This is a genomic window from Clostridium sp. YIM B02569 (assembly GCF_022320765.1).
Lineage (GTDB): Bacteria > Bacillota > Clostridia > Clostridiales > Clostridiaceae > Clostridium > Clostridium beijerinckii.
The window spans coordinates 1-57,671 of sequence record NZ_JAKJJX010000024.1 but is presented as its reverse complement, the minus strand read 5'-3'; the positions used below and the strand labels follow the sequence as shown (position 1 = coordinate 57,671).

Sequence of the window (57,671 nt, the reverse complement as noted above, 5' to 3'; positions counted from 1 at the left end):
TTTTATTAAATTTGGAATGCTCTTGCCCTCAAAGTTCCCATCAGAAGTTATATCAAAATAATCATTAAAATACGTACCATCTTCTTCTCCTAAAACACTTAAAATTTCTAAAGGTTCAAAAACATAATATTTTCCCTCTTCACCTTCGCTATCTGCATCTTCAGCACAGTAAAATCCACCATCTTTACTAGTAAGCTCTCTAAATACATATTCTAGCACTTTTGTTGCAACCTCTTTGTAAATCTCATTTTTTGTGACCTCATATCCCTCTAAATATGCAATGACAAGCAAAGCATTATCATAAAGCATCTTTTCAAAATGTGGTACCAGCCACTTACTATCCGTAGAATATCTTGAAAAACCAAAACCTATATGATCAAATATTCCACCTCTATACATAGAAATCAAGGTTTTTTCAGCCATTTCTAAAGCCTTAATTTCTTTATGAGATTTATAATATCTAAGCAAAAACATTGTTATATGAGGCGTCGGAAATTTAGGTGCATCACCAAAGCCTCCATATTTTTCCTCAAAAGCGTGTAAAATTTGATTATACCCATTTTTTAATGTCTTAGATGTCAACTTCAATTTGCTTGTTTCACCATCAAAATAGCCACCAAGTTCTGATAAAATACTATTACCAGATGATATAAGCCTATCCTTATTATCCTTCCATTGCTTATTTATTGAATTTAAAATATCCATAAGTCCTGGCATATTATATTTAGCCTTTTTAGGGAAATAAGTACCTGCAAAAAATGGTTTTTGATCTGGAGTCATTATCACTGTAAGCGGCCAGCCTCCATGGCCGGTTAAGGCTTGGCAAACTGTCATATATACACTATCAATATCTGGTCTTTCCTCTCTGTCCACTTTAATCGCAATAAAACTATCATTCATAATTTCTGCAATTTCCTCATCTTCAAATGATTCATGGGCCATTACATGACACCAGTGACAAGTTGAATACCCAATCGATAAAAAAATAGGCTTATCTTCCTCTTTAGCTTTTGCAAATGCTTCATCACTCCACGAATACCAATTTATTGGATTATTAGCATGTTGCAATAAATAAGGAGATTTTTCATTTATTAAATTGTTGGCCTTTATTGTAGATAACATATAAACAACACTCCTTTTATACTTTATTAAAATTATCTTTGCCACGCTGAAAAAATATATACACTTATATAATACATGCAATAAAAAGCTTATTACTTTATTATTTTCAGATTAAAATCTTTCTACCTATCCATACTATACTTATGAAAGGAGTGATAGCATGAGTAATGATAGCAGTAAATTTGATAATGAATTCAGTGATTTATCTACAGAAGATATATATTTCATAAGACAAATGGAAAACAGAATAAATGAACACCACAATCCTCCAATATGCCTTATAGCATATGATAAGCAAACCGAAGATAAATAAAATTTATAAAGCAGATAATTTAATATTTTTTATAAATTATTACTTAGCATAAAAATCATTTTAAGTGGAAAGTTACTAATGTAAATAATAAATCTTAGATAAAAAAATATTATTATTAAACTCTATTAGTTTAAAGGAGGAATAAATATGAGAATTCGAGAAGGAGCAATACCAACTGCATTAGGTACAGTTGTAACAGGTGTAGGTGCAGCTATGGTAGCAGTAGAAGTAGCACCAGTTATCGCTGCTGGAGTTGTTGGGTTCGGTGCAGCTCACATGGTCCTTGGCGCTATCGACCTAGTTGAACATAAGAAACATCATAGAAGAAGATAAATAAAATAGACTAATATAATTATCTGGCCTGGTAGATTATAAATTTAATTCACCAGGTTTTTTTATTTATTTGTACAATTTGATTTCAATTATATTGATTATTTGGTATTTGTAGATTATACTAAAATTAATTTGTCGACAGTATACATTGTATAAATATTGAAATTAATTAATCGTTTTAACACAATCTATAGGAGGATAAAGTAATGGAAAAATATAAAATTGAAAAAGCGCCTTCTTACTATGATCAAGCTTACAATTCTATAAAAGCTATGATATTTAACGGTATTTTAAAACCCGGAGATAGGATTTATGAATCCAAGCTTGCCAGCGAATTTCAAATAAGCAGAAGTCCAGTAAGAGAAGCCATACGTTCTTTAGAAAAAGATGGACTACTTGTTATTGGAGATAAATCAAAAATTACAATTTATAAACCAACCAAAGAAGACATCGAAAATATTTATGAATGTCGCCAAGCTTTAGAATCTCAAGCTGCAAAGTTAACTACTCTTAAAGCATCTAACAAAGAATTAGATAAAATTGAAAAAATATTATTAGAAATCAAAAAAAATATAGATAACTTTGACGATACACTTACTAAAAATATTATTGAACTCAATACTAAATTTCATGATTTAATTTTAGATTTCAGCCAAAATAATCATCTTAAAAAATTGAGTAAAGATTTGAGTTCGCTTACTTATTTTTATAGATCTATCGATGTTTATGAACCTGAGCGTAATATTGATATTTTCAATCATCATCTTGAAATATTTAATTATATTAAACAGAGAGATGAAGAAAAAGCGTATAAAGCTATGTACAACCATATAGACAATGATTTAAAACATTTGAAAAACATTTTGTCAAAGGATTTCATTATATAAGTCAAAGTGTAATCCTTTATTCTTTAATTCAATTAATTAAAAAATATATTAAAGGAGAGTTTATAATGGTTATTTTTAATGCATTAGGAAGTGTATTCAGTATCGTTCTCATGATTTCTACTGGATTCCTTTTATCTCATAAAGGCTGGTTTGATGAAAAAACTTCAAAGCTTTTTTCAAGATTAGTGTGCAATCTTGCTATCCCCTGCCTCATGATTTCACAATTTACAGAAAGCTTTGATAAAGAGAAACTATTGAGTCTTGGTGGTGGATTATTCGCCCCATTTACCTCCATGGCTATTGGTTATATAATTGCCGTAATTATTTCTAAAGCTATTAAAGTGGAAAAGAAACGAATTGGTACCTTTAGATCAATGTTTTTTGTATCTAATTCTATATTTATCGGTCTTCCAGTGAATATGGCTTTATTTGGTGAAAAAAGCATCCCAAATGTGTTATTATACTACATAGCAAATACTACATTTTTTTGGACCCTCGGTGTATATGAAATTAGTAGAGATGGAGATTCTAACAATGCCAATATCCTTTCTTTTGATACAATAAAACGTATCATGTCCCCCCCACTTCTAAGCTTTACGTTTGCCGTTTTGCTTATATTACTTGATATCCATCTTCCAAAGTTTGTCCTAGACACTTGCAAATATTTCGGTAATTTAACAACACCATTAGCTATGTTGTTTATAGGGATAACAATTCACTCTGTTAATTTCAAAGAATTTAGATTTAGCTGGGACATGCTAGCAATACTTTTAGGAAGGTTTGTCATTTCTCCTATATTAATTTTGTTATTGTGTAATTTTGCAAATACCCCTTTACTTATGAAAGAAGTATTTGTTATTCAAGCAGCAATGCCAGTCATGACTAATACAGCAATAGTATCTAAACGTTATAATGCAGATTACGAATATGCTACGATAAATACAATCATAACAACTATTTTTAGCTTAATTGTCATTCCAATTTATATGTTATTACTAGCTTGAACTCATAAGCATCTGTTAAGCCATTATATGAGTTTAATATATAACTTCTGCATTTCAAAAATTGCTAATGCTAAACTTTATTCCTTAACACTAAAAAAAGAGCAGCGTTTAAGCTACTCTTTCTAATATAAATTATATATTTATTTTTTATTAAACTTTACAATTTTGATTGTATAAAAATCTATTTCTCTTTATTGGATGCGGTACTTGGTTTACGCACCATCGAATAAATTACAAATACTGTTATTATTACAAATGTCATTTGTACCCCCCCTAATCTATTTGTTAATTATATATTACTATAATCATGTAATCGTATCAATGAACAATTAGTGGCACGAAAAGATAAAAAATACATTTTTAAAGTAATAAACAAAATATCTTTAGTCATTTTTTGAAAAATATAACTTACATTTTTTCGTATAAAAAAGTTCCATTAACTAATAATATTATTGTTAATTAAAATAATATTATTAGGAGGTAACAACTATGAAACCAGAAAAAATGAGTTCACCAAACCAAGGAATCAAATGCGTTGTTAATACATGTCAATATTATATGTCAGGTGATCACTGTTGTGCACAACAAATAGAAGTACAACCTAAAAATGCTAGCGATACTCAAGAAACAGACTGTGCTACATTTATCCCTGAAAACCAAATCTAATTTTATATATGTGCTCGTTGGATTCACTCCAACGAGCTTTATTTTGTATTTATAGGAATCTTTAATCATAAGACATCAGACATCACTATTGAAAGCTAGACTCTTTTATTATATTATATAAACATAACCTAAAAGGAGGTTTGTTTATGCCACGAAAAGGAAAAAGCTTATCGGAAAGTGTTGCTGATGATATACTAGCGATGATTACTATAGATAAAAAATTTAATATTGGTGATAAACTACCAAATGAAAATGAGCTTTCTACTGAATTAAAAGTAAGCAGAACTACTCTAAGAGAAGCCATTCGTATTTTAGTTGCTCACAATATTTTAGAAATTAGGCGAGGCAAAGGCACATTTGTATCAGAACTAAAAAACATTAATGAAAGCATGGGGTTAGAGAATCTTTCTACTCAAAAATTAGATGTTAAAGATTTATATGAAATGAGATTAATTTTCGAACCTGAAACGGCTTACTATGCTGCTAAACGCGCCACTGATAAGGAATTAGAAAGAATATTGTACTACGGAAGACTTGAAGAAGAAATGATCCTAAATAATGAAGATCGAACCGAGGTAGAGAGATCCTTCCATAAATCTATCGCAAAAGCTACTCATAATGAATTTATGAACAAGCTGATGCCTATATTATACAAAGCAATTGATAATGGTGTTATTTTATCCGATGAAAATAAATCAATTCTTCAAAATACTTTAAATGATCATCGCATGATAATGGAGTTTCTGGAAGCTAGAGATGCTGAAGGTGCAAAAACTGCCATGAAAATTCATATTATTAGAGCAATGAAAGATTTAGGTATACCAAATGAATAAGATAAAGTGCTAATTCTTTATATTTATAGAAATAGCACTTTTTTATTTTAATCTTATGTTACAATTGACACCAGACATCATACAACTTATAATTAAAACATACAACGCGATAATTATAAATATATGTAAGGAGAATATACTATGAGAAGTGATGTAATAACAAAAGGATCTAAAAGTGCACCTCAACGTTCATTGCTTAGTGCCTTAGGTTTAACAAAAGAAGAAATGGAAAGGCCTCTTGTAGGTATCGTGAGCTCACAAAATGATATCGTTCCTGGTCATATGAATTTAGACAAAATAGTTGAAGCTGTAAAAATGGGAGTTTCAATGGCTGGAGGTACTCCAATTGTCTTTCCTGCAATTGCTGTTTGTGACGGTATTGCTATGGGACATGAAGGAATGAAATATTCATTAGTTACAAGAGATTTAATTGCAGATTCTACTGAAGCTATGGCAATGGCTCATGCCTTTGATGCATTAGTAATGGTTCCTAATTGTGATAAAAATGTTCCTGGCCTTCTAATGGCTGCAGCAAGAGTTAATATTCCTACAATTTTTGTAAGTGGCGGACCAATGCTTGCTGGAAAAGTTGACGGATGTAAGACAAGCTTATCAAGTATGTTTGAAGCTGTTGGCGCTTACAATGCTGGAAAAATTACAGCTGAAAAATTAGATGAATATGAAAACAACGTATGCCCTACTTGTGGTTCTTGTTCAGGAATGTATACTGCAAATAGTATGAACTGTTTAACTGAAGTACTTGGTATGGGCCTTCAAGGGAATGGCACAATCCCTGCAGTTTATTCGGAAAGAATAAAACTTGCAAAGCATGCTGGCATGAAAATCATGGAATTACTTGAAAAGAACATAAGACCACGAGATATTATGACAGAAGATGCATTTATGAATGCTATGACTATGGACATGGCTCTTGGCTGTAGTACCAATAGTATGTTGCATTTACCTGCAATTGCACACGAAGTTGGCTTTGATTTAAATGTTGATATAGCTAATGAAATTAGTTCAAAAACACCTAATCTTTGTCATCTTGCTCCTGCAGGACACACTTATATTGAAGATCTAAATGATGCTGGTGGAATTTACGCTGTTATGAATGAAATAAGTAAGCTTGGTTTATTAAAAACTAACCTTATAACATGTACAGGAAAAACTGTTGGTGAAAACATTGAAGGATGTGCAAATAAAAATCCTGAAGTTATTAGACCAGTCGAAAATCCATATAGTCAAACTGGTGGGATTGCAGTTCTTAAAGGAAATCTAGCACCTGATTCATGTGTCGTTAAGCGTTCAGCCGTTGTACCAGAAATGTTAAAGCATGAAGGTCCAGCTAAAGTGTTTGATTGCGAAGAAGATGCCCTTGAAGCCATAAATACAGGAAAAATTGTTGCTGGAGATGTTGTTGTTATCAGATATGAAGGACCTAAAGGGGGTCCTGGCATGAGAGAAATGCTTAATCCAACTTCTGCAATTGCAGGAAGAGGTCTTGGAAGTTCCGTTGCTCTTATAACAGATGGACGTTTTAGTGGCGCTAGCAGAGGTGCTTCAATCGGGCACGTTTCTCCAGAGGCAGCAGTAGGTGGTAACATAGCATTAGTTGAGGATGGAGATATCATCCAAATTGATATTAACGCTAACACTATCAACTTCTTAGTTAGCGATGAAGAATTAGCAAGAAGAAAAGCAAATTGGAAACCAAGAAAGCCAAAAATAACTACAGGTTATCTAGCAAGATACGCTGCTCTTGTTACGTCAGGAAATAGAGGTGCTATCTTAGACATTCCTAAATTTTAATTAAACTAATTGTTAATTATATACTTATAGATATCCAAATCTAAAACTAAATTTATGTGGTAATTTACCGAAATCATAAATATTTTCTTCCGAAAATCTATGAAAATATAGCTACAGATTTCTGATCTAGGAGTGATTCCTATCAACAAAATTTCTGTAGCTATATTTTTTATTCTCAATGAATTTATTTTATTCCTATCACATAAATACAATGTTACATTGTTATAATTTCCTGCCTTTACCTAATATAATAATTCCTATAATTTTTTAATTGCTTCTCTACTATACTCTCCATAAAAGTAATTATTTCATTATATCGCATATAATTTATTTGTATTATTTTTACATAAGTATGTTATAATTCAAGGTATATTTATGGAGATATTAATAATTATATAGATATAGATGCTACTTTAGGAGGTATATTTATATGACACAAATAGTTAAAAGAGGCTTTGTTCCATCTGACGAAATTGAATTTAATGAAGAAAACCTAACATTATTAAAAAAAGCTCAAAAGGATATCTATTACTTAATAAATCAAGGGTATAGTATAGATAAAAGTGTTGAATTTGTAGGAAATCATTTTTTATTTTCTGCTAGGCAAAGATTAGCATTAAAAAGAAGCATATCTTCTTATAAAGATATTATTAGCAGGCAGAAACGTAAAATATTAGATACATACGAAAATAGCACACTACATATTGATGGTCTTAATATAATTATTACTCTTGAAGTAGCTTTGTCTAATTCAACACTAATTAAATGTATGGACGGAACTCTCCGAGATTTGGCTGGACTTCGAGGAACATATAAGTTAATTGATAAAACAGATACAGCAATAGACTTGATTGGTAAAAGATTAGATAGAATGAAGATACAAAAGGCTATCTTTTATCTTGACTCTCCAGTTTCTAACACAGGAAGATTAAAATCAAGACTATTAGAACTTCTATATAAATACAACTTCGATATAGAAGTTATTCTTATTCCAAATGTAGATGTTATTCTAAATAAATTGGATCATGTTGTAACTAGCGATGGGATAATTCTTAACACATGTGAAAGTTGGATAAACTTAGCATATGAAATTGTTGAAGAAGAATTACCTAATACGTCCTATATTGATTTTGAAATTAGATTTTAGTATATTTAAGAATACAACCAATTTATGTAAGAATATAAAAGTTCAAGAATTATATTAACGTAAATTATAACAATCTGAAACTCTGATGAATATATTATTTATAACTAATTTCTGAGGAGTAAAATATAAATGTTAATTGATAATGAGTTCATTAGTGACGATACTATGAACTTCGAAGACTTTAATAGCTTTGAATTTTCACCAATTTTAGATGAATCTGCTGATAAAAAACGTGCACCTTTTACACCAAATAGTGGAGGTTTTCCGCCTCCAGGAAACTATCCTCCTAACTTTAATTTTAATCCTCCTAATTTTGATTATGATAATTCTCCGAATTTTAATTACCCTGGCGGTGGTGTATTCAATCCTCCTGGAGCACCTAAATCTCCACCACCTAATTATGTGCCAAGAAAAAATGATTCTGGAGTTCAAAAAGTCGGAGCTAGCGGTGGTGTAAATGCTAAAGCTGTTAGTTCTAACTCTATAAGATTTTGTCTTTATAAATACACATATATCTGGGAAGAGAATGGAAATAACTATTGGACTTTCTTATTAAGCGTTAACAGACGTACAGTATCTGGTTTTAGATGGTTCCGTAGAAATTGGGTCTATTTCGGATTAGATTTAAGAAGAATAGATTCTTTCATATGCTATAGATCTGATTCTGAATCAGAAGAAAAATGCAATGATTGCATAGATTTAAACAGAAGTGATAAATCATTATTACTAAATAATCAAAAGGAATATTCATTAAACGGAAGTAAGGATATCTATACTAAAACTCTGGCTTCAATAGATATACCTGATATCAAAGAAGATGTTATGACTAAGACAGTAGGTTATTTGGATGATAACGAAATTACTAGCGAAATGCCTTGCGTAAAAGCCAGAAATATTTGTTATAGAATTAACTTAGAAGTAACTTATCCAAGTAATTATGATATAAACTTAAAAAGAAATATAAACGAGTTAGTGGAAGAAGCAAGTAATGATGCTTATGAAATTATATCTTTAAACAGAAACGGTGAAATCAGTTTTGAACCGCTTGAAACTTTCAATTTATCTGCCAAGTCGATTCCTGATGCTTTTAAAGCTTTCTCTGATTCCTTTAGCAGTAAGCTTAACCTTTTAAACTCCACTATAAACCTTGAAGACATTACTTATTGTATAAGGCATGAAAAGATTTATAACAACTGGAAACCTTATTTTTATAATGATTCATTGTATTAGGTAACAAATAAATTTTATCCACTTCTTACAAATATAACAAGGCTAGAGAAACACATCAACTCTCTAGTCTTACTTTTTATCATTAAAAGTATTTAAATTGTATAATTTAAATATAATCCTTCAACTTTTTCCCAATCTATTAAATTCCATATGTTTTTTACATAATCTGCCCTTAAATTCTTATACTTTAGATAATAAGCATGTTCCCATACGTCTATAGTCAGAATTGGAACTAATCCATTCATAGCAGGTGAATTTTGATTTAGTGTATTTCTTACCGATAACTTTCCACCTTTATCTTTAACTAAGAAACCATACCCAGATCCAAATTGACCTATAGCAGCATTACTTACTTCAGTTTTTAGAGTATCTAAATCTCCAAATGTATTATATATTTCTTCTAATAACTTTCCCTCTGGAGCTTTCTTTGGAGTTGGTGAAAGAAGTGCAAAATATAAATTATGATTTGATACTCCTCCACCTTGATCTATTACTCCTTGCCTAATTTCTTCTGGCAACTCATTCACATTTGCTAACAATTGATCTAAAGATTTACCTTCTGTATACTGCTCATATCCTTTTATAAGCGAATTTAAGTTATCTACGTATTTTTGAAGATGCTTACTATAATGTGTTTCAACAGTCTCTGCATCTATATATGGTTCTAATGCATCAAATGCATATGGTAATTGGATTTTATCAAACATATTTCATCTCTCCTTAGTATTTTATTAATTTGAAATATTAATAGTTTTAGCAAGAAAGAGTGATTTATGTATTGTAACTTATATTTATAATATTATATATCTATCTCCCATGGGTTTTCTTTATTTTCTGAAAATAATATGCAGCTTTTTATTGAATTTTCAATCATATCACTTACCGCTTGATCTGTATAAAAAGCTGCATGAGGTGTTATTATTACATTAGGAAAAGACTTTAGAATCGCTAAATTTCTATTTTTTAAAGTCTCTCCCTTTAGATCACTATAATAAATATTAGATTCCTGTTCAATAACATCTAAAGCAGCTCCGCCTATCTTTTTACTTTCAATTCCATGTATTAAATCATTTGTATTAATTAATGATCCACGGGCAGTATTAATAATAAAGACTCCATCTTTCATTAATTTAATGGCTTTCTTATTAATTATATGATAATTATCATCTGTAGCCGGCATATGCAATGTTATAATATCACTATATTTAAATAGATTGTCCAACTCTACATATTTAGCATTTGATTTTACTTCATCATTTTCATATATATCATGTGCTAATATTTTGCAACCAAAACCACTTAAATGTCTGATAACAGTCCTCCCTATTTTCCCTGTACCTATAACCCCTATTGTCAAGTTAGGTAATTCCTTACCTTGAATACCCCTTAAAGAAAAGTCTTGCACATTGCTTCTTTCCATTATAAGTTTGACTTTTCTAACTGCCATTAATATTAACATTATAGTATAATCTGCTACGCTATTTGGTGAATACGTCACATTCCCTACACGAACTCCAAGTTCCTTAGCCTTTTTCAAATCTATATGATCATATCCAATAGTCCTTGTTGATATAAATTTGACACCTAACTCATGAAATTTTCCAACTAATTCTGAGTTTATATTTGTTGTAATTATACTGATACAATCAAAACCTTTTGCAAGAGGTGCTGTTTCTAAACTTGGTTCCTCATTACATAAAACAACTTCAACATTATACTTTTTACTAAATTCTTCGAAATACTGTGTTTCATCACGCCTATGACTATATGCTAAAATTCTCATTTAATATCAGTTCCTTTCAGAAATTATTATTTCTACAATATTTATTTAATTCTAATTTTACCATACTTTTTAACTTATTTTCCAAATTATTCATTAATCAATCATTTCTCTAATAAAGCAAGTTAAATATAAACTTCCTAATAAAAGCAGATTCCCGATTCTGCTTCATAGTAACATTTTCATATTTCTTGTAAACCCCTAATATAAATTACAGGCGATTGTGGTTGTGCTTAGCACTCTTTTCATATATGTAGACTTTTTACGCATCTACCTTTTGAACTCATGTAAGAAAAATATAGCACGCCAAAAAAGGAGCTCAACTGCTCCTCTTACAATTATGAATTACTATATTATTTTAAAACGAACTTATCAATAGCATAATATTTAAAATAGTAACTATTCCTGCAATACTCCATAAAACAATCTTTTCTAATGTAGTGTTTTTATATTTTCCCATCACTTTCTTTGATGATGTTAAATATATTTGCGTAAAAATTGTTATTGGTAATTGTATACTTAATAGCATTTGGGAATAAAGTAATCCCTCAAATGGATTGCTAACAAAAAATATTATAACTAAGGCAACCAATATAGTTATTAATACTCCTATTTTACTGCTTTTACTGTTTATATCATATTCTTCTCCAAATAAACCAGCGAATATTGATCCCCCAGCCATACCAGCTGTAACTGATGATGCTAATCCAGCAAAAAGCAATGCTATAGCAAATATTATCGAAGCTGAATTTCCAAGCAATGGTTTTAACATTGTTTGAGCTTGTTCAAGTTCAGTAACCTGAACATTATTATTATAAAATGTTATTGCTACTAAAATCATAGCACTATTTATTATAAATCCAATTATCATTGATAACATTGTATCCATAAATTCATACTTTAACTGTCTCTCTAATATGGACTTATCTTTTAAATTCCACTTTCTACTCTGGATTACCTCAGAATGTAAGAATAAATTGTGTGGCATAACTACAGCCCCCAATACACTCATTATTATTGGTAGGGAATTTACTGGAATGCTAGGTACAACTGCACTACGTATTGCTTCTCCCCAATTTATATTCACTAAGAAAGTTTCAAATATAAATGATATTCCTATAATTGATACAAATCCAATTATTACTTTTTCTATTTTCTTATATGAATTGGAAAATAGCATAAATATAATTACTAACGCAGAAATTAATGCACCTAATTTTAATGGAATATTAAATAGCATCTCCAAAGCTATCGCTGCTCCTAATACTTCTGCCATAGCAGTACTCACTGCTGCTAACATTGCTGTTATTGTAATTACTCGTCCTAAAAATTTATTTATATGTTTATTAATTGCTTCCGAAATACATAATCCTGTTACTATTCCAAGATGCGCAGCATTATGTTGTAATATTATAAGCATTATTGTTGATAGAGTAACAATCCAAAGTAGTTTATAACCATAATTAGATCCAGCTGCAATGTTTGATACCCAATTTCCTGGATCTATAAAACCTACTGTAACTAAAATTCCTGGTCCAATATATTTTAATAGATCTTTTCCGATTAATTTATTTTTAGTTAAATCTTTATTTTTCTCATTCATATATAGATCCACTCCTTCCTTCTACTTATTATATGATAATGATTATCAACTGTAAACACCTTTTATTTTCTTTAATATATAACTTATTATTGCTTACCCAATTTATCCCTTCTTAATTATAATATATAAAGATATAGTTTTTAACCCTAATCGGTGACAAACTTCTAATTCTTTTAATAAAAAAATAACATAAGTTATAAAATCATAAATAACCTATGTTACTCCCACCATATATAAATCAGTTTAAATTCATATTTCTTTTAATTATCACCATCTAAAATATTTCCAAGCATTCCAAGTACGCTACCTTCTTCTCTATTTTTTCCGCCAGAAGTTGGAGCTGCTGCAAATACACGTTCCGCAAGTCTGCTAAATGGTAAGCTTTGAACCCATATCTTTCCTGGCCCTGTTACAGTTGCAAAGAATACTCCTTCACCGCCAAAAAGTGTATTCTTAATTCCACCTATAAATTGTATATCATAATGTACCTCTTTAGTCATAGCAACTAAACATCCCGTATCTATTTTTAATGTTTCTCCAGGTAATAAGTTTCTTTCAACTATCGCACCACACGCATGTATAAAAGCTAAGCCATCCCCTTCTAATTTTTCGAGTATAAATCCTTCACCTCCAAAAAAACCTACACTTAACTTTTTTCTAAAATCTATTCCTACAGATACACCTTTAGCTGCACAGAGAAAAGCATCTTTTTGACATATTAATTTTCCTCCTAATAAACTTAAGTCCATAGGAATTATCTTTCCTGGATAAGGTGCCGCAAAATAAACTTTTTCTTTTAATGTTCCCGAATTTGTAAATGCGGTCATAAACAAACTTTCTCCAGTTAGCACTCTTTTTCCCGCCGAAAAAATTTTATTCATAAAACTGCTGCCGCTTTGTTTTGATCCATCTCCAAATATGGTTTCCATTTGTATGTTTGGATCCATCATCATCATTGCTCCAGCCTCTGCTATTACAGTTTCTGTGGGATCAAGTTCAATTTCTACATATTGTATATCGTCACCTTTTATCTTATAATCAATCTCATGCGAATACATCAGTTGTACTCCCCCTTATTGCTAAAATTTTAATTTTTTAATCAACTTTTTATTGATTATTTATAATAAATTTATCATTCTGTAACATTTCTGTAACATAAATCTATTATAATAATATTTGTAAAGTAGTTAAAGCATTATTATTAACCCTAATTTAAAAATACTTATAAATAGTATTTTAGAATGGCTTATTCCCCTAAATAAGTCATTCTTTTTTTCTATCATATTTTATTATATTTTATTATATTGAGTCACATATTTTCTCTGAATCACTTTAAATTCTTTGTAAGGCCCAAAGTTGTATCTGTTGTTTCCATATCTACCTTATACTGCTCGCCTAAATCATAAGCATTGTAATAACCTTTCTCCATCATGTAATTTGATATTTTTTCATGAGTTTGAATTGCATCTTGTAATTGCTTTTTTAATATAGCTCTAACTTCTAATGAAGTTGATTCTGTTATCGCTACAGCATAATTCTGTACTCCGCTCTTGGCCGAAATTAAAAAGTCAGTAGCTATAACTTGATCAGTCATTTTACTCATTCCTGTAAGACTTTCTATTAATCCGTTCATAATTCCCTCTCCTTTCTGAAATTAAGTATTTATTCTTCTGAAGATGCAATATTAGATTTCTCCATAAGACTTCTCAACTCTTCAATATGTTTTTCTGATACAGATACCTCTTGTTTCAATATTGATTTCAATTCTTCATCAGAAACTAATGGTGACATAGTAAGAGCTTTAGTTAAACATGTATTTTTGAATGTTAATATTTCATGCAACTGCATAGTTTCATTTGGTGCAATACTTTGATCATTCATTTTTTACCCTCCTTAATAAATAAACTTTTCCTATGGTTTTAAAACAACTTTAATACATCCGTCAGTCTTTGTATCAAATACTTCATATCCATATGGCGCTTGATCAAGTGGCAATCTGTGAGTAATAATATCACTTGGGTCTACTTTTCCTTCAGCAAGTAGCTTATAAAGTGTTGGCATATATGGAATAACTGGAGCTTGACCTGTTCTTATATTAATATTACGATTCATTATATCTCCAAAAGGAAATGCGTTATATCTTCCTCCATAAACTCCAGTAACTTGAATCATTCCACCTTTTCTCACTGCCTGAGTAGCTATAACAAATCCACCTAATGATCCACTTTGAAGTTTTAAACCCGATCCTAAAAACTCCATTGGGGTCATTTTTCCATCCATTCCAACACAGTCTATTACTACATCTGCTCCGCCATGAGTGATTTCTCTTAGATATTCCCCTGTATTCTCATGTTGTTCAAGATTAACAGTTTCAACTTTATTATGTCTCCTTGCATGTTCTAACCTATAATCGATATAGTCAACTGCTATTACCCTCTCTGCACCGTGCATCCAGCAGAACTTTTGTGTTAATAGTCCTACTGGCCCACAACCTAGCACAATAACAGTATTACCTTTCTTAACCCCAGCATTTTCTACACTCCAATAAGCAGTTCCCATTGCATCTGACATCAATAATAATTTTTCATCCTCTACTTCACAATCTTCTGGAATTTTGAAAGGAGTAAAATTAGCATAAGGCACTCTCATATACTCTGCCTGGCCTCCTGGATATCCTCCAAATGTATCTGAATATCCAAAAAATCCCCCATTTTCTCCATTAGGATTTGAATTATCACACATACATGTTAAATCATGTTTACAATAAAAACACTCTCCACAACTTACGTTAAAAGGCACTATTACTCTATCACCTTTTTTCAATTTGGTAACCTCCGGTCCTACCTCTTCAACAATACCCATGGGTTCATGTCCTATGATATAATCTTGTGGTAAGTTTGGAACCATATCATGAATTAAGTGCAAATCAGAACCGCATATCGCTGTACTTGTAAGCTTAACAATAATATCATCGGCTTTTTGAATTTTAGGATCTTTAACTTCTTTAACTTTTACATTCTTTATTCCTTGAAATGTTACTGCCTTCATTAAACAATTACCTCCTTTGTTATTTTTCTAGTGTTGCAAACATACCACTTCTACTTGTATCTCCAGGAAATAAATCTAAACTAGCAATTTGAGATATTGTCGTAGATGATTCAATATCCATTTGAAATTGCTTTTCTAGGTTTGTTGGATGGAACCAGCCTTTTTCTACCATAAGATTTGATATTTGTTCATGCATAAGAATTGCATCATTTAACTGATTCTTTAGAACAGTTCTAACTTCTGGAGTTGTCGCTTCAGTCAATGCAATCGCACAATTTCTCACACCACTTTTTGCATTTAATAAAAAGCCTAGAGACATATTTGCATCCACAAGTTTAGGCATACCCTCTGCATTTCTTATTTCTAAATAATCATTAATCATAATTTTCCCTCCTTTGTTTTCTAGCATTTTTACAAACAATTTATATATAAAATTCTCATCTTATTTTAGGAGCTTTTTTCAATAAGTTTTGTAAGTTACTTATTGCTGTTATAGATTGTTGTACATCCTTTTCTAATAATGCTTTTAGATCTTGATCAAAGACTACACCTTCCATCATCTTTGATGTAGTCATGCAGATAGTTTTGAAGTTTAGCATTTCATGAACTTGCATTGTCTCATTTGCTGCTAGATGTTGGTTTTCCATAAATTCACCTCCTTGACTTCCTTCTAATAAATGTATTCTTCCACACGCAACTTTTAGTTATGCAATTAACTAAACAAAATAGATACAATCAATAAGAAAACTGATAAAGCTACTAACGCTAAATACCCCTATAGGATAAAATTCAATTTTCTATCCTATAGGGGTAAAATCATTCTCTTATATTATTTAAGTCCCTTTATTATATAAGTATAATTCTTTATATGAAATTAATTAAAATACTTAACTCTATATTTTTTTACAACGAGCAATCAATTTTTATATATGTATTATCCACAATTTGATAATTTAATTTTGATTTTAAATTTTTAACTGCAGATAACTTCTCAATATAATCAATATCAGATAAAGTTATATCTTTCAATCCTGCAATAAATTCAACCTCAGAATTTCTCTTCAATTTATCATTTATAACTTTCTTAAGTTCATTGTTTATATTCATAAAATACCCACACTCCTCATCTACATAGTAATTATTCTCTATACATATCATAGATATATGATAGCATATTTTGTTGAATTATGCAATTTATTCACTATTTTCATTTTATTTGAATATAGTACGCTGACACGTAATCTTCTAATAATTTTAATAAAAATCTTTTTTTAATTGACATAATATTGCCACAATTATCCTTTACTATAATATTATAAACAATTTATATTAATTGTTCTCCTATTAAATAAATATACAACAAATCAGTATTCAGGATAACTTGATTCCCTTAAACAAGTTATCCTTTTTATTATTTATTAATATATTTAATTCATATAAAACTAATAGCCATAATTAAATTGTTTAACACTTTAAGCCCATAGCAAATTTTGTAACTTTTCATATCAAAGTCACTCTATATTCATATAGTAAGTTAAATATTTAATAATCATATAATTCAATATCAAAAAAAGGCTTAAGTATTAACTACTCAGCCTTTTTTGGTGATTACCATCTCTCACAAACTATATTTTTATACCCTATTTTTATACCCACTTATATTCTACCATATTCCAACATAATTTCACGTATTTTCGTACTACATTTTCATCTATATATTGATGTTTTATAACAAAATGCATCAATATATCTGTAATTTTATGTCGTTTAAAATCATTATTAATCTAAATTTACATAAAATATTCGTTAAAAAATTATCTATTTGTCTGTAATATTTTATAAATATTATTATTTTAATATAATATTATTTTATTTCATAAAAATAATACTTAAAACTAGAATAAATTCTCCCTATTTATTCACCATCATACGCATTAATTGCTATTGGTAATGATTGAATTACTATATTACCTACAGCTGGCAATCCTATTAGAACAGCACTTATTATTTCTTCCCTTGTTGCTCCAAGAGATTTTGCATGTTTAACATGAAAAGGCAGACCACCTTCAAGTCTTGAAGAAGCTAAAACTGCAATATATGCAAGTTCCTCTGTTTTCGAATCAAGTTTACTTACTGAATCTAATTTTTGAACTGTCTCCATCCATATCTCCTGATACTCTGGTGCCTCTTTCATAAAAGTATTAAACGCATTACTAACTGATGACATATCACTCATTCTCTTATCCTCCAATCATTTTTGTTAATTTAACTCATTAATTATATAATCCCATATAGCAAGTGCTGAATTTTTCTTACCATCTGAGGATTCCAACAATTTTTTTAATGTATTTATATTTTCTTTATAGGAAGTGTCTTTAATTATATTTCTTATAGCCAATTGTATGTTTTGTGCATTCCATCTGCTAATTGGTATTCGTATTCCGGCACCTTTCATTACTACATTATCAAGATTTATCTGCTGTTCTGGCTGCATTGCAAATCCAACAATAGGAGTACCACTTGCAATAGCAGTTTGTACTGTTCCTTGCCCACCATGAGATACTACCACATCTGCAAGTCCATTTACTAAAGTTGCTGGCACAAATTCATCTGTAATATAAACATTATGGCTATTTCCCGACCATTCGATTGCTTCCTTAATTGGGCATACAGCTTTAGGCGCCAAAATCACAGCACTCCATTCCTTTCCTATGCCTTGAGTGAGAGCTTTTATTGCTTCAAATAAATATTCCTTTTTTCCAGAACTTCCAAGCGTACAAAAAACTTTAAGTCTTTTACCTTCTGAATTAAAAATTCTTAAAATATTTTCATCTATTTTTGAATTACTTGGTGCTGATGCATATAATGGTCCTACAACCTTAAAGTTATCAGGGAGTTTATGTTCCTTATTAAATTCTTCAAGATCATTTATTATTGTCAAATCTGCTTCAAGCATATCGAACACGGTTTTAACTTGAGTTCCATTCCATTGAAATTCCTTAAGTGCTTCAATAATATTAGTTTGAACAAAAGCTGGTACTTTCAACTTTATTACTGTAGGGATTAATTTCATAATGTTTTTCCGTAAACTTAAAGGAAGGTATGTCAGAGGTTTAATATTATCTGGAGAATCTTTCATTAACGTAGTAAGATATACGTCTTTTTGCATAGGTATCGGCATATAACAAATTCCTGGTATTGGCTTTTCAGTCATTCTTCTAGCAAGGCCTGCTATAGGATTGAATCCATATATAACTACATCTGGTTTTAAATCATTAAAAGCATCTATCTCCCCTTTTAACAATTCACCTGCAAGCTTTACTTCTCCTATTATATTACTACCTTTAGTTTTAAAGTCTTCACGAAATCCCATTCCCGGAAGCGATGGTGAACATTTGTAAATCTTAAATCCATTTGAAATTACTTTATCCTCAAAAACGCTTCCTGTTGATAAAAAAGTTATATCTACTTCATAATCTTCTGGACAGAAACGTCTAATTCCATCTGCTATTTCTATTGCACGTGTTACTTCCCCAGCATCTGAAATTACGCTTGAAAAAACAATTTGTAAAACTTTTTTATTTTCCACATAAACCACCCCCACTATAATCAGCTTTACCTAAAAATTTTCATCAATAAAGTTTTCAATCCAAGAAATCTCAGTATCTATAAATGCTATTGGTCTTTCAAACAATGCTTTTATATGTGGCCTCTCCTTTGCCGTAGGATGCTGATCATATCTTTTATTTAAGAATTCTTTTCTATCTTTCAAATTTTCTTTATGGTTAATTAAAGCTTTTTTAAATTCTTCCTTGGTCACTAAATAAGAAAATAATAAACCTATATCAAATTCACTAGGGTCATTCTTATATTCGCTTATCATTTTTATAATCTGATTCCTAATAATTACTTTGGTTTCTTCTTTTATGAAATATACTTTTCTCTTAGGCGAACCATATTCTTTTTCATATCTGGAACCAATATAGCCTTTCTTTTCAAGTTTATTCAAAGAATTATAGATTGATGAAAATCCAATATCCGTCCACCCTCTCATATTTCTTTGTTCTATTACAGTTTCAAATTCGTATCCATAATAATCTTTATCATATAAAAGTGATAAAAGTATCACCTCAATTTGTGTCATATTCATTCCACCCACCTATTCTATAGTTAGAATAGCATTTTAGGAAGAATGTGTCAACAACTTATAAAAAATAATTTAAATAATTCTAGTAATTAATCTTTATTTAAATTAATATATTCATTTATCTACTCTATAGTTGCATACAACTCTATTTTTAAGCTGCCCTTCAGAACTTTTAATAGCTTCTCCTTATATGTAACTTATCAATATAAACTATAATTTAATTACTATAAGGATAATAATGTGGAATTTTAGATTGGAATTCTTTTAAGCTTACGATATAATTATCACCGTTGAATTCAATAAGCGATACTCCATCATATCTACATTTAAAATACCACTCAACTACTGTTATATTTCCCTGATGAATAAACTGCTTTATATCCCAAACCAATACTTTTCCACGTTTATTCCATTCTTTAAACCATGTTGTAACTGTATCTATTCCATGATATTCAGGACCATAACATTCGCTATAAGTTACATTTAAATCAAAAATATCTTTTAATACTGAACAATTATTCTCTAACCACGATTTAAAATATTTCTTAATTATTTGTTCTCTAATATTCATTACTCACCCAGCTTCTTTCTTAAATCTGAAATATAAGTATTTTGTATTTTCCTTAAGTTCATAAAAAAATATGAAAGAATCCTAATAAAAGGATTTTTAATAAAGACACTTTCTTTAAATACTATTTTAGTTCCACCATTTTCTGTTTCTGAAAAACTACCTTTCCAAAACCCAGTAAACATTTTATTTTCCATATTAAAAGCATACTCACTATATTCATCCTTCTTAGATATAATAAACTTTGTAGCACTCCCGTTATGAGTGTATTCAATAAATTCTTTACCATTATTATAAATTTCAATTTTTTTAATATCACTACGCCAACTATAATCATTATTATTTGTTACTATATCCCAAACAGATTTTATATTAGAATTAAATTCTGCTGTTATTTCTGCTACTCTCGCCTTTTTCAAACTCCTCACCCCTATTATTTTTTCCCTTTTATTTTCTTTTTAACTTTTTGCATTGGCAATTCTTCATAGGTTGCTGATACAACTTCAGTTAAATAGTCTCTATCATCTAAATATTCAATTAAAAAAGAAGGTTTTGCTCCCTCATAAGCAGGGGCCTCTGTAACTTCACGTAATAAATCTCTGCCTCCTTTTGTTATCTTTAAAAAGAATTGATTGTCACATATTAGTCCTATTATTTTTTGATTACAGTAAATTCCGTAATCCCCAAACATTTTTCTATACGTTATTCTTCCTGCACCACTTATCTGTTCGCATACATATTCTACAAATTCTATATTCGAAGCCATTTTCTTTCCTCCCGCTAAGCTCACTTTATAACATCTCTATTGCTTATATCTAAGCCATTTATAAATATACCTTTTATGTATAACTTTAGCATAAATAGTAATTCAAAAGATAGTTATTATTTAAAAATCTTTTTGAGATTTCACCTCTAACCCGCATGTTTCCTATAAATATTTATATATGTATATATTTTTCTTTGTATCTATGTTTCTAGATAAATATATTTATATGAATAAATTTACCTAGGAACATATAAACATATTTGTATTATTAGACAAAAAAATAAGGCCAGAAAATTAATCCTAACCTATAGAATATTATTTAGCTTTCATAAATGCATCCTCATATTTTTTAGCATCATCTGGATTTAACTTTTTATCAAGTCTTAATAATGCTGCACCATTTACGTAATTATATTCAGCCACTAAAGGCATTTTCTTGCCTATATTATCAATGTATTCTTTTCTATTAGTAGCGTCTTCTTTATTAGCAAATACCTCTATACTGCCATTTGTAAAAGTTACTTTGGATGTATATTGATTTGGTCTACCTAACAACTGATTTTTATCATTATCATTAGTTGTAACTTCCATATTCTCAATTGCAACTCCAGCATCTTTTAACTTATTTCCGTATTCTTCGGCTGTATATTTCTTTGCTGAGCTTCCACATCCTACTATAGTAAATATTAATAAGCTACATAATAAAATACTAAATATTTTTTTCATTACTATTCCCCCTAAATTTTCTTTCAAATACAATTGTATATCATATGGAAAATTTGTCAAATAAGTTCCTCTCATTCAAATAAATCCAAATTAGATAATAATTAGATTGGTCCTTGCTACCATTATATAAAATTTTATTAAATTAAAGGAACCCTATTTCTAGAGCCCTTAAATTTATTTTCACATTGTTCTATTTGATATTCAATTGTTCTTAAATCTTTTTTATCTATATTTTTTAGTCCAATATAACATTAATGTTTTTATTAATTTTGTCTATAACTTTATTCTAATTATATTTTGAGTTTTCCTGTATAGATTCTACTTTACCCCTCATCTATTCTTTAACTTTTTCCTCGTGTATCAGTAAAAAAAAGTCGTGTCACGGATTTTCACCTAAATCATATAAAAAAAGAATGAAAACGGAATAAAAAAATAAATAACTCCCCCCGATCAGCAAAATAAAGTTGTGTCACAAAGAGCCTAAATTAACTCCATTTTTCTACTCATGGCTGCTGCCGATGTGAATGCTGCTTAAAATTCAGGCTCTCTTTCACCTTGCTCAATCCCTCATTATTTCTGGCTTTTCTTCTATTTTATTTTCCAAAACACGCAAAAAAGACTATGCATGTCCAACAGGATCGCTCCTATTTTCTTTGCATAGTCTTTCTACATACTTAACACAACTTTATTTTTCGTGACACGACTTTTTTTGCTGTGACATAGTATAATTTATTACCTAAACCAGCTAAAATTTAACAATAATATGAATTAAACTTTTAAGTTACTTATCCCAATTATGTATTTTCCATACTCTATTTTTATGCTCAATTGTTCCTTTAATATCTGCTCTATTCTTGTTTCGTTCAAGATTGTTATACATTTCGTCCATATCTTCATAATGACCAATAGTATAATAATTTAAACTAATACATTTATTCTCCCTGTATATATTAGAAAAGTCTATTAAAAGTCCTTTTTTAGTTAATTCAAGTATCTCTTTTTTTATATCTTCAGGCATAGGATATATTTTCCTTCTTTTATTTGTGGAAAAACTCTCTATAATTTTATTTGTAATGATATCTTTAAATACCCACATATCTTTGCAATACAATTTACAAAACCACCCATCATCATGAGCAAGATAAACAAAAGTATTATTTATTCCACTAAAAAATGGTGAATTCAAAGGTTTACCAAAATGCGATAAATATAATACTTCTGCCTTTTCTTCTGGAGTGCAGTTATTTAAATCAACTTCATTATTATAGTCTATCCAATGGAAGTTACCTAAACCATAAATATCTTCCTTTGATAACTCTAAAATATCATTTTTTCCATTGGCAGTCTCCAAGAACCAACTTCTATTAAAATTATTAGCAATATAATTTCCTTCAGTCACCAAAATATTTTCTATAATCATTGGATTATGTTTGATAAATTCTTTAAATTCCATTCCGTAATATATAAAATAATTTTCATTAAAATTTGCATTTATATAAAATACATCTCTTATTCTTCTCATTAAATTTAAATCTCCTATCACTCCACCACTTCTTACTTCAATAATGGTAATAATTTATTATTAAAAATTACGATAAATACAAAGGCCTCCTTCAATTTTAGATGTACAATAATTCGAGGGTAAATCACTATATCTATTTACATATTTATCAGGTATTACTGCAAAATCAAACATTAAAATTTCACTCCAATCATCAAATACAAATCCATTAAGTGGCTTCATATCGCTTGCTTCATCAGTCAAGTAAATTCCAAATTTAAAAAAGTACTTTTTTAATATGATTATAATATTGTTTGCAACTGATAAGAACCATTCTTTATATCTCTTTTTACAAAAATCATATATTTCCTCAGTATAAAATAAAATCTCAATGATTAATATATCATCCTTAATGTCATCAAATATCTCTTTAGACATTCCACTTATAATAGGTCTAATATGTATTTCTGGTGAATTTTCAAAATTTATATTACTTTCTATATTTTTATCTCTGTATAATTCTTATAAACTTAATTAAAACTTCTATTCTACTGGATAATTTATTTTTATAAGTTCTTCCATTACCTTTTTTATATTTCTATCTGTATTTATTTTTTTTACCATTTCTTCGGTAATTGGTTGATGGTTAAATACCTTTCTAACATCTTCAAAAGTTAATCTCTCTCCTAATTCCCAATAATCTTTTGCCCAATCTATATAACCTTCCGCTGAAAATATTCTACTAAGCATATAATTAGAACCATCATTACAACCTTCCGGAATTTCTACTTTTCCTTTTTGCCACTCCTTATGATTCTTATCCTGCCAAATGCAGAATGTCACATCATCTTTTTCAATTGCTTCATCATCAAGTAAGTCTAATAACGCCTCTGGAACATCATCATAAATTCCTTTCCAGACTTCAAATTCTTCCTGAGCATGAGGTGATAACTCAGATTCATGATCAAACCCTTTAATAATACATCCATTATTTGAAAATACTATATGCATTGTATCTCCACTGCCATTATCAATTCCTGCTAAAGAACTTCTTTCATCCCAATTTGGATACCATGTATATACTCTTAACCATTCCTCTTCACTAAAAATAATATCAAGAGCAGCCATGGAAATAAGGCTTTTTTTAATTATATCTATAGTTGGCAAATTCTTTAGTGTACAGTATGTTTCATTGAATGCATAATTCCAATTCAGTTCTTTATAATATGAAATTTCTTTCCATCCGTTTTCATTTTCAAAGGAACCAACATAAAGTATTTTTCCATCACAGATTGTCCACTCTAATCCATGCTCCACTTCCCAGTCACAATCTAATTCTAAATGATAGGCTACTTTATTCTTATCTTTTGGATTACTGATTATTAAGCATGTTGGCTTTATATAATTTAATACATCCCTTAATACATTAAACTCATAAGTTTCTTCCCCGACCTCATTACAAAAATCATTACAATAGTTTATAGAATATTGACATAATTTATTTACAACTGCTTCATCCAATTTTTCTAAGTTTTCAACGCAGAAATTTGCATATTCTAAATCTATATCTTCTGACATTAATACATTAATAGTCTTATTAAATAGTGTAAATTCCATTTTCCCTTCTAACCCATAATCTGTTTTAATTATATTTGTAATCATTATATTTAGTCCTCTCTTATTAATTTAAATATTCCTTCTCATAAATCTATAATTTATAATTACTTTCAGCAACTGAAATCATCTCTATCTTGTTACAATAAAACTTTATATCACCATCTTGTTCCAAATCATGTACTAAATAATTTAATGAACTCCATCCATCATCTTTAATATCAACTATGTCAAAACACACTATTTGAATAAATTTACTTCCAATGTATAAATTCATATTCTCAACTTCATAAAATCTAATTTTAACTGAATATTGCTTGTTATCTATTGTAAGAATAATAAAGACAATATCTAATAGAAAAACTTCTTCATAATATTCATTAAAATCTTGATAATAATGTATTTCACATATGTATTTAATATCTTGCCAAGAAAAGGCCTTAACTTTTTCTTGAATATAATTGTAATTCAATATTCTTTCCATTTCCACTTATCTCCTTTATTTACAGTCAATTTTCAAATATCATCCCATTATATAAACGTTTAAAGAATTCTTTTAATGTAGTAGATTGAATTATAATATCATCATAATCAAGCATAGACGGGATTATGATGTATTTAATTTCGCTCCCACGATAATCAAAAGCAAAATACTCTCCACCACCATTACCTCCAAAAAGTATAATTCCTGGTACATATTCTGATACTTCACAATCATCATTAACTTCAATGATTTCATTTATTTTATACATAATTAAATACTCTTTTCCTACAAAACCTTCTCCACCATAAACTCTTGTATAAACTCCACATAATCAGTCGGAAACTTAATCTTTAGTTCTTTTTCAACTTCTATAATTCTGGTTATATCAATTTTTTCATTTCTATCAAAATTATCTAAATAAATTTTGTATCCCTCATTCATCGGCGTTTACCTCTCATACAAATGTTCTTATTCTCTAAATACAATAGCAACTCATTTTTCCCATTATATATATATTTTAACAGTTTAGTCTACAACATCCTACTATTACTTTACTTATTCTTTATCTATCACAAAAATAGACGGTTATGCAAAAATAAGAATTACTCTTGTCTTAATGCATAACCTTTTTAATGATTTTCTTTATAAAATATTTAAATATACGAATGGAAAATAAAAAAGTTGTGAAATAACAAAGGGTTGTCCTTTATTATTTTCACAACTTTTAACACAACTTTATTTTTCGTGACACGACTTTAGAAGTTTTGACACGACTTTTTTTGCTGTGACAGTAAAATCAATTATTTAGCTAAAGCTTCTTGAACAGCAACAGCTACAGTCATACCAACCATTGGGTTGTTACCTGCTCTGATTAATCCCATCATTTCAACGAAGCCCCAGCTAAACACCTTACAAAGGCTATATTACAGCGATTAAACTTTTTAGGTGCCTATTCACAACACTCATCATATTGAATACAATATTATACTTTTGTGATATTAATGTCAACATTTTGAAGTAAATAAGATAATTTTATTGCTAATCAAAATTTCTATTATTATAAATAAAAAAAATAAAGGCAGATTAATGTTTTCTCATAATCTACCTTATATGGTTTCTAATACTACATATCGTAAAATTTCCATTCTTTAAGTGTATAAATATAAATAGCTTTTTGAATATTTACATGTAGTGCTACCAGTTTATAATCTTTATCAATAAAAGGTGCTAGACTTGTTAATCCTTCATCACTTATCTTTTCAATAAAGTAATTTATATTTTTATTCTTTGATGCTTCTGGGCTCATTTTAATTTTCCAAATATTATTGCAAGGTTCATTTATAATTTCCTTTGACAAATGTGTAAATTCTCTTGTGGTCCTAGGCATTTCTGTTCCTCCCTTCTATAAATATTTAATAAGTATCTTATGTTTCTTATTTTATTATAAATCTCTATATTATATATTTCTTCTATTATTTTTATAATTTTATAAAATATTATTATATTCTAAAATCACCTTCCGATAATTAAATATAATCGTTCATTGTATTAAAATGAACATAGCGGAGGGAATATTATGGTATGTGATAATTGTATTAAAAACAAAAGTATTGATGTTTGTGGTGGATGCCATTAGATCACGAAATATGACCTTGTAGAAATGGTTCTTGGGTTATATGAAACACCTGAATCTATATTATTAAAACATCAAAGAAATAAGACTGGATCCCGTAGCTGCAAAAAGCCAAGTATTGATGCTCTTGAAAATTCCATTAAGTTTTACTATAACCGTGGCGATAGTTATAGAAAAATTGCTGATTACCTATGAGTATCTATTGGTACTGCTTATAATGTTGTGCATGGGGAAGAAAAAACAAATAAGTTTCTGTAATAATACATATTTAACTCTAATTAAATCAATTTGGGACTGAGATGTGAATATTTTTCATAGCTGATTTTTCAGCCAGTTAACGGACTCATTTTTTAGCTGGTTAATTTACTCACCACAATTTTTTGGTCTGCCCAATTTTGAGCCAAGAACAATTTTGCTTTGAGTAATTTGTGCTGACGAAATTCATCGTTTGTTTGCTTCGTATGATATTCGTACGAACCTTGGATATTTACTGAATCCAATTTTGGCTTGGTTAAAGTCTTGATTTATTAAATGAAAAAAGATTCACCTTGTGCACGAATACCTTTACTTATATATTTTTATCTTAATTTCTACCTATAGCTTACCTTACTTAAACTTTCCTTTTTAAATTCAGCTTCTATGTATGGTATTGTTTCATTTCCTTTTCGTCTATGTTTAATAATTTGATTTGAACAATTATCTTCCACAATAAATGCGATTCTACACTCTTCTTCTTTTGCGAATTTCTGATGTTTAAAGAAAAGAGCATAGTGTATTATTTTGCAATATATTACTGTCTTTATTGTTTCCACTATTTCTTCATTTAAATTAATACGTTCATCAATAGCTATACAATTGGTAATTATTTCGGTATAGAATTCATTAATTTCTTCTATTAATATAGTCAATTGTTCATTAGCATCATATATTACTTTTCCACAAAATAGTGGAATTTTATATTTATCCAATATATCATTTTTAAATATAGTTTTATTATCGCCTATATGCTTTGTTCTAGTTTCATTAAAAAACTCAAGAACAACTCCATGATCTCCTGCATAATTTTCAAGTAAGTATCTGTTATACTTATTTTCCGTTAATGATAATAAGTATATATGCGAATCCATTATAGGGGTACTAACCTTATATATTTCTTTTAAAGCCTCTAAAGTTTTTATTATAGCCTCAAATATATCATATTGCCCTTCTATATCATTATTATATAAATCTCTATTTCCTTTTAGATACTCTATAACGCCAGCTAATACTTCATATATATATTTTATTTCTTTCTTATCATCTAAATAATCACTTCTAGTAACCCAAAAACAATTATTGCTCAATATGCTTTTAGCACTTTTCTTAGGTGTATAATGATAAGAACCCTATTTCTAGAGTTCTTCTACTATTATAATATTCATATTATAAGTTGCGATTAGTAGTACGTAATTCTAGCAATTTTCTAGAAGTAGTTATTTCAGAGCTTGCGGCTAATACCTCTCTTCTTATATCTTCTACTTTACTTTTTATACTACTCTTTAATTCTTTCTCCTTAATTTTGTCTTTTTCGCCTTCTAACAGTTCTATAATCAAGCTGTAGAAAGCTTTCTCATATTCAATTCTTTCTTTAACTATATTACTAAAAAAGAAGAATATTAATAATAATAATAACATCAGTAATAATATATACGGAGTACTAAGGAAATCCGTTGTACTTTTAATAGCATTCTTGATATTATCATAGCTAGTACTTATATTCTTTGATATTTCGCTTTTTTTATCTTCTGACAAATCTTTTGAATCCAATTGCTTATTAAGAGTATCTATATTTTTATATTCTAAATTTATAACATTCCATGTCACTGTGTTAACATTAGTTAATACCGTGGTATATAACGTCATTATAACTGATATGCATATGCTTAAAATAGTAATGCCGTCAACTAGAATTACACTATTTAACTTACGCTTTAGCTTTGCCTTCTTTAAATTAATTTCTTTTACACTCTTATATTCACTATCTATGTACTCGGATACTTTATCTTCAATTTGATAAATATCTGAAACATTAATCAATGTTTCATTACCTTTTTTATCTATTTCTCGAATGTATATTTTTTTGTAAAGATTAAAAATGCTCTTCTTTTTTAAATATTTTTCATATAAAACTTCTAATATTGCTAGTATTAATATTGTCACTAGTATTATCCACGCTATATTTTCCGAAATAAATTGCATATTAATTCCCCTTTCATATAATATAATTATACAAAAGTCGATATATTCCTCTTATAAATTACAAAACATCTAATTAGAATATTTTTAATTATAGTATAAAATTGTAAGTAATATTATAGATAAAAAAAGCAGTGGTCGAATTAACTAATCCTTTTAATCTTTAATTATTTACTTTTCAAATTATTCATATATCCAACAATTTCATAAAATTTCATTCCATTTAATGTGAAACCTTGATATCTATCAAGAATTATATTTATACCCGATTTAACGTATTTTACTCTGCCTATACAGCAACAAATTATTTGTTTACTATTTAATTTCATATGTTTAATGTACGATTCAATAATTTGCATATTATTAAATTCAGTCTCATTATTAACCGCAAAATATTCAGCAAAATGAACTTTAACACTATCTACTTTTCTAGGAGTTAAATTAATATATCCATGCCTGTCCATTAATTGTATATTATGCACATATCCAATAATACATCTAACTTTTGTATCATCTTCTTTTCCTATCTCATTATAAATCCTTGTTATAATATATAGCTCCTTACCATCTTTACTTTCCATTCCTTCGTCAAACAATTCTGCTTCATTTCCCTTAATTCTAGAACCATTGCCTTTAGTATGTGTTTTACCACTTTCTTCAGAGTTTAATCCTCCGACTTCAACATCATTATTCCTAAATTTATCAAATGCGCTTTCTAATTTATTTATTATATGTTTATTAGATAAATTTATTTTATTTACCAAACGCCTTAATTGAACTTCTTCTATCCCATCTTCATAGATAACCTCATTCAAACAGCCATTTTTATGTGGGGTGCTAGGAAATGTTCTAAAGAACTTGATATTGCCCTTTCTTTCTACAAAACTCAATTTCGCTTTACATTCATTTTCCGTACAAAATAAATAACCTCTATAATCTTCATAATATTTATCTCTATTAAGATTCACTGCTTGTATCTCTTTAAATATATTACCTTTTTTAAATATTGCTTTACCAATTTTCATATCCATAACACCTTTTATTGAAATACTATTTACATTATTGTTTATTTCTACAAAAAGTATTTAATTCCTCTTTATTACATGGAAATATTCAAATAATTTTATGAAGGTACAATTTTGTACCTTTGTTAAAGACAGTGAAAATTTTCGTTCTTGTAACGTTGGAAACAAAAAGACTACCATTTAGGCAGTCTTTGATATCTTTACTTATTAATTTTTAATTTTATAGTTGCTATAGAATCTTTTCGCTTATCATCTCTTCTTACTCTTAGTGCTTTTGTATATACTATAATAGCATGAATCAATTCTAAACTCATTTCTACATCACCGAACTTAAGATTATCTTGATACTTTAATCTTCTTAGTGTTAATTCTATCTTTTCTTCTGCACTTAATAAATAAGCTAAATCTTCTTCAAGTCTATTTTTATCCATTAAAACCACATTTGAATTACTTGATATCATTGCTATCCTCTTTTGATTATAACAATATATCTATATAGCTAGTATCTTCTTTATAAGTAACCACTGCTTTTGATTTTAAATCCTCTATTTTAGCATTAAGTTCACTCACTAGTTTTCTTAAATCTGCAATAGGAATATGTAAATATGGTATAGGCTCCCTATTATATCTGCTTTCATTTATACCTTTTGCCGCTTCAATAACTTTTTCATATGCATATGCAACCTTATACACTTCTTCTAACTTCTTTTGTGTTTCATCATAACTCATTTCCATCTTATGTATCGCTCCTCGCATTTATATTACAAAGATATAATAGCACATAAAATTTTTTACACCAAACAAACATAAAAGTCAACTACTTATTTATAATTTGTTTGCATTAATTATTAATTTTCATGTACACCAAAGTCGCATTCCTTTGTTTTGCTAGCTTTTGATATTGATAAATATATAAACAAAATATAACTAAGTATAAAATTCAACATAAAAAAGGCCAAATAATTTTATTATTCTTCAGCAAAATCTTAATTTTCCTTTATAAAATATTTATATTAAGTTTATTAACTTGACATAATACTGTCACAAATACCACTTATAATAAAAACATAAGGTTGATAAAACTTTTTTTCATATATATTTACCCCTATTAAATATATATAACACAGTATTCAGGATAATTTGTTGCACTCTAGCAGATTATCCTTTTTATTTTTCATTATATAATTTATATATTGACATATTTTACAATTTTATCCTATAATATTATTGTAAAGTGACTAGAACATATTATAAGACTCCTATAAAAGATGACTTATCCCCCTAAAGTAAGTCATCTTTTTTTGTGATGTATTATTAATTTATTCACATTAATTTAATAAGTAGTGAAGAATTATTTAATATTTATATTTTATAATAGTAATTGTAAAATAGTTAAAGCATTATTATTTTGCCCCCGTATCGGTAAATGTATTTTAGCTTTATAAGTTCAACCTGCTCCCCTAAGCAGGTTGTTTTTTTCTTCAATTGTTTACCAAACCTTAAATTTATTTAAGAAATTATTTATATTTAATTAACATATTTAACATAATTTTGTAATGACTATTTGCTATAATAATAATGTAAGATAATTTCTTATTAAATATTTGTCCTTCTACTTATTAAAAAAATATAATAATCGTTTAAAGGATAACTTGGCTAGTAAAACAAGTTATCCTTTTCCCTTTAAATAAATTATATAAATCTATTTAATTTATATTTTTATCTTGTAATGTTATCGTAAAAAATTATCATTATTTGTAATACGATTTTCTTTGATTAGTTTCCTCTTATGTTATAAAATATAAAAGTCGGGTTAAATCAAATTAAATAAAAAGAGGTATTATTGTGAACAATTTTAAATTATTTCAATTAAAATATAGAATATTCCTAAGAAAATCCATTTTAAATAAGTTGTTAAGTTTTTTCTCCCCAAGTAATAAATTCATGATTATACTATCACAAAACTTAGACAAACATATTGTTGCATATTATAAAAATAAGGAAATTCATGAAGTACATAATTCAAAACAACTTTATTCAGTTTCGAAGTCTTTCTAAAGGACTTGTAATTTACTGAATACTTTTAAAGTTAAGCTTGACTTCATACCTAAGTAACTATACGCTTTTTATCTGAGTTAGACGCAATTCTCCAGCAACTCAAAAAAATACTGAAGAAATTACAATATCGCTCTTTAGAGCCTCGACGTGTATATGAATCAAGTACCGTTGCAAACATAATTTACATAGAAAACTCTATGTATAGTCTTTTTATATGCGTCAACTCCCTACTACATATCATATCTTTCAATATTTTGACTACCTCCGAATTTAGTTACCCTAAACCGCTCTAATGCCATATCCTCATGAAGGACTTAGGCTATAACATGGTAATAGAATGCTTTTACACCACTTATGTCAAGCTAGATAAGATGTTATTATCTAACTCCCCATGAACTTTCTGCATCGCCTTCATGTCAGCTACTAATATTATTTATACTTGTAATAGTGCTTGTACAAGTTACATGTTGTATTTTAGACAATATGATACCAAGCCTATTGATACTTCAAAACTTTTGAAATAAGATAGACTTAACGCATGGTCTATTAGTGCTTTTGAAGTGCTAATAAGATTAATAAAACATATTAAGTTTTAGGTAGATAGATTACTCGCCAAAGTAATCTATCTATTTTTTGTTTAATTTTTTAAAGTTTCAATAATCTTTTTTAATCTTTCAATTCATGTATGTCTAATGTAATTATTCTTTCATCAAATCCATTAGTTGTTTTATCATGATTGATGTTTACTTGCATATTGACACCTACTTTCTTAATTTAATATTTTTCCCTTTGGAATTTTCCAACTTAATAGATCAAAGGATTTTGTACAACATTTTCGTAATTTAAATCTTCTGTTAACATTTCAACGTAATGTTTCAAAATTTCTAAATTACTATGCCCTAATAAATGTTGTAGTTGAACTATGTTAATTCCGTTCATAACTGCCTTTTTCGCATACCAATGCCTAAACGCATGAATTGATGTACGTTCTATTCCTCTTGATTTGTTATAATCTTCTATCTCTCTTGTAAGTCCTCTTTCTTTCATTTTTTCGCCTTGAACTATTGGAAATAAATAAGGACAATCTACTGGCAAATATTCAATATATTCTTTTATATAATATTTCTTAGTATCTTCACGCATATTTTTCAACGTACAATGCTCTAATAGAAATTGTTGAAAGCATTCATCAAAAGTTTTATCAATATGTTTTCTATTCATTTTTATCATAAAAAAATAGTACCCCTTCCTAAAGCCGTGGGTACTAAAATCATGTATAAAAAAATACCCACACCCATTAATAATTAAATTAATATAGTGTGAGTATTTATATTAGCTAATTAATTCACTCTTAAACCAGTAAAACCTTGATTTTCAGACTATTTAGCTAATGCTTCTTGAACAGCAACAGCTACAGCAACAGTCATACCAACCATTGGGTTGTTTCCTGCTCCGATTAATCCCATCATTTCAACGTGAGCTGGAACTGATGAAGATCCTGCGAATTGTGCATCTGAGTGCATTCTTCCCATAGTATCAGTCATACCATAAGAAGCTGGACCTGCAGCCATGTTATCTGGGTGAAGAGTTCTTCCTGTACCACCACCTGATGCTACTGAGAAGTATTTCTTACCTTGTTCGATACATTCTTTCTTGTATGTTCCTGCAACTGGATGTTGGAATCTTGTTGGGTTAGTTGAGTTACCAGTGATTGATACGTCAACTCCTTCTTTATGCATGATTGCAACACCTTCTCTAACGTCGTCAGCACCGTAACATCTTACTTTTGCTCTTTCTCCGTTTGAGTATGCTTTTTCTTTAACTACTTTAACTTCTCCAGTGTAGTAGTCAAATTGAGTTTGAACATATGTGAAACCATTGATTCTTGAAATGATGAATGCAGCATCTTTTCCAAGACCGTTTAAGATAACTCTTAATGGTTCTTTTCTTACTCTGTTAGCTTTTTCAGCTATTTTAATAGCACCTTCAGCAGCAGCAAAGCTTTCGTGTCCTGCTAAGAATGCGAAACATTTAGTTTCTTCTCTTAAAAGCATAGCTCCTAAGTTTCCGTGTCCTAAACCAACTTTTCTGTCATCTGCAACAGAACCTGGGATACAGAATGCTTGTAATCCTTCTCCGATTGCTTCAGCAGCATCAGCAGCCTTAGTGCAACCCTTCTTTATTGCTATAGCAGCACCTAAAACGTATGCCCATCCAGCGTTTTCGAATGCGATTGGTTGAGTTTCCTTAACGATTGTATATGGATCTACTCCAACTTCAGCACAAACTGCTTTAGCATCTTCCATAGTTTTCATTCCGTATTTTTCTAATACTGGAGTGATTTGGTTAATTCTTCTTTCATAACTTTCAAATAATGCCATTTTAAAAATCCTCCTTTACAAATAATTATTTATGTCTTGGGTCTAATAATTCAGCAGCGTCAGCAACTCTTCCGTATTGACCTTTAGCTTTTTCTAATGCTTCGTTAGCATCCATACCTTTAGCAATGCTTTCCATCATTTTTCCTAAGTTAACAAACTTATATCCGATGATTTCTTTATCTTCGTCTACAGCAACTTCAGTAACATAACCTTCAGCCATTTCTAAGTATCTTGGTCCTTTAGCTAAAGTTCCGTACATAGTACCAACTTGAGATCTCAAACCTTTTCCTAAATCTTCAAGTCCTGCTCCGATAGGTAGTCCACCTTCTGAGAATGCAGTTTGAGTTCTTCCATAAACGATTTGTAAGAATAATTCTCTCATAGCTGTGTTTATAGCGTCACAAACTAAGTCTGTGTTTAATGCTTCTAATATAGTCTTTCCTGGTAATATTTCTGAAGCCATAGCAGCTGAATGAGTCATTCCTGAACATCCAATTGTTTCAACTAACGCTTCTTGGATTATACCATCCTTAACGTTTAATGTTAATTTACAAGCTCCTTGTTGTGGTGCACACCAACCTATTCCGTGAGTTAATCCTGATATATCAGTTACTTCTTTAGATTGAACCCATCTTCCTTCTACAGGAATTGGCGCTGATCCGTGATTAGGACCTTTAGCAAGTACACACATTTCTTCAACTTCTTTTGAATACATCATATATTTTTGCTCCTCCCTAATTAATAGATAATTACAAATTATTAAATCTTATTTCTAAGCTTAAAATTGTAGTTGGGCATAAAATAACCCAGTGGGGCACTTTTCCCTATTCCTATTCTAGCAAATGATTTGATTCCCCACAACCTTTATTTAAAAATTTATGCACATTTATCTACTTTTATTTGAAAATCCGAACTACAAATGAATAAAAATCTTATATTAACTTTAATTAGATAAAATTTTGTCTAATACTTTCATTATGTATTTTTATATGGATATTATAAATTAATTTTCCAAAAATAAAAATAAATTAAAAATACCTATTGAAATATTCTTTAAGACATGGTAGAATATTTTTTGTCAGTTTACATGCCGCTGTGATGGAATTGGCAGACGTGGTGGACTCAAAATCCTCTGGTAGTGATATCGTGCCGGTTCGAATCCGGCCAGCGGCACCATTTGTTTTGGTGGATTGCTGTATTACTTGGCTTAGATGCCTTGTAGTACAGCTTTTTTTATGCAATTCCCGCTTCTGTACCAAATTCTATTTTCCCATAAATTAATCTTCTAATCCCACTGATAATATTATTTATAGCTATTTCTAACATTTTGATTGTAAATCCATGTTATTTTAAAATCTTCCTTTTTGACTAAGAATATTATAAGCTGAATTGCATTTAAACCATAAGAACTACAGAATTATTCTCTTGTCTTGTCATTTATAAAGCAAACTATGCTTTTAAATTAATTATATTTGATAATATGCTATTTACATGTATCTCCATAGTATCATAAACATTTAGCGACAATTCTACGTCTTTAAGCAGTAAAGGTAATTCTGTGCACCCTAATATTATACCTTCTACTTTTTCTCTTTCCTTTAACTCTTCAATTATTTTAATAAATTTTTGCTTTGTGCTATCTTTAATAATTCCATATTCTAACTCATTAGCTATTTTATCATTTATAAAATTGCGAATTATTTCTTCTGGAACCACTATTTTGATTCCATTATCTCTAAAAGGTTTTTTAAAGAAATCAGCGTCCATAGTAAAAGAAGTCCCTATTAATCCAACAACCTTTAACTTATCTTTCTCTACTTTTTTATAAGTTTCTTCTACAATACTAATAAGTGGAATAGGTGATTTTTCCTTTAATTCTTCAAAAACTATATGTGGTGTATTTGCCGCAAAGGCTGCAAAATCTGCACCACTAGCAGCAACATTTTTAATCGCCTTTAATAAAAGTTCAGTTAAAGCATCAAAATCTTTTGTTTTACATAATTCTAGCATCTCAAATATATTAATGCTTTCAATTACCATATTAGGAAAATAGTCTTTAAAATGCCTTTTTTGATAGCCATAAACTATTTTATTATAATATTCTATTGTAGATTCAGGACCCATACCTCCTACAATTCCAACTTTTTTCATTACCTCACCTCATTATTTATATTCTTTATATGTTTATATATCATAAATGCCAAAATTGGGAACAGAATGACTAAACAAGAACCACTTGTTGTTTAAATTTTTGTTCTAATAAAATAATCTAATAAATCAAATTCATATCCTAACTATATAATAACACTTAATGTAGTAATAGCTTTAGTATAGCGTAAAAAATTATCAATATAAACAATTTTATGTATTTGTATTCTTAAAATAAAAGCAAGTAAATTATAAATTAAAATCAATTCCATTTTTCATACTAAAATCCTTTCAACCCGTATTTTATAAGCATATTCTGAAGAATATATATTCTAATATGGTAATATTCTAAAGAATAAATATTGCGAAGAATATTTATTCTTTAGAATTTAAAACAATCAGAAACGTAATCATTAATTATAAATTATCTATATCTACAAATACTTTTAGACTATAAATAATGAACATAATAATAGTTGAACTTTCAACAAACATATTATATAATAGTTGAACTTTCAACAAACATATTATATGATAGTTGCAAGTTCAACTATTTCATCGATAGGACTTCTACTACAAAAGCGATTCAAAAGTTTGAAACAGAAGAATGCATCAGGTAAAAGAGGGATATGCATCATAAACGAGTTACTGACTTTATACATCTGAAAAAAGTTTTAAATCATATGATTATATTTATAAAGAAATATTATGAAATTATTTTTATTTAGAAGGGACGTAATCTTTTTGAAGAATTCACATAAAATTATACATTACCTTTTTTTATTTTTTGGAGTTTTAGCTATTTCTACATCCGCTATATTTGTAAAACTATCGGCAGCTCCAGCTCCAATAATAGCTACATATAGATTAGTTTTTTCAACATTGATGATATTACCTGTAATATTATTTAACAAAAAATACATACTAGAAATAAAAAAATTGAAACTCAAACAATTAGCGGCAGTGTTTTCATCAGGAATTTTTCTAGCAATACATTATATACTTTGGTTTGAATCCTTGCGTTTTACTTCAGTTGCAAGTTCAACTGTTCTTGTAACTATGCAGCCACTATTTGCTTTTATAGGAAGCTATTTTTTCTTTGGTGAGAGATTAAAGAAACTATCACTATTTGGTGGTTTTTTATCTATATTCGGAAGCTGTATAATCGGATTTGGAGATTTTAAAATTGGTGGGATAGCCTTGATAGGAGATATACTTGCTTTACTAGCAGCTGGAGTTATTACAGCATATTTCCTCATTGGACAAAGTGTAAGAAAAAATTTATCTCTAGTTGCTTATGTTTTCATTTGTTATTTAAGCAGTAGTATATTTTTATTAGCATATTCTGTCATATTAAAATATCCCCTAATAGGCTATGCAAACTCTGATTGGTTATGGTTCTTCTGCTTAGCATTAATTTCAACAATACTTGGCCAAACAGTTTTAAATTGGCTAATTAAGTGGTTAAGTGCTTCAACTATTTCCATGAGTATATTAGGTGAGCCTGTTGGAACGTGTACATTAGCATTCTTAATACTCGGAGAATCCATATCTTATAATCAAATTATCGGATCACTAATTATCTTAATAGGGATATGTATATTTTTAATTGGCCAAACGGTAAAAGTAAAAGATGATAGTTCAAGTAATTCAAAAGCTATATAAGTATTTAACAAAAAAATTCTTATCCTACTTATGCTCTGTCATTTCATTATTTAAATACATTTAATCTTTTTAGAATTTCAATATACTTTAATGCAACATGAATCATAGTAATCTTTTTATTAATTTTATATTATTTATTAATACAATTATGTAGTTAAATTATTTTCTCAATTATAATCATTTAAAATTGATGCAGAAATAGTCTTGAAACAAATCATATTTCAAGACTATTATTTATTCTTATAAGTTATACTTCCTTAATCAATTAGAACAAAATCGCAAACGACTTTGAAGTTTGGGATTTTTTTATGCAGTTTAGAATTCCACTGTAAGGAAATTATATATAAACATCTATATATTTATATTCTTTAAATTTAGAAATAATCCGAAAAATAAGGCTTCTCTACTGGTATTAACTGTTCTAAAATTTTAAGCATATAATATTCTGTTTTTATCCTTCCACACTCATATAAGAATGTAGGACGCTTATATCCCATAAGCATAGTTGTTAATGTCTGAATATCCATTTCCACTAAATTAGCAGCATACATATCATCACTCTTCTCACAGACTGTTTCTTCATCATCCCAATAGATATTAAAAATGCTATTATTCCATTGAGCAATAGGATCATTTATTTTGAAACTTATCTTAAGTTTCTGTGCTTTTACTAGGAATGGGTATTTTATTATAAATTCTTTTACATTTATAATCCTTGCCATAAAGTATGGTTTAATAGTTTCAACTATCTCGCTATCTTCAAATAAAAAAGCCATTGGTTCTCCCGAAAAATTATTTCCCTTTACTTCATTAACCATAGAATAATGGGCACTTATATAATTCCAAATTCCGTGGTGTGCTTCAGTATTTAAATAAACCATTTCTTTAATATAAAATATATCATTTCTAATATAATAGATTAAATAACCAAGGGGCTTATGATTCTTACTGTAGTAAATAGCCGCAATAATATCATCACTATCCCAACGCCAATATTCATCCCACGCAAGCTCATCTCTAATCATTGCACCATGTCTCTGCATTGAAAAATAATCATGTACATTTAAAAGATCCTCACATTCTAAATCTACACGTTCCATCATTCCTTCTACTACTCTTTTTTTAGGAAGCTGCGAATCTTTGATTGTAAAAGTTATTTTATCAGAAATTATTTCCCAACCATGCTTTCTATAAAGAGGGATCGAATATGGATATAAACAAGAAATAACTTGACCTTCTTCATTCATATGAATAATAGCTCGCTTAATCAAAGAATGAATTAACCCTTTTCCAGTGTATTCAGGATAGGTAGCAACTCCAGTAACCCCACCCATTTTGCAAATACTATCATGGATATTTACTTTCATGGAATATACTACAATCATTGAAGCTAACTTACCGTGATAAAACCAACCAAGAACATAGGCATTTTTAAGAATCGGCATTTTAGCATGCATAATTTGCTCTTCTGTCCAACCAGTATGCAAAAGATCTTCCATCGTTATTTGAAATGCATAACGTAAAAGCCCATTAAACTGTTCTAAATCATCTTCAGTTAATTTTCGCATTTTAAAATCGCCGTATTCCTCAATAAACATTTCTTTATCTTTCATAAATCCTCCCCATATTCATCAAAAACGTATTAAATATAATTCATTTTATATTGTTAATAACCTAAATATTTATCAGTATAATTTTACAAGACCATATAATTAATTATCCTTTATTATTATCTTATATTATACTATAAATCTTTGTGCTATACATGCTAAACTTTACAATTTATTCCTCTTTAATTTTAAGTATACAAACTCCTTTTTTCACTATTTGCATAAAAAACTAACCCACTCTTTCCTTGTACATTCAATAAAATCAGACATATTTATTTATTATATTTGGTAATTAAAATTAATATATTTCACATATATGCTGCAACAATAAATTCACATTTAAAATTTAAGTTATGTGAGCTAAGTTAAGACTCAAATTTAAAAATTCAATTGTATCATATATAATATCCCAAAATTTTTCACAAACTTTTATAACACTATATAAACAGCTTTTATTTTCCCTATCACTGATTAAGAATAAATTAAGGTGATTCAAGGTTAATATTAAGAGAAACATGGTAAAATATACTTGTCATTTATTTGCAAGGAGGTAAAGTATGATAATAAAAAAGCAAGCCTACAACATCTCTAAGACTGTGCTAGTATCTATATTTTTAAACTTAATACAAATAATCTTTATAACTCTATTTATTTACTACAAAAGTCAAAATCCACATATGATTGAAGGAAATTTTATCATTTATGTCGTAGCTATAAGCATAGGTATTAATAGTGTCATTACAGGAATAATATTTTATAATTTTTTATTTAAGAAAGGCAGTAATAATTTAATAGATACAATAAGGTATCTTGAGGACTTCAATAAAACATTAAGATCTCAACGTCACGACTACTTGAATCACATTCAGGTGATTTACTCATTAATGGAACTTGAAGAATTTCAGGAAGCAAGAAACTATATAGAACCTGTCTATAAAGATATAGTAAGAATCAGCAAAGCTCTAAAGACTTCAAAGCCAGCAGTTAACGCATTGTTTCAGGCGAAATTGCAAGTGGCTGAAAAGAATAATATAGATATGGAGCTTGAAATAAAAAGCAACTTAAATAATCTTAATATGGAACCATGGGATTTTTGCAGAATTATTGGCAATATTATAGATAATGCTATATTTGCTTTAAAACAAAAGCCAAGCAATAGATATATGCTTGTTGAATTATCAGAAGATCTAAGAAATATACGACTCAATATATCCAATAATGGAGATTGCATACCTCATGAAATTATAGTCAACATATTTAAAGAAGGATTCTCAACAAAAAATGAGAAAGGTGATGGCATGGGCCTCGCTATAGTTAAAGAAATTGTTGAATGTTTTTCTGGTACGATTGAAGTTACATCAAATGATAAACGAACATCTTTCGAAGTTATTCTACCAAAAAAAGAATAATAAAATCTTATAAATTGATATTCAAAGATGCCAACACTCTTATAAATGACATTTGAACCTAAAAACTGTATAACTTAGAAGCTTTATGTTACCAAACTTCAACATGTGGCTTATTATATTTATATACCAAGGAGGGAGGTACAAAAATATGATCGCATTTTTACCTGATGTAACAGTTCTTACAGTTTTGCTTTTAATAGTAGGGTTCGGATTAGTGCTTTTAGAAATGCATATTCCAGGTTTTGGGTTGCCAGGAATCGCCGGAGCTATATGTTTAATACTTGCAGTGGCATTGACTGCTGAGAATTTTGCACAAGCTTTAGTTATGATATTAGGAATTTTAGCAATCCTCGGAATCATGTTAGGTGTTGTTCTAACTTTTTTCACGAAAGGAAAGTTCTTTAAACCATTAATTCTTCCTGATGAGCAAAAGAAAGAACATGGGTATATTAGTTCTTCAGATTTAGATTATTTGTTAGGAAAATCTGGAGTAGCTGTTACTGATCTAAGGCCAACTGGTTCTGTAGATATAGACGGAGTTAAATTTGATGTAATTTCTGAAGGAGAATACATTAATAAAGGGACTAATGTAGAAATATTTAAAGTTAGCGGAGTTAAATTGCTAGTAAAAAAAGTTAAAATATAAATTTATATTTAAAGGAGAGATTATTAATGATTACCAATTTAATTATAGTAGTAATAGCAGTTGTATTTTTAATTACTGTGTTTGTTAGATTTATACCAATAGGATTATGGATATCATCTTTAGCAGCAAATGTTCAAGTAAGCATATTCAACTTGATTGGTATGAGACTTAGAAGAGTTGTACCTTCTAAAATTGTAATTCCACTTATTAAATCAACAAAAGCTGGTATGGGACTTAATGTCAATCAATTAGAAGCCCATTATTTAGCTGGTGGTAATGTAGATAATGTAGTTAATGCATTAATTGCAGCTCATAGAGCTGACATAGACTTACAATTTGAAAAAGCTGCTGCTATTGACTTAGCTGGTAGAGACGTCTTAGAAGCGGTTAAGATGAGTGTTAACCCTAGAGTTATTGAAACTCCAAATGTTTCAGCAGTTGCAAAAGATGGTATAGAACTTTTAGTTAAGGCTAGAGTTACAGTTAGAGCTAATCTCGAAAGGTTGGTCGGAGGGGCTGGAGAAGCAACTATACTAGCCAGAGTTGGTGAAGGTATAGTTACTACAGTTGGTTCTTCTACTAGTCATAAGATAGTATTAGAAAATCCTGATGCTATTTCAAAAACAGTATTAAATAAAGGCTTAGATGCAGGTACTGCCTTTGAGATTCTATCCATTGATATAGCTGACGTAGATGTAGGAAGAAATATAGGAGCTCAACTTCAAACTTTACAAGCTGAAGCCGACAAAAATATAGCTCAAGCTAAAGCTGAAGAAAGAAGAGCAATGGCTGTAGCCAAAGAGCAAGAAATGAGAGCCGCTGTTGTAGAATCAGAAGCCGAAGTACCAAGAGCTATGGCTTATGCACTTAGAGAAGGAAAACTTGGAATAATGGATTATTATGATATGCAAAATGTTATTGCAGATACAAGTATGAGAAGTTCGATTTCTAGCGCAGGAAATAAAAGCCAATCTCTTTCTAGTGATAACAAAGAGCAGAGAGACAAAAAATAGACTCCTGGGAGAGTGAAAACTATGAAATATGATGATACCATTAATGTATTAAAAATTCTTGCAAATGCTATATTCAATCCTACGTCCATATCAAACAATAATTCAAGAAATTTTGTTTTCAAATATCCAAATGCAGCCGAATTGAATGATAGTATAAACGACACTCCCGATACGGAGTTAGAGAATGATGATGAAGAATATGACGAAGGTGATTCCATTGACGATATAGCTAGTGAAAACACGGATTCTTATAATAATACAAAAAATAGCTACTATGATAAAAAAGAAGCAACTTCTTTAAATCCACATGGAATTATAGATTCTATTACCCAGGAAATAACACCAGTTAGACTTCAACAAGCTATTATACTTTCAGAGATAGTTGGAAAGCCAAAAAGTAAAACTAGAAAAAGAAGATTTTAAATTAGGAGAATTATTCTATGAATATAAAAGTGCTTATAGTTGACGATGAAATAGGAATAAGGACCATAATAAAAAAAATACTAGATAAATCTGGTGGATTTGAAGTTGTCGGAGAAACAGATAATGGTGAAGAAGCTATAGACATATTTAAAGAGCACCGCCCTAATGTGGTGTTCTTTGATATTGAAATGCCTAAGTGCAACGGTATAGATTGTGCTAGAATATTAACAGATATAGACCCTAAAACTATAATTATCTTTGCAACAGCCCATGCAGAGTATATGTCCGAAGCCTTCCAGTTGTACGCTTTTGATTATTTAATAAAACCATTCAAAATAGAAAGAGTAATGCAGACCTTAGACAGAATTAAAAATTTAAACAAACCCAGCTATGGAGATGGTATAGACAAGATAATAAAGCACGAAAAGGGATTGGATAAGCTTATGATAAAAAATAAGGAAGGTATAAGCTTTGTAGATACGAAGGAAATTGTTTTAGTTCAAAGAGAAGAAAGTTCCACTGTTATATATACAAAAACAGATAGCTTCACAACTTCCATTTCTTTATCCGATATAGAAGAAAAACTAGACCATACTCAATTCTTTAGAAGTCACAAATCCTATATTATCAATTTATCATTGATTACAAAAATCTATCCATACGGAAGATGGACGTATATTGTCAAACTTAAAAATACAGAAAAAGATGCTCTACTTACTCACGAAAAATATGAGGAAATAAAAAAGCTTTTTAGTTTGTAATAAATTAAACCTTCTAGAAATAGCAAAATAACATTACTTCTAGGAGGTTTTTATTATAAAAAAAATTAATTCTATATATTTTTATAAATGAAATATACGGTAAGTTCTATAATTGAATTTGGATCTTTCTTATTTTTTTACTACTCTTCGTTAAAAAACGCAAATAAGTTAACTATCATCTCTAAAAAAATTATAATAATTGGCTGATTGTCATATGCACCTGGTTTATAAAATTGTCCAGCCGAAGGCATCTGGAAGTAAAAATGGGACTTGCTTCTTAGAACCGCAATATCATTAGTTGTTATCACTACAGTCGTTATACCATTATTATATGCTTCTACTATCTGTCTATTAATTTCCTTACTTTTTCCACTATTGGTAATAGCAATTAGCATATCTCCTTCTTCTGCTAAACTACAACTTTCATCTATTTCGAACTTATTATCCAATGCCTCAATATTTCTTTTATATTTGAATATACGATATCTTAAATACTTAGCAATTAATCCTGACTCTCCTATACCTATTACTCGAATATTATTACTTTTTTTCATCTTTGATACTAATTTTCTAATCTCATCTTCGCTTATCATTTTTTCTAATATATTCAAGACAGATAAATATGTAGTTACTGTTCTATTAATAATATGGTCTTCGTTTTCCTTCTCTTCCTTATTAAAATAGCAGGAAAAATCATATCTGAATTCTACATACCCTTTATAGCCTAACTTTTTGCAAAATCTTGTTATAGCAGAATTAGATACATTAAGATCTTCTGCAAGTACTACTATCGTGCTATTCATAATCAATGTCGGATCAGACATCAATCTATTATAAATTTCAAGTTCAACTTTCGTAAATGTTGAAGCCATAGATTTCATCAAACTAATTGGATCCAAATTCCCCACCTCATATTCCTTATTTATTGCATTATACCAATATTATATCAAAAAAACTATATGATATCTTACATGTTTCACTTAGAAATCGGGTTTATTAGTTAAAATAAAAATGTTACACAACTTAAAATCAGTTGTGCAACATTTTGCTTAAATATTTTACTTATGCTGACACACCATTTCCTCTTTGTGCAGCTTGCTCATTCTTATAGTTTATATTATCTAACTTCTTAAAGAATGGAAGATATATAAAGAATGACATTACTAATACTAAGAATTGCAATATTGCTGTTCTAACACCACCAACTAAAAGACCTGAAATTACTGGAGGAGTTGTCCATGGAACCATTACCCCACCAAATGGTGGAACTATTCCTGTTGCTATTGCAAAATAAAGTATTATTCCTGATAACATAGGAGTAATTATAAACGGAAGAGCCATAAAAGGATTCATTACTATTGGTGTTCCGAATGTGACTGGTTCATTTATGTTAAATATCGCAGGTACTATTGCGAGTTTTCCTAATTGTTTGCATTGAGCTGACTTTGAAAATGCCAACATTGCCGCAACTAAACCTATTGTCATACCAGCCCCTGTTACTGTCATAAATTGATCCAAAAATTGTTGTGTTACTATATGAGCTCCATTTGCTATTGTTAATTCCTTTCCACTTGTAACTATAGCTGCGTTATCTAATGTATTCGATGTCAATACACTTGACATTACACCACTTACTATTGTTGAACCATGAACCCCAAACCACCATAAGAAAGGAATTGCAAATCCCATAAATAATACTCCACCTATTGAATCTGTCATACCTTGTAAAGGTGTTTGAATTACTTTATATATCCATTCGATAAGAGTTGTGTGTAATCCCCAGTTAAATACTGAATAAAGTACTGTTGCACCAACTATTATTACTGCTCCTGGTATTAATGCTGCAAAAGAGTTTGCAACACCTTGTGGTACACCTGCTGGCATTTTTATTGTAATATTTCTCTTCATAAACCATGAGTAAACTGCCCCAACTATTAATCCTATAATAATTGCAGTGACCATACCTTTCCCCCCACACCATGCTGTTGGGATGACATCGCCTACTGTTTCTCCACTTTTAGTTATTACAGAAGAACTAGTTGTTAATACAAATACTACAAATGATATTACTCCTGCAGATAAAGGCTCATAGCCTTCATTTTTAGCATAAGTATATGCTATTCCTATTGTCCCCATAAGCGCTATTATATTAAATGTAGCTCCATATGCTTTCCATAAAGGATCTGTCCACCCTGCACCTAATGTAACAGCTAACCAGTCATTTAATGGTTGATACGGCAATTGCGCTAATAACAGAAATATTGAACCCACTAACGTTAGAGGTAATGTATATAAGATACCATCTTTTAAGGCAAGAACACCTTTTAAGTTGACAAATTTCATAACTATCGGTATTACTTTCTCATTTAAATTATTTTGAAACGATGACATAATAATTCCTCCTTAAATACTCAACTAAATAACAAATTTTATATTACCTAAAGTTTCAAATCTTAATATAAGTAAACATTGCGCGCTTAATGAATACATATTAGGATCTTTTAACTACTAAGTCTTTACTAAAGTTTTTCTCCTCTTTCTTCTATTATCTTCTTGTACCAATATCCTGATAATTTTATTTTTCTATCTAAATTATTCTTATGATCAACATATATAAAGCCATATTGCTTTTTATATCCATTTAACCAGCTCAATAAATCAATTGCAGACCAAGCGTAATATCCTTTTAAATTTATATTTTCTTCAATGGCTCTTTTTACTGCTTTTAAATGTGCTTCTATATATTTTATCCTTGGAACGTCTACTATTTCATTCTCAATTATCGGATCTTCATCTCCCAAACCATTTTCAGTAATATACATCTTTATATCGCCATAGCTATCTTTTAACATCCTTAATCCATCTAAGAATGCATCTGGAGCAATCTCCCATCCCCATTTTGTATAAACTTTATCTTTTAACATAACGGTTCTAAAAACTCCATCAAATGATGCATTGCCTGGTGCTCCTGTAGAATTCTCTCTAGTTCTTTCTTGATTTTCATTTTGAATATCGTTCTTTGCAACCCTTTTCGGTTGATAATAATTAAGACCTATGAAATCATTCTTTGGCGCCATTTCTTTTATTACATCTAATTCATCTTGAGTCCATTCTGGAAGCCATCCTTTCTGTTCTAACTGTTTAACTACATATTCTGGATAACTTCCTTTTAATATCGGATCATAATACCAATTAATTTCATACTGATTTGCATGGTATGCTGCTTTAATATTTTCCTCATTGCTATCTATACTAAATGCTGGAGAAAAAACGTGAGTTATTCCTATTTCACCAAACTGCTTCATTTCCTTATAGGACTTTACCGCTTTGGCATGTGCTGTAAAAACATTATGTGTTACTTGAAAATACTTTTTAGGATTGTTCCTAATACCTGGTGGATGTGCTCCTGCTAGATACCCTAGCGATGCAAATACAACAGTTTCATTAAAAGTAATCCAATGCTTCACCCTGTCACCAAATGCTTTAAAACATACCTCCGCATATTTTACAAAGGCATTAACAGTTCTTTTATTTGTCCATCCCCCATCTTCCTCTAAATTTTGAGGCATGTCCCAATGATATAATGTTATAAATGGAACTATTCCATATTCTAAGCATTCATCTATTAAATTATTATAAAAATCTATCCCTTTTTGATTAACTTCTCCGTCACCATCTGGAATTATTCTTGGCCAAGAAACAGAAAATCTATACGATTCTATTCCAATTTCAGCCATTAACTTTACATCCTCTTTATACCTATGGTAATGATCTACCGCTATATCTCCATTAGTTCCCTCAAAAGTTTTTCCTGGAATCTTGGAAAATACATCCCAATTTGATATTCCCTTGCCATCTTCGTTATACGCTCCTTCTACTTGATATGCAGCAGAAGCTGCTCCAAATAGAAAATCCTTAGAAAATTTCATAATTTAATTACTCCTTCTATTTCTACATATTTATTCATTCACTAGTTAGCTAATCTTAGTGCAAAATCTAATACTTTCTCCCCATTCATCATTCCGTAATCAACCATCGGTATTACATCTACGGGAATTCCCAATGGTTCGCATATCTTTTTTGCTTTTCCTAATGTGTATCCAACTTGTGGTCCTAATAACGCAACATTTACACCATCTAGATGTTTATCCATTTGACCTTCTGGAAAAGCTTCAATATCTACCTCTATTCCCCAGATTTTAGCTGCATCCTTCATTTTATTTACCAAAAGACTTGTTGACATTCCTGCTGCACAAAACAATCTAATTTTTATCATTTACTATCCTCTCCTTTAAAAAAGTATATCTTTGTATAGAATTTATTTTAAATTTAATCTGTTTTTTAATTACACTTTCACTAATCCATTTATAACTTTTCTCAGTTCAATTATTTGCTCAATTAAATTTTTCTCTGTTATTGCAGTCATCAAATGATCTTGTGCATGTACAAACAATACTGACATATTTATTCTTTCGCCATTAGCCTCTTTTTGTAGAAACACTGTTTGTCCATCATGTGCCTTTGCAATAGCATCATTTGCTAATTCCATTTCTTTTTCAGCTTCTTCATAATTTTCTTCTTTCACATTGTTAAGAGCCATATAAGCGTGATTTTTACAATCTCCAGCATTGATTATAATATTCATAATTGCTATTTCTAATTCTTCCATAACTAATCTCCTCCGCTCTATATAATTTAAATCATCTTCATTCCATGCCATTACACAAAAGCAATACAGATGCCAAACTCTATAAAAACTTTTTCAAAAGTTAGTATTTAAAATCTCTTTTTATTTCATTTAAACAGTGTAAAGCCTTACTATATAAAGCTTTTACCATTTTTTATTTTTCTGAAAATATTTTTATTTTATAATTACATTTTTAAAAATATTTTCAGTAAAGATCTAATATTGTTTGATCGCTTTTTTAACTGTTTATTTTTTTACTCGTAGTGTTTGAGAAAAATATATATCCTTTACACAGTGTTTGAATAAAATAGCACAGCGTTTGGTTTTTTTATTAATTAAGTGTTATACACTATCTTTTTTTAAACACAACAATTAAATTTATAATATTTTATTAAAAATCATCTTATAAAAAAATTATGTTTACATATATATTTATTCGACAAAGTGATTTCACTTCAATATATGTAAATATCCCTTTCATTTTAATTTTTAAGTAGAATAATTTAACTAATATATTAAAAATGAGTTTTACTAATATAAATAAATATATTATAATTAAAAATTGACAATGTATTATCAAAATGCAAAAAAATAAACACTTTAATAAAAGAAGTATAATTATTTTGATAATACGAAAATATTTAAGGAGGATTATTTATGAAACAAAAGCTAAGCTTTCAGCAAAACTTATTAATAGGTTCATTATTATTTGGACTATTTTTTGGTGCTGGTAATCTAATTTTCCCAGTTCAAATGGGACAACAGGCTGGAGATCACGCTTTTACAGCTACTATTGGATTTTTAATTACTGGAGTAGGATTACCTATATTAGGGATTATCGCATCTGCTCTTTCAAGAAGTGAAAGTTTATTTGATATGGCGAGGCCTATTAGCTCTCGTTATGCAAGTATATTCACATGCTTATTGTATTTAACAATTGGCCCTTTATTTGCAATTCCACGTACTGCTACAGTTGCATTTGAAGTTGGAATTCATCCTTTTATTTCTGATGGATATTTGAAATTAGGACTAATTATTTTTTCATTAATATTTTTTGCTTTTACTATTTATTTTTCATTAAAACCAGGACAAATTTTAGATTGGGTTGGTAAGTATCTTACCCCTATTTTCTTGGTATTATTATCAATTTTATTAATCGCTACATTTGTACATCCAATGGGACAAGCAAATCAATTTCCTGCGCAAGGAAATTATGCAACTCAACCATTATTCACTGGTTTATTAGATGGATATAATACCATGGATGCACTTGCTTCTGTAGCCTTTGCTATTATTATTATTTCTAACATACAGAAACTAGGAGTTAAAAACCCTCAATCAATTGCTATAGAGACATGTAAATCAGGCCTTGTTAGCGTTATAGGAATGACTATTATCTATGGATCTCTAGCTTATATGGGTGCTACAAGCTTAGGCAGCGTTAATCGTGCTGATAACGGTGGAAGTATATTATCTATGGTAAGCAATCATTACTTTGGTTTTACCGGACAAATATTATTAGCTTTTATTGTTGGAATCGCATGTATAAAAACAGCTATTGGTTTAATAACCTCTTGTTCTGAAATGTTCAGCGAAATGTTTCCAAACTCTATTTCTTACAAAAAATATGCTGTTTTATTTACAGTTTTCTCTTTCATAATCGCTAACTTTGGATTGAGTAATATCATTCAACTATCTATACCAGTACTTATGTTTTTATATCCTTTAGTAATTACTTTAATCCTACTATCTCTATTAGCACCTTTTATTAATAAACAAAGCGATGTTTATAGATGGACAACAGGATTCACAGTTATTGCGGCATTTTTTGATTTATGTAAATCATTGCCTCAACCTCTACAAGAAAATTTAATCGTTAAGCAACTTGTGAATTTTGCTCACTCATATTTACCTGGCTTTGATTATGGATTTGGATGGATAATACCAGCACTTTACGGGTTCTTCATAGGACTAATCATCTGGACTATTCGTTCAAAGAAACGCAAAAGTGCTTAAACATAATATTTCAAAGATAGCTTAGACTTATGCAATAAGCATTCGAAAGGAGAAACATTGTTATTTCACAGGACTATGAAAATTTCGCTGAAAGTGCTAAATTGCAGGTTGCACCATTAATGCTTGCTCCCAATTTCATTGTGACAAGCATTAATGAAACAACCTACAATTAAGAGCTTTTAACAGCTTATTTTCAATGCCTGCTGCATAAAAATGTTTCTCCTTTCTAGTATGGTATTTATAATATGTAGTTTATTGTTTATATCACTTATCTATTTTCACTTTCCACAAGTCTCCGGTTGATTTATAAATTATGAATCAACCGGAGACTTTTACGCATCTGTCTTTTCAAATGCATGTGATCGAAATCTGGTAGGTGAATATATTATCTTTTAAAAGGCAATCTTCAAAACCAGTCTTTTTCATAATTTATACTACAAGGAACACAGTATTTGCAGATTTGAATCAAGTATGAATTTTTAGAGAATAAAAAAATAACCTAGCATACTAATGCTAAGTTCAATTCAAAATATTCAATTTGTATTATATAATTGGTGGCTCACCCGGGAATCGAACCCGGGACACCATGATTAAAAGTCATGTGCTCTACCAACTGAGCTAGTGAACCAAAAATTGGCTAGGATGACAGGATTCGAACCTGCGAATAATGGAGTCAGAATCCATTGCCTTACCACTTGGCGACATCCCAGTATGGGGTGAACGATGGGACTCGAACCCACGACAACCAGTGCCACAAACTGGCGCTCTACCAACTGAACTACGTTCACCATATTTGACTACAAAAATTAAAATTCAACTTTTAATTTTTAAAGATTAAAGTATTACCAATATAGGTAAAAAATTTTTATTTGCTTGTTTATTATAAGTTACATATTGTTAATTGTCAACTATATAAATATAATTAATGTTAAGTACAGTACCAATCATATGTTAAAAACCATTATATTCAAAGCCTAAAGCCTCTTTATTCCACTGACATCTCAACATTTCTAGCTAAAAATACTCTTATCTAAAATAAATAGAATTATTCATTTAAATCATAATCTCATTATTTTCTGATTTTAAATAAGTTTAGAATCAGTTAAATAATTTTTAGGGGTGATAAAATCACCCCTATTATATGAAAATAATCATTGAAATATTTCTTTATTTAAATATCTTTACACGTTCTTCTAATGGTTTAAATTCTTTTGGGCCTGGATCCGCTGTTGGCTTTCCAAAAGGCATTTGCCCAATGAGTTTCCAATCATCAGATATTCCCCATTCTTTCTTTATGTCATTTTCAATAAGCTCATTATAATGTTGAAGCGATGCTCCAAATCCTTCAATTTCTAATGCAGTCCAAATAACAAACTGGTGCATTCCACTTGCTTGTTGAGACCAAATTGGGAAATTGTCTTTATAAAGTGAAAATTGTTGTTGAAGAGATTCTATCACGCTATTATCTTCAAAAAATAAAACTGTACCATAACCGCTTCTAAACGAATTTATTTTTTCTTGAGTTGGCTCAAATTTATCTTCAGGAACAATCTTTCTTAAAGCATTCTCTGTGATATCCCATAATCTATCATGATGATCTCCTAACAATAGTACTACTCTTGCACTTTGTGAATTGAATGATGATGGTGTATGCTTTACAGCATGTTCTATAATTTCCTTGATTCTATCATCAGAAACCACCTTTTCTTTACTAATTCCATAAAATGAACGTCTATCTGCTACAGCAGTAAAAAAATCTTTTGACATATAATCATTCCTCCTATCATATCTAAATTTATTTAAGTATTTATATTCTTTTCTTTTTAAATAATTACTTACAGTAATTTAAAATTATATCTAACTATAACTAGTACATCTTTTATATAAAAACAGTGAAGCCTAATAAATTCACTTCAATATTTTTAATTAGTTACTTACATTTAGTAAGTAACTTTAGATTAATTATTACACACTTATAACACTTAGTCAATAGTATTTTAAATATAAATTCATAATTTTTTTAATTTTCAAACAATAAAAAAATATAAAGAATCTCCATTGTAATTAAGAAAATTCTCTATATTTTTTGAATTGTCTTAGTTAATTCCATTTTTCTGCCCATTTTTGGATCTCATCCATGGCACTTTGAAGATCATGGCCTTTTTCTGTCAATTCATATTCTATGCGCACTGGAGTTTCCGGATAAACTTTTCTAATAATTATTCCTTCCTTTTCCAGCTCCTTAAATCGTTCTGTAAGCATACGAGCACTCATATTAGGAATAGCTTCTTCTATATCTGAAAATCGATTTTGTCCATTCAATAATGTTCTTATAATCAATCCGGTCCATCTTTTTCCTAGTAATTCAAAAGCATTTTCAAACCTTGGGCACATATGAAATTTTTCCATATTTAATCACCACCTGTTACTATTCTATCATAATCACTTAATTAAGATAAGCAACTTATGATATTATACTAAATATAATAATATTCATTGAATAAGTCAATATTCCGTAAAACTTATGTATTAACTTTGATCTTTATGGTAATATCTAATATTAATTAATTATTGAATCTAAAGGAGGATTTTATTATATGGTTAAACCTTTATTTTTAGCACACGGCTCTCCAATGATGGCCATTGAAGAAGATAATTATACTGAATTTCTAAATAATCTTGGAAAGAAATTAAACCCTAAAGCTATTGTTATCTTTACAGCACACTGGGATAGTGAAACACTAACTATATCATCTTCTGATTCCACATACGAAACAGTATATGATTTTTATGGATTTCCAGAAGAACTTTACAATGTAAAATATGAGGCGCAAGGTTCTAGTACAGTTGCAGCAAAAGTCGAAGAAAAACTTTCACACGAAGGCATAAAAGTTAAAAAAGACTTAAATAGGGGTCTAGATCACGGAGCTTGGACTCTTTTAAAACACCTTTATCCAGAAGTCAACATCCCCGTTGTTCAAGTTTCAATAGACCCCAAATTATCCATTGAAGAACAAATAAAAATAGGTAGCGCTCTAAAAACTTTAGGTGATGAAGATATCTTAGTTATCGGAAGCGGAAATACAGTTCATAATCTAAATTTAGTTGATTTTGAAGCTGTAAGCAATGATTCTTGGGCTGAAGAGTTTGATGACTGGTTAATTAACAGGTTAAAAGAAAATGATTTTAATTCACTTTACAATTATAGAGATCAAGCTCCAAATGCCGATTTGGCTGTTCCAATCCCTGAGCATTTTGTTCCGCTATTTATAGCATTAGGCAGCAGTTCGCTACTAATTCCTAGAGTTATTTTTCGAGAGTATGAATTAGGAAATTCAAGCCGTCTTTGCCTTGAATTTTAGTAATCTAATATTTTAGCAGGATATGATATACTCAATCCTGCTTTAGTAAAAAATTTAATAGTATTTTTCCTTTACTTCTCTTGTGAATCCATAATCAATAATTACTGGCCTGCCATTAATTACTCCCCAACTACTTTGTCTATTCAAATCACTTAATAGTAAATTATAATTTTGAGAAATACTTTTTATCTGTTTTAAATCAAACATTTCTTTTTTACTTTTAACATCAAAATATCTCCATATTTCCGTAATATTATATACCTTATCCGCTCTCTCCATAATTAAGAACTCAAAGTTTTTTGAAACGTCTATAACCTTCGCAAACATGTTAGAATTGTCATAACGAGAAATATAATACTCTGTTTTATTTTGTGCAATTCCAGCTGCATTCTTTGCTATTTTTACTACATATCCATTCCCAAGATCAAATACTTCTCTACAAGAACCGGAACCAATATATCTGCAATATCCTCGTGTTATACTAAATATAATTCGATTAATATCCATTTAAACACCTGCTTTATGCTCATCTCTTTATATTCATTGGTAAAATTCTACATATTATATTATTCGCTCGATATGAAATTGGTTCGCTATGCTTTTACAACTTAATTAATTCCAAATAAAAAATGTAGCTGAGGAATTTTATTTTTTCCTCAGCTACATTTATACTTTCTACTTATCCGGCTCAACATGAACCATTACCTGCGTTATATCTAGATCTTCTTTCAATTTATCTTCTATTTTTTCGGTAATGGAATGCCCTTCAACTAAAGACAATTCAGAACTAACACTAACTACCAAATCAAGTAAAATATTATTTCCATGAACGCGCGCTCTTATATTCTTAATTTGTTTAACACCAGGAACTTGGTTAATAGATTTAGTTATACCATCAAGCTTCTCTCTGCTAAAACCATCTGATAGATTATGAGTTGCCTCCCTAAATATATCCCATCCTGTCTTTAATATTAAAGCACTTACAACTACAGCTGCAAGAGGATCTATCCAAGGAAAACCAAACTGAGAAGCAACAATACCTATGGTCGTACCAATACTTACCCATGCATCAGAAAGATTATCTTTTGCAGCAGCCATTAGCCCAGAGCTTTTTATCTTAACAGCAATCCTCATATTATAACGATATACCATGTAAATAGCCGCAGCACAAAAAATTGCAACTACAGCAGATACTAAATCAGGAGCCTTAGGGTTAAAAAAGATAACTGATTTAATCGCATTATAGAGCACATCAAGACCAACAGCCAGCATAATTAAAGATGCTATTAATGATGCTATTGTTTCTGCTCTAAGATGACCATAAGGATGATCATCATCAGCTGGCTTTCCCGATATTTTTAGCCCAATTAAAACTGCCACTGAAGCTATTATATCGGTAGTATTATTGATTCCGTCAGCTAATAATGCCTTAGATTGAGCAAAAAAGCCAACTCCGAGTTTTAATAATGATAATGTTATATACGCTATAATACTCACTCTAGCTCCACGTTCTGCTATTTTTAAATTATTATAACTGTTTTCCATACTTTCCACCCCTGACTATACTATTTTTCAATGCTATCTTAATAATTATCATTCTTAAATATATTTATGCAAAACATACTCTTCATTGAAGTAATTAACTTACAAGTACTTTACTATAAGGCAATTACAGCATATGGTTTGCTATAAAAATGTATTTTTCAATTAAAGATTACATAAAGTTAATTTTCCAAATAACATAAGTATTATTCGTTATTATATCTACATATTATATGCCACTAAATTTTATAGACATTATAATGCTTATAGATATATAGATTAAACTTAACAGCATTTAGCATTTGGGTAGTAGTCTCAGGTTAGCTAGTATAGCCATAAATTAAATATTATTATCAAACAGAAAGTAATTAAAGCGTTCATTTACAGATAAATTATTTTACTATGGAATTTTCTATATATTTATCAAGGTACCTTTCTAAGTCATCAATCTCTTCATTTTTAGGCAAACAGCTAATTAATGTTTTTAAAACTTCTCTCTCCTTTATATAGTTAAGAGAAAATGAAAAATTTAAATCAATTATCCAACTTAATTCATATATTTTTCTATCATTATAATTTTCCAGTGAATTATTACTAATTTTTTTGTTTGAACGAATGTCCTTAATAAGCTCTGAATTATAGCCTGATGTAAAAGGTAAATTATCAAGCGCCGGATTAGGATGATTTTTTCTTTCTCTCTCATATCCCATAATGATTCTGAAAATATCAAGTTTATCGGCATCTCTAATCAATTTGCAAAACAATGATTCTTCCTTATTCAAATCCATCGGAAGATCTTTTGCATTATGAAGATTTACAGCTTTAATAATAATCTTTCTTCTACTGTCATCTAAGTTTTTTAATGTTCCATTCTCTTCTAATATTTTAACGCCTAAAGCAGCATGATTTTCTGAAAAAGCATCCCTAAATGTCTTATACTTTTTAAATTGTTCAAACCTTCCTATATCATGAAATAATCCTATTATCTCCGCTGTATCAACTTCTTCTTGGGTGAAATTTAAAGATTTTGCAATATTTACAGCATGCTCTGCGACTTTTAGCGTATGTATTTCCTTAAGTTCAATATTCTGATTTATTAAGCTATCTTCCCCATAAAATTTTTTTACATAAGAGCTAAACCAATCATAATATTCTTTAACTAATATATTTTCCATTTTTATCTCCTTACTATATCTAAATATATATCTATTATACTCCTTTAGCATAAATTACTTAACTATAAAACCTCCTTCTATATGAGCATAGGTTTTAATTCACATTCATTACGAATCCTTAAAGAATAAAAATACCTTGACAATACTCATTTAATATTGCCAAGGCTTATAATTTAGGATTTGATCATAAAAATTATATTTATTTTATGTTTATATTTTATTTTTCTTGTAAATACTCATCTATTGCTTTTGCTGCTTTTTTACCAGCACCCATAGCAAGTATTACTGTTGCTGCTCC

General features: G+C 29.3%; 62 protein-coding genes, 4 tRNA genes and 1 pseudogene (1 of these 67 running past the window's edge). 18 read left to right on the top strand and 49 right to left on the bottom strand.

Annotated elements, in window-relative coordinates; genetic code table 11:
* A protein-coding gene (locus L3B96_RS20045) for a thioredoxin domain-containing protein (protein ID WP_238948394.1) crosses the window boundary here: on the bottom strand, positions 1-1,122 show its 5' portion. 921 nt of this gene lie to the left of the window's left edge; the window shows 1,122 of its 2,043 coding nt (coding positions 1-1,122); the start codon lies at positions 1,120-1,122; the stop codon falls past the left edge of the window.
* A gap of 160 nt (positions 1,123-1,282) precedes the next feature.
* Here L3B96_RS20045 and L3B96_RS20040 point away from each other — a divergent pair, with 160 nt between their 5' ends.
* The 9 genes from L3B96_RS20040 (at position 1,283) to L3B96_RS20000 (ending at position 9,347) form a co-directional block, all read left to right on the top strand.
* Positions 1,283-1,435, top strand: coding sequence for a hypothetical protein (locus L3B96_RS20040; protein WP_017208812.1), 153 nt, complete (start codon positions 1,283-1,285; stop codon positions 1,433-1,435).
* 147 nt (positions 1,436-1,582) lie between these two features.
* Entirely contained in the window at positions 1,583-1,768 is a 186-nt protein-coding gene (locus L3B96_RS20035; protein ID WP_017208811.1) for an asparagine synthase, read from the top strand.
* Between the two features lie 206 nt (positions 1,769-1,974).
* Positions 1,975-2,655 (top strand): GntR family transcriptional regulator, encoded by a 681-nt coding sequence (locus L3B96_RS20030; protein WP_011968841.1) that lies wholly within the window; start codon positions 1,975-1,977, stop codon positions 2,653-2,655.
* Positions 2,656-2,720: 65 nt separating this feature from the next.
* A complete protein-coding gene (locus L3B96_RS20025) occupies positions 2,721-3,659 on the top strand; it encodes an AEC family transporter (RefSeq protein WP_236894978.1) in 939 nt (312 codons plus the stop codon).
* A 489-nt stretch (positions 3,660-4,148) separates the two neighbouring features.
* Positions 4,149-4,325, top strand: a complete 177-nt coding sequence (locus tag L3B96_RS20020; RefSeq protein WP_017208809.1) for a DUF1540 domain-containing protein — start codon at positions 4,149-4,151, stop codon at positions 4,323-4,325.
* A gap of 146 nt (positions 4,326-4,471) precedes the next feature.
* On the top strand, positions 4,472-5,158 hold the full coding sequence (locus L3B96_RS20015) for a FadR/GntR family transcriptional regulator (protein ID WP_238948393.1): 687 nt from the start codon (positions 4,472-4,474) through the stop codon (positions 5,156-5,158).
* 141 nt (positions 5,159-5,299) lie between these two features.
* Positions 5,300-6,970 (top strand): dihydroxy-acid dehydratase, encoded by a 1,671-nt coding sequence (ilvD, locus tag L3B96_RS20010; RefSeq protein WP_105412201.1) that lies wholly within the window; start codon positions 5,300-5,302, stop codon positions 6,968-6,970.
* Between the two features lie 430 nt (positions 6,971-7,400).
* Positions 7,401-8,117 carry a DUF434 domain-containing protein gene (locus L3B96_RS20005; RefSeq protein ID WP_238948392.1) on the top strand — a complete coding sequence of 239 codons (717 nt, stop codon included), beginning with the start codon at positions 7,401-7,403 and terminating at the stop codon, positions 8,115-8,117.
* A gap of 129 nt (positions 8,118-8,246) precedes the next feature.
* Entirely contained in the window at positions 8,247-9,347 is a 1,101-nt protein-coding gene (locus L3B96_RS20000) for a hypothetical protein (protein WP_238948391.1), read from the top strand.
* A gap of 92 nt (positions 9,348-9,439) precedes the next feature.
* Here L3B96_RS20000 and L3B96_RS19995 read toward each other — a convergent pair whose 3' ends face one another.
* From L3B96_RS19995 to L3B96_RS19835, 33 genes and pseudogenes are all read right to left on the bottom strand, one after another.
* Entirely contained in the window at positions 9,440-10,054 is a 615-nt protein-coding gene (locus tag L3B96_RS19995; RefSeq protein WP_238948390.1) for a superoxide dismutase, read from the bottom strand.
* Between the two features lie 92 nt (positions 10,055-10,146).
* Positions 10,147-11,130 carry a D-isomer specific 2-hydroxyacid dehydrogenase family protein gene (locus L3B96_RS19990; protein WP_238948389.1) on the bottom strand — a complete coding sequence of 328 codons (984 nt, stop codon included), beginning with the start codon at positions 11,128-11,130 and terminating at the stop codon, positions 10,147-10,149.
* Between the two features lie 355 nt (positions 11,131-11,485).
* Positions 11,486-12,730 carry an Nramp family divalent metal transporter gene (locus tag L3B96_RS19985; RefSeq protein ID WP_171788589.1) on the bottom strand — a complete coding sequence of 415 codons (1,245 nt, stop codon included), beginning with the start codon at positions 12,728-12,730 and terminating at the stop codon, positions 11,486-11,488.
* 260 nt (positions 12,731-12,990) lie between these two features.
* Complete coding sequence (locus L3B96_RS19980; RefSeq protein WP_238948388.1) at positions 12,991-13,788, bottom strand: TIGR00266 family protein; 798 nt, start codon at positions 13,786-13,788, stop codon at positions 12,991-12,993.
* Positions 13,789-14,057: 269 nt separating this feature from the next.
* The gene (locus L3B96_RS19975) at positions 14,058-14,363 is read right to left on the bottom strand and encodes a spore coat protein (RefSeq protein WP_017208801.1); all 306 of its coding nucleotides are present in this window, start codon (positions 14,361-14,363) and stop codon (positions 14,058-14,060) included.
* 29 nt (positions 14,364-14,392) lie between these two features.
* The gene (locus L3B96_RS19970) at positions 14,393-14,611 is read right to left on the bottom strand and encodes a spore coat protein (protein WP_023976369.1); all 219 of its coding nucleotides are present in this window, start codon (positions 14,609-14,611) and stop codon (positions 14,393-14,395) included.
* A gap of 30 nt (positions 14,612-14,641) precedes the next feature.
* On the bottom strand, positions 14,642-15,778 hold the full coding sequence (locus L3B96_RS19965; RefSeq protein ID WP_238948387.1) for a zinc-dependent alcohol dehydrogenase: 1,137 nt from the start codon (positions 15,776-15,778) through the stop codon (positions 14,642-14,644).
* A gap of 19 nt (positions 15,779-15,797) precedes the next feature.
* Positions 15,798-16,160: a spore coat protein gene (locus tag L3B96_RS19960; protein ID WP_023976371.1), complete on the bottom strand. Its 363-nt coding sequence runs from the start codon at positions 16,158-16,160 to the stop codon at positions 15,798-15,800.
* Positions 16,161-16,215: 55 nt separating this feature from the next.
* Positions 16,216-16,425, bottom strand: a complete 210-nt coding sequence (locus L3B96_RS19955) for a spore coat protein (protein WP_238948386.1) — start codon at positions 16,423-16,425, stop codon at positions 16,216-16,218.
* Positions 16,426-16,681: 256 nt separating this feature from the next.
* Complete coding sequence (locus L3B96_RS19950; protein ID WP_238948385.1) at positions 16,682-16,885, bottom strand: hypothetical protein; 204 nt, start codon at positions 16,883-16,885, stop codon at positions 16,682-16,684.
* Positions 16,886-17,693: 808 nt separating this feature from the next.
* The gene (locus tag L3B96_RS19945) at positions 17,694-18,014 is read right to left on the bottom strand and encodes a carboxymuconolactone decarboxylase family protein (protein WP_238948384.1); all 321 of its coding nucleotides are present in this window, start codon (positions 18,012-18,014) and stop codon (positions 17,694-17,696) included.
* Positions 18,015-18,038: 24 nt separating this feature from the next.
* Complete coding sequence (locus L3B96_RS27495; protein WP_238948383.1) at positions 18,039-19,367, bottom strand: nucleotide disphospho-sugar-binding domain-containing protein; 1,329 nt, start codon at positions 19,365-19,367, stop codon at positions 18,039-18,041.
* A 30-nt stretch (positions 19,368-19,397) separates the two neighbouring features.
* On the bottom strand, positions 19,398-19,922 hold the full coding sequence (locus tag L3B96_RS19935; protein WP_238948382.1) for a PadR family transcriptional regulator: 525 nt from the start codon (positions 19,920-19,922) through the stop codon (positions 19,398-19,400).
* A gap of 220 nt (positions 19,923-20,142) precedes the next feature.
* Complete coding sequence (locus tag L3B96_RS19930; protein ID WP_238948381.1) at positions 20,143-20,496, bottom strand: nuclear transport factor 2 family protein; 354 nt, start codon at positions 20,494-20,496, stop codon at positions 20,143-20,145.
* Entirely contained in the window at positions 20,496-20,912 is a 417-nt protein-coding gene (locus tag L3B96_RS19925) for a hypothetical protein (protein WP_238948380.1), read from the bottom strand. Before L3B96_RS19925 ends, L3B96_RS19930 begins: the two co-directional genes overlap by 1 nt.
* A 14-nt stretch (positions 20,913-20,926) precedes the next feature.
* A complete protein-coding gene (locus tag L3B96_RS19920) occupies positions 20,927-21,259 on the bottom strand; it encodes a TfoX/Sxy family protein (protein WP_238948379.1) in 333 nt (110 codons plus the stop codon).
* Positions 21,260-21,574: 315 nt separating this feature from the next.
* The gene (locus tag L3B96_RS19915) at positions 21,575-21,985 is read right to left on the bottom strand and encodes a hypothetical protein (protein ID WP_238948378.1); all 411 of its coding nucleotides are present in this window, start codon (positions 21,983-21,985) and stop codon (positions 21,575-21,577) included.
* A gap of 781 nt (positions 21,986-22,766) precedes the next feature.
* Complete coding sequence (locus L3B96_RS19910) at positions 22,767-23,507, bottom strand: hypothetical protein (protein ID WP_238948377.1); 741 nt, start codon at positions 23,505-23,507, stop codon at positions 22,767-22,769.
* Positions 23,508-23,567: 60 nt separating this feature from the next.
* Positions 23,568-23,924, bottom strand: coding sequence for a hypothetical protein (locus tag L3B96_RS19905; RefSeq protein WP_238948376.1), 357 nt, complete (start codon positions 23,922-23,924; stop codon positions 23,568-23,570).
* 105 nt (positions 23,925-24,029) lie between these two features.
* A complete protein-coding gene (locus L3B96_RS19900; protein ID WP_238948375.1) occupies positions 24,030-25,148 on the bottom strand; it encodes a hypothetical protein in 1,119 nt (372 codons plus the stop codon).
* A gap of 46 nt (positions 25,149-25,194) precedes the next feature.
* Entirely contained in the window at positions 25,195-25,584 is a 390-nt protein-coding gene (locus L3B96_RS19895) for a hypothetical protein (RefSeq protein ID WP_238948374.1), read from the bottom strand.
* A gap of 25 nt (positions 25,585-25,609) precedes the next feature.
* Positions 25,610-25,852, bottom strand: a complete 243-nt coding sequence (locus tag L3B96_RS19890) for an SMI1/KNR4 family protein (protein ID WP_238948373.1) — start codon at positions 25,850-25,852, stop codon at positions 25,610-25,612.
* 17 nt (positions 25,853-25,869) lie between these two features.
* Entirely contained in the window at positions 25,870-26,025 is a 156-nt protein-coding gene (locus tag L3B96_RS19885; protein ID WP_238948372.1) for a hypothetical protein, read from the bottom strand.
* A gap of 359 nt (positions 26,026-26,384) precedes the next feature.
* Positions 26,385-26,474 (bottom strand): annotated as a pseudogene (locus tag L3B96_RS19880) (GGGtGRT protein); the annotation flags it as partial.
* Between the two features lie 233 nt (positions 26,475-26,707).
* Positions 26,708-26,971 (bottom strand): hypothetical protein, encoded by a 264-nt coding sequence (locus L3B96_RS19875; protein WP_041895599.1) that lies wholly within the window; start codon positions 26,969-26,971, stop codon positions 26,708-26,710.
* An 836-nt stretch (positions 26,972-27,807) separates the two neighbouring features.
* Positions 27,808-28,560, bottom strand: coding sequence for a DUF2971 domain-containing protein (locus L3B96_RS19870; RefSeq protein WP_238948371.1), 753 nt, complete (start codon positions 28,558-28,560; stop codon positions 27,808-27,810).
* Positions 28,561-28,639: 79 nt separating this feature from the next.
* Complete coding sequence (locus L3B96_RS19865) at positions 28,640-29,455, bottom strand: hypothetical protein (RefSeq protein WP_041895594.1); 816 nt, start codon at positions 29,453-29,455, stop codon at positions 28,640-28,642.
* Positions 29,456-29,619: 164 nt separating this feature from the next.
* Positions 29,620-30,477 (bottom strand): hypothetical protein, encoded by an 858-nt coding sequence (locus L3B96_RS19860; RefSeq protein WP_238948370.1) that lies wholly within the window; start codon positions 30,475-30,477, stop codon positions 29,620-29,622.
* A 200-nt stretch (positions 30,478-30,677) separates the two neighbouring features.
* Positions 30,678-30,938, bottom strand: a complete 261-nt coding sequence (locus L3B96_RS19855; protein WP_041895590.1) for a hypothetical protein — start codon at positions 30,936-30,938, stop codon at positions 30,678-30,680.
* 16 nt (positions 30,939-30,954) lie between these two features.
* Positions 30,955-31,212 carry a hypothetical protein gene (locus L3B96_RS19850; protein WP_238948369.1) on the bottom strand — a complete coding sequence of 86 codons (258 nt, stop codon included), beginning with the start codon at positions 31,210-31,212 and terminating at the stop codon, positions 30,955-30,957.
* Between the two features lie 2,127 nt (positions 31,213-33,339).
* Positions 33,340-33,765, bottom strand: coding sequence for a site-specific integrase (locus L3B96_RS19845; protein WP_238948368.1), 426 nt, complete (start codon positions 33,763-33,765; stop codon positions 33,340-33,342).
* A 149-nt stretch (positions 33,766-33,914) separates the two neighbouring features.
* Entirely contained in the window at positions 33,915-34,916 is a 1,002-nt protein-coding gene (locus tag L3B96_RS19840) for a GGGtGRT protein (RefSeq protein ID WP_011968824.1), read from the bottom strand.
* A gap of 25 nt (positions 34,917-34,941) precedes the next feature.
* Complete coding sequence (locus L3B96_RS19835) at positions 34,942-35,634, bottom strand: nitrogen-fixing protein NifU (protein ID WP_011968823.1); 693 nt, start codon at positions 35,632-35,634, stop codon at positions 34,942-34,944.
* A gap of 371 nt (positions 35,635-36,005) precedes the next feature.
* Here L3B96_RS19835 and L3B96_RS19830 point away from each other — a divergent pair.
* A tRNA-Leu gene (locus L3B96_RS19830) sits at positions 36,006-36,092 on the top strand.
* A 273-nt stretch (positions 36,093-36,365) separates the two neighbouring features.
* Here the strand turns inward: L3B96_RS19830 and L3B96_RS19825 are convergent.
* Positions 36,366-37,067 carry an amino acid racemase gene (locus tag L3B96_RS19825; RefSeq protein ID WP_238948367.1) on the bottom strand — a complete coding sequence of 234 codons (702 nt, stop codon included), beginning with the start codon at positions 37,065-37,067 and terminating at the stop codon, positions 36,366-36,368.
* 705 nt (positions 37,068-37,772) lie between these two features.
* Here L3B96_RS19825 and L3B96_RS19820 point away from each other — a divergent pair.
* Positions 37,773-38,729 carry a DMT family transporter gene (locus tag L3B96_RS19820; RefSeq protein WP_236895017.1) on the top strand — a complete coding sequence of 319 codons (957 nt, stop codon included), beginning with the start codon at positions 37,773-37,775 and terminating at the stop codon, positions 38,727-38,729.
* Positions 38,730-39,103: 374 nt separating this feature from the next.
* Here the strand turns inward: L3B96_RS19820 and L3B96_RS19815 are convergent, their stop codons facing one another.
* The gene (locus L3B96_RS19815; protein WP_238948366.1) at positions 39,104-40,342 is read right to left on the bottom strand and encodes a GNAT family N-acetyltransferase; all 1,239 of its coding nucleotides are present in this window, start codon (positions 40,340-40,342) and stop codon (positions 39,104-39,106) included.
* A gap of 554 nt (positions 40,343-40,896) precedes the next feature.
* Between L3B96_RS19815 and L3B96_RS19810 the strand changes: the two genes are divergently transcribed.
* From L3B96_RS19810 to L3B96_RS19790, 5 genes are all read left to right on the top strand, one after another.
* Positions 40,897-41,748, top strand: a complete 852-nt coding sequence (locus L3B96_RS19810) for a Spo0B domain-containing protein (RefSeq protein WP_238948365.1) — start codon at positions 40,897-40,899, stop codon at positions 41,746-41,748.
* A 148-nt stretch (positions 41,749-41,896) separates the two neighbouring features.
* Positions 41,897-42,394, top strand: coding sequence for an NfeD family protein (locus tag L3B96_RS19805; RefSeq protein WP_238948364.1), 498 nt, complete (start codon positions 41,897-41,899; stop codon positions 42,392-42,394).
* Positions 42,395-42,420: 26 nt separating this feature from the next.
* Positions 42,421-43,407, top strand: coding sequence for a flotillin-like protein FloA (gene floA / locus L3B96_RS19800; RefSeq protein ID WP_077305678.1), 987 nt, complete (start codon positions 42,421-42,423; stop codon positions 43,405-43,407).
* Between the two features lie 21 nt (positions 43,408-43,428).
* Positions 43,429-43,830, top strand: coding sequence for a hypothetical protein (locus tag L3B96_RS19795; RefSeq protein WP_238948363.1), 402 nt, complete (start codon positions 43,429-43,431; stop codon positions 43,828-43,830).
* Positions 43,831-43,847: 17 nt separating this feature from the next.
* Entirely contained in the window at positions 43,848-44,591 is a 744-nt protein-coding gene (locus L3B96_RS19790; protein WP_077305671.1) for a LytTR family DNA-binding domain-containing protein, read from the top strand.
* A 140-nt stretch (positions 44,592-44,731) separates the two neighbouring features.
* Here L3B96_RS19790 and L3B96_RS19785 read toward each other — a convergent pair whose 3' ends face one another.
* The 5 genes from L3B96_RS19785 to L3B96_RS19765 form a co-directional block, all read right to left on the bottom strand.
* Positions 44,732-45,499, bottom strand: coding sequence for a MurR/RpiR family transcriptional regulator (locus L3B96_RS19785; RefSeq protein ID WP_238948362.1), 768 nt, complete (start codon positions 45,497-45,499; stop codon positions 44,732-44,734).
* 154 nt (positions 45,500-45,653) lie between these two features.
* On the bottom strand, positions 45,654-46,982 hold the full coding sequence (locus L3B96_RS19780; RefSeq protein ID WP_238948361.1) for a PTS sugar transporter subunit IIC: 1,329 nt from the start codon (positions 46,980-46,982) through the stop codon (positions 45,654-45,656).
* Positions 46,983-47,110: 128 nt separating this feature from the next.
* Positions 47,111-48,520: a GH1 family beta-glucosidase gene (locus L3B96_RS19775; protein WP_077305667.1), complete on the bottom strand. Its 1,410-nt coding sequence runs from the start codon at positions 48,518-48,520 to the stop codon at positions 47,111-47,113.
* 41 nt (positions 48,521-48,561) lie between these two features.
* Positions 48,562-48,867 (bottom strand): PTS sugar transporter subunit IIB, encoded by a 306-nt coding sequence (locus tag L3B96_RS19770; RefSeq protein WP_238948360.1) that lies wholly within the window; start codon positions 48,865-48,867, stop codon positions 48,562-48,564.
* Between the two features lie 69 nt (positions 48,868-48,936).
* A complete protein-coding gene (locus L3B96_RS19765; RefSeq protein WP_038457332.1) occupies positions 48,937-49,260 on the bottom strand; it encodes a PTS lactose/cellobiose transporter subunit IIA in 324 nt (107 codons plus the stop codon).
* A 675-nt stretch (positions 49,261-49,935) separates the two neighbouring features.
* On the opposite strand from L3B96_RS19765, the gene brnQ reads away from it, so the two are divergent.
* Positions 49,936-51,294 carry a branched-chain amino acid transport system II carrier protein gene (gene brnQ / locus L3B96_RS19760; protein WP_238948359.1) on the top strand — a complete coding sequence of 453 codons (1,359 nt, stop codon included), beginning with the start codon at positions 49,936-49,938 and terminating at the stop codon, positions 51,292-51,294.
* 552 nt (positions 51,295-51,846) lie between these two features.
* Here brnQ and L3B96_RS19755 read toward each other — a convergent pair.
* The 5 genes from L3B96_RS19755 to L3B96_RS19735 form a co-directional block, all read right to left on the bottom strand.
* A tRNA-Lys gene (locus L3B96_RS19755) sits at positions 51,847-51,922 on the bottom strand.
* A 6-nt stretch (positions 51,923-51,928) separates the two neighbouring features.
* A tRNA-Gln gene (locus L3B96_RS19750) sits at positions 51,929-52,003 on the bottom strand.
* A gap of 3 nt (positions 52,004-52,006) precedes the next feature.
* Positions 52,007-52,082: transfer RNA gene (locus L3B96_RS19745), tRNA-His, on the bottom strand.
* A gap of 379 nt (positions 52,083-52,461) precedes the next feature.
* Positions 52,462-53,061, bottom strand: coding sequence for a nitroreductase family protein (locus L3B96_RS19740; protein WP_011968802.1), 600 nt, complete (start codon positions 53,059-53,061; stop codon positions 52,462-52,464).
* Positions 53,062-53,394: 333 nt separating this feature from the next.
* Entirely contained in the window at positions 53,395-53,703 is a 309-nt protein-coding gene (locus L3B96_RS19735) for a helix-turn-helix domain-containing protein (RefSeq protein WP_238900463.1), read from the bottom strand.
* 188 nt (positions 53,704-53,891) lie between these two features.
* Here L3B96_RS19735 and L3B96_RS19730 point away from each other — a divergent pair, with 188 nt between their 5' ends.
* Positions 53,892-54,656: a class III extradiol ring-cleavage dioxygenase gene (locus L3B96_RS19730; protein WP_238948358.1), complete on the top strand. Its 765-nt coding sequence runs from the start codon at positions 53,892-53,894 to the stop codon at positions 54,654-54,656.
* A 54-nt stretch (positions 54,657-54,710) separates the two neighbouring features.
* On the opposite strand, the gene L3B96_RS19725 is transcribed toward L3B96_RS19730, so the two are convergent.
* From L3B96_RS19725 to L3B96_RS19715, 3 genes are all read right to left on the bottom strand, one after another.
* The gene (locus tag L3B96_RS19725; RefSeq protein WP_238900465.1) at positions 54,711-55,163 is read right to left on the bottom strand and encodes a hypothetical protein; all 453 of its coding nucleotides are present in this window, start codon (positions 55,161-55,163) and stop codon (positions 54,711-54,713) included.
* A gap of 168 nt (positions 55,164-55,331) precedes the next feature.
* Positions 55,332-56,201 (bottom strand): cation diffusion facilitator family transporter, encoded by an 870-nt coding sequence (locus L3B96_RS19720; RefSeq protein ID WP_011968798.1) that lies wholly within the window; start codon positions 56,199-56,201, stop codon positions 55,332-55,334.
* Between the two features lie 389 nt (positions 56,202-56,590).
* Complete coding sequence (locus L3B96_RS19715) at positions 56,591-57,373, bottom strand: HD domain-containing protein (protein ID WP_077831713.1); 783 nt, start codon at positions 57,371-57,373, stop codon at positions 56,591-56,593.
* Between the last annotated feature and the right edge of the window lie 298 nt (positions 57,374-57,671).

Excerpts from the sequence above, each read along its gene's own strand:
- L3B96_RS19850 (WP_238948369.1), bottom strand. The coding sequence starts at position 31,212 with ATGGAAATGAGTTATGATGAAACACAAAAGAAGTTAGAAGAAGTGTAT.
- L3B96_RS19845 (WP_238948368.1), bottom strand. The coding sequence starts at position 33,765 with ATGATAAAAATGAATAGAAAACATATTGATAAAACTTTTGATGAATGC.
- L3B96_RS19910 (WP_238948377.1), bottom strand. The coding sequence starts at position 23,507 with ATGAGAAGAATAAGAGATGTATTTTATATAAATGCAAATTTTAATGAA.
- L3B96_RS19965 (WP_238948387.1), bottom strand. The coding sequence starts at position 15,778 with ATGAAGGCAGTAACATTTCAAGGAATAAAGAATGTAAAAGTTAAAGAA.
- L3B96_RS19900 (WP_238948375.1), bottom strand. The coding sequence starts at position 25,148 with ATGATTACAAATATAATTAAAACAGATTATGGGTTAGAAGGGAAAATG.
- L3B96_RS19890 (WP_238948373.1), bottom strand. The coding sequence starts at position 25,852 with ATGTATAAAATAAATGAAATCATTGAAGTTAATGATGATTGTGAAGTA.
- L3B96_RS19935 (WP_238948382.1), bottom strand. The coding sequence starts at position 19,922 with ATGACACAAATTGAGGTGATACTTTTATCACTTTTATATGATAAAGAT.
- L3B96_RS19825 (WP_238948367.1), bottom strand. The coding sequence starts at position 37,067 with ATGAAAAAAGTTGGAATTGTAGGAGGTATGGGTCCTGAATCTACAATA.
- L3B96_RS19810 (WP_238948365.1), top strand. The coding sequence starts at position 40,897 with ATGATAATAAAAAAGCAAGCCTACAACATCTCTAAGACTGTGCTAGTA.
- L3B96_RS19950 (WP_238948385.1), bottom strand. The coding sequence starts at position 16,885 with ATGAATATAAACAATGAACTTAAGAAAGTTATAAATGATAAATTGAAG.
- L3B96_RS19735 (WP_238900463.1), bottom strand. The coding sequence starts at position 53,703 with ATGGAAAAATTTCATATGTGCCCAAGGTTTGAAAATGCTTTTGAATTA.
- L3B96_RS20020 (WP_017208809.1), top strand. The coding sequence starts at position 4,149 with ATGAAACCAGAAAAAATGAGTTCACCAAACCAAGGAATCAAATGCGTT.
- L3B96_RS19770 (WP_238948360.1), bottom strand. The coding sequence starts at position 48,867 with ATGATAAAAATTAGATTGTTTTGTGCAGCAGGAATGTCAACAAGTCTT.
- L3B96_RS19970 (WP_023976369.1), bottom strand. The coding sequence starts at position 14,611 with ATGAATGATCAAAGTATTGCACCAAATGAAACTATGCAGTTGCATGAA.
- L3B96_RS19975 (WP_017208801.1), bottom strand. The coding sequence starts at position 14,363 with ATGAACGGATTAATAGAAAGTCTTACAGGAATGAGTAAAATGACTGAT.
- L3B96_RS20000 (WP_238948391.1), top strand. The coding sequence starts at position 8,247 with ATGTTAATTGATAATGAGTTCATTAGTGACGATACTATGAACTTCGAA.
- L3B96_RS20005 (WP_238948392.1), top strand. The coding sequence starts at position 7,401 with ATGACACAAATAGTTAAAAGAGGCTTTGTTCCATCTGACGAAATTGAA.
- L3B96_RS19840 (WP_011968824.1), bottom strand. The coding sequence starts at position 34,916 with ATGGCATTATTTGAAAGTTATGAAAGAAGAATTAACCAAATCACTCCA.
- L3B96_RS19815 (WP_238948366.1), bottom strand. The coding sequence starts at position 40,342 with ATGAAAGATAAAGAAATGTTTATTGAGGAATACGGCGATTTTAAAATG.
- L3B96_RS19765 (WP_038457332.1), bottom strand. The coding sequence starts at position 49,260 with ATGGAAGAATTAGAAATAGCAATTATGAATATTATAATCAATGCTGGA.
- L3B96_RS19945 (WP_238948384.1), bottom strand. The coding sequence starts at position 18,014 with ATGAGTGATATGTCATCAGTTAGTAATGCGTTTAATACTTTTATGAAA.
- L3B96_RS19905 (WP_238948376.1), bottom strand. The coding sequence starts at position 23,924 with ATGTCTAAAGAGATATTTGATGACATTAAGGATGATATATTAATCATT.
- L3B96_RS20025 (WP_236894978.1), top strand. The coding sequence starts at position 2,721 with ATGGTTATTTTTAATGCATTAGGAAGTGTATTCAGTATCGTTCTCATG.
- L3B96_RS19740 (WP_011968802.1), bottom strand. The coding sequence starts at position 53,061 with ATGTCAAAAGATTTTTTTACTGCTGTAGCAGATAGACGTTCATTTTAT.
- L3B96_RS19805 (WP_238948364.1), top strand. The coding sequence starts at position 41,897 with ATGATCGCATTTTTACCTGATGTAACAGTTCTTACAGTTTTGCTTTTA.
- L3B96_RS19820 (WP_236895017.1), top strand. The coding sequence starts at position 37,773 with ATGAAATTATTTTTATTTAGAAGGGACGTAATCTTTTTGAAGAATTCA.
- L3B96_RS19835 (WP_011968823.1), bottom strand. The coding sequence starts at position 35,634 with ATGATGTATTCAAAAGAAGTTGAAGAAATGTGTGTACTTGCTAAAGGT.
- floA (WP_077305678.1), top strand. The coding sequence starts at position 42,421 with ATGATTACCAATTTAATTATAGTAGTAATAGCAGTTGTATTTTTAATT.
- L3B96_RS19885 (WP_238948372.1), bottom strand. The coding sequence starts at position 26,025 with ATGAATGAGGGATACAAAATTTATTTAGATAATTTTGATAGAAATGAA.
- L3B96_RS19930 (WP_238948381.1), bottom strand. The coding sequence starts at position 20,496 with ATGAATATTAGAGAACAAATAATTAAGAAATATTTTAAATCGTGGTTA.
- L3B96_RS19780 (WP_238948361.1), bottom strand. The coding sequence starts at position 46,982 with ATGTCATCGTTTCAAAATAATTTAAATGAGAAAGTAATACCGATAGTT.
- L3B96_RS19865 (WP_041895594.1), bottom strand. The coding sequence starts at position 29,455 with ATGCAATTTATTTCGGAAAATATAGCGTGGATAATACTAGTGACAATA.
- L3B96_RS19875 (WP_041895599.1), bottom strand. The coding sequence starts at position 26,971 with ATGCCTAGGACCACAAGAGAATTTACACATTTGTCAAAGGAAATTATA.
- L3B96_RS19995 (WP_238948390.1), bottom strand. The coding sequence starts at position 10,054 with ATGTTTGATAAAATCCAATTACCATATGCATTTGATGCATTAGAACCA.
- L3B96_RS19795 (WP_238948363.1), top strand. The coding sequence starts at position 43,429 with ATGAAATATGATGATACCATTAATGTATTAAAAATTCTTGCAAATGCT.
- L3B96_RS19855 (WP_041895590.1), bottom strand. The coding sequence starts at position 30,938 with ATGATATCAAGTAATTCAAATGTGGTTTTAATGGATAAAAATAGACTT.
- L3B96_RS20040 (WP_017208812.1), top strand. The coding sequence starts at position 1,283 with ATGAGTAATGATAGCAGTAAATTTGATAATGAATTCAGTGATTTATCT.
- ilvD (WP_105412201.1), top strand. The coding sequence starts at position 5,300 with ATGAGAAGTGATGTAATAACAAAAGGATCTAAAAGTGCACCTCAACGT.
- L3B96_RS19955 (WP_238948386.1), bottom strand. The coding sequence starts at position 16,425 with ATGGAAAACCAACATCTAGCAGCAAATGAGACAATGCAAGTTCATGAA.
- L3B96_RS19775 (WP_077305667.1), bottom strand. The coding sequence starts at position 48,520 with ATGAAATTTTCTAAGGATTTTCTATTTGGAGCAGCTTCTGCTGCATAT.
- brnQ (WP_238948359.1), top strand. The coding sequence starts at position 49,936 with ATGAAACAAAAGCTAAGCTTTCAGCAAAACTTATTAATAGGTTCATTA.
- L3B96_RS19960 (WP_023976371.1), bottom strand. The coding sequence starts at position 16,160 with ATGATTAATGATTATTTAGAAATAAGAAATGCAGAGGGTATGCCTAAA.
- L3B96_RS19790 (WP_077305671.1), top strand. The coding sequence starts at position 43,848 with ATGAATATAAAAGTGCTTATAGTTGACGATGAAATAGGAATAAGGACC.
- L3B96_RS19860 (WP_238948370.1), bottom strand. The coding sequence starts at position 30,477 with ATGAAAATTGGTAAAGCAATATTTAAAAAAGGTAATATATTTAAAGAG.
- L3B96_RS19920 (WP_238948379.1), bottom strand. The coding sequence starts at position 21,259 with ATGGCTTCGAATATAGAATTTGTAGAATATGTATGCGAACAGATAAGT.
- L3B96_RS19915 (WP_238948378.1), bottom strand. The coding sequence starts at position 21,985 with ATGAAAAAAATATTTAGTATTTTATTATGTAGCTTATTAATATTTACT.
- L3B96_RS20035 (WP_017208811.1), top strand. The coding sequence starts at position 1,583 with ATGAGAATTCGAGAAGGAGCAATACCAACTGCATTAGGTACAGTTGTA.
- L3B96_RS19725 (WP_238900465.1), bottom strand. The coding sequence starts at position 55,163 with ATGGATATTAATCGAATTATATTTAGTATAACACGAGGATATTGCAGA.
- L3B96_RS19980 (WP_238948388.1), bottom strand. The coding sequence starts at position 13,788 with ATGTATTCGCATGAGATTGATTATAAGATAAAAGGTGACGATATACAA.
- L3B96_RS19730 (WP_238948358.1), top strand. The coding sequence starts at position 53,892 with ATGGTTAAACCTTTATTTTTAGCACACGGCTCTCCAATGATGGCCATT.
- L3B96_RS20030 (WP_011968841.1), top strand. The coding sequence starts at position 1,975 with ATGGAAAAATATAAAATTGAAAAAGCGCCTTCTTACTATGATCAAGCT.
- L3B96_RS19990 (WP_238948389.1), bottom strand. The coding sequence starts at position 11,130 with ATGAGAATTTTAGCATATAGTCATAGGCGTGATGAAACACAGTATTTC.
- L3B96_RS19985 (WP_171788589.1), bottom strand. The coding sequence starts at position 12,730 with ATGAATGAGAAAAATAAAGATTTAACTAAAAATAAATTAATCGGAAAA.
- L3B96_RS20015 (WP_238948393.1), top strand. The coding sequence starts at position 4,472 with ATGCCACGAAAAGGAAAAAGCTTATCGGAAAGTGTTGCTGATGATATA.
- L3B96_RS19720 (WP_011968798.1), bottom strand. The coding sequence starts at position 56,201 with ATGGAAAACAGTTATAATAATTTAAAAATAGCAGAACGTGGAGCTAGA.
- L3B96_RS19895 (WP_238948374.1), bottom strand. The coding sequence starts at position 25,584 with ATGGAAAGAATATTGAATTACAATTATATTCAAGAAAAAGTTAAGGCC.
- L3B96_RS19715 (WP_077831713.1), bottom strand. The coding sequence starts at position 57,373 with ATGGAAAATATATTAGTTAAAGAATATTATGATTGGTTTAGCTCTTAT.